Here is a 54110-nt window from a genome sequence, read left to right on the forward strand (position 1 = left end):
CCAGTAATTTACGGAACATTTCGATTCCGGTTACAACTGTTTTTCGAACGTCATGAATCCCGACGATTTCAACTTCTTCGCCGACTTTAACAATCCCACGTTCGATACGTCCGGTTGCTACGGTACCACGACCAGTGATTGAGAAGACATCTTCGACTGGCATCAGGAATGGTTTGTCNGTATCACGAACTGGATCGGGAACCCAGGTATCAACTGCGGTCATCAGTTCAACAATTTTGTCTCCCCATGGGCCGTCTGGATCTTCTAAGGCTCTTAACGCAGATCCTGGGATGATTGGTGTATCATCGCCTGGGAAATCATATTCGTCAAGCAGTTCACGAACTTCCATTTCAACTAATTCCAGTAATTCTTCGTCGTCGACCATATCAACTTTGTTTAAGAAAACAACGATGTATGGTACGCCTACCTGACGGCTTAACAGGATATGTTCACGTGTCTGTGGCATGGGGCCATCAGCCGCACTAACAACCAGGATAGCACCGTCCATTTGAGCAGCACCGGTGATCATGTTCTTAACATAATCGGCATGGCCTGGGCAGTCAACGTGTGCATAGTGACGCGCTGCAGTTTCATATTCAACGTGAGCGGTTGAAATGGTGATTCCACGTTCTCTTTCTTCTGGGGCTTTATCGATATTTTCGAATGCTACGGCTTCCCCTGTTCCAAATCGCTTGTTTAATACAGATGTGATCGCCGCTGTTAATGTGGTTTTACCATGATCGACATGACCAATTGTTCCAACATTTACATGGGGCTTATTTCTTTCAAATTTTGACTTTGCCATTTGTATTCTCCTTAAAAATCTAAATATTATCGTTTTACTACTATGTCAATTTTAATTTATGATATAAAAATGGAGCCCTCATCCGGATTTGAACCGGAGACCCCCACCTTACCATGGTGGTGCTCTACCTACTGAGCTATGAGGGCTTATAATAAATGGTGGGAGAAGATGGTTTCGAACCATCGTAGACGTCGTCAACGGATTTACAGTCCGCCCCCTTTAGCCACTCGGGCATTCTCCCACTTGCTTATTAATTCAGCTTCTCTATAATAGTTTGTTTTAGCTTTTTTGTCAACTGTTTTTTATATTTTTTTACCAATTTTTTTTCGAATTCGTTGTAAAGCATTATCCACCGATTTATTTCCACAGTCCAAAGCTCGGGAAATCTCGTAGTAGGATGCCCCCTGAATATAGTAGGCAAGCACTTTTTTCTCAAAACTGGACAATTCCCGTTTAACATCAATCATCAATTGTTCCAATTCTTCGGCTTTGATTAATTCTACCCCGGGTTCTACACTTTTTTTTGCGGCCAGCCGGTCGATAATAATATTTTGGGGTTCTTCTTCTGAGACCGCCGCATAGATGGACACCGAATTATTCAAAAGCATATGTTTCTGGCGGTTGGCTGAACTGATAGCCGTTTGTATTTGACGTTCAATACAGAGATTGGCAAAGGTCGAAAACTGCGCTTCCCGATCCGGGCGAAAGTCCCAAATAGCTTTGAGCAAACCAATCATCCCTTCCTGGATCAAATCTTCGTTGTCCCCACCGACCAGATAATAGGACCGGGCCCGGATCAGAACATTCTTTCGATATTTTTCCAGCAAGAATTCTTCAGCTTCCTTGTCCCCCTGCTGGGCACGATGCACTATTTCTGATTCTGATATTTTATCATTGTTCATCTTTACCATTTTGTCCTCGCATTATTCTTTAACGCGCATTTTGTTAAATTGATCCAGGGTCTCAGCATCTAAAAAATCACTGAGCTTGACCCCTTGTTTTTGGACACTTTTTTTCTTGTCATCCCGAAAGTTTTTTAACGTTGCTTCCATATCCTGGATCAGCTCCCGGACCGGAACCCGTTCGGCGCCACTGGCCATCACCATCTGCTGCAAGGTAAAATCCGATGTCACCACCCGGACGCTGTAAGCTTTAGGCAGGCTGTAAACCAGTTTTTCAATATAGCTGTCCGCAGTTTTGTTCTTTTCGGTAAAAACCACCTTGATCCGACCCACCAGCTCTTCCCGTTTTTCCAGGGATTGCTGCTGATAGGCATCGAAAACAAGGATGGTTTCCCATCCTTTGAATCCGCTGTAGCCATTTAAATCATTGATCAGCTGTACCCGGGCCTCTTCCAGCTGAATCTCTGAAAGACGTTTTAAATCATCTGAACCATGGATGACATTATAGCCGTCCACAATTAATATGGTTTTCATTGAAATCGCTGTTTGGCAGCCTCTGCAAAAATGATCGCTGCTGCTGCCGAAGCATTAAAGGATTCGATCTCGCCATGGACGGGAATGGATACTGAAAAATCGCATTGTTTTTTAACTTTTTCGCTGATTCCAGTGCCTTCATTACCGATGACAATAGCCAGCGAGCCTTTATAGTCAGCTTTATAGTAAGGATTGCCCTTCATGTCAGTCGACATGATCCAGAACCCTTTTTTCTTAAGTTCATCAATCGTCTGGCTGAGATTGGTCACCTTGACAATCGGGGTGTGTGATACCGCCCCGGATGAAGCTTTTACCGAAACAGCCGTCAAAGAAGCGGATCGTCGGTTGGGAATAATCACACCGTCCGCCCCGCAAATATTGGCACTCCTTATTATTGCGCCCAGATTGTGAGGATCAGTTAAATGATCCAAAATAACAATAAAGGGGTCTCGTCCCTTGGCTTTAGCATGATTGAGAATATCCTGCAGGTTACTGTATGGGAATGGCGCCATCAGTGCCACAATCCCCTGATGAACCTGACCGTCGGCCAGGTACTCCAGTCTGGCTTTTTCAACTGAATGGATAATGATATTCTGTTTTTTGGCCATATCGGTAATCTTTTTGAGGACATGATCGGTGTTGTCTTTTAAGATCAACAATTTATCAATTTCCTGACCAGAACGGAGGGCTTCCATAACCGGGTTTTTTCCCACGACTATAAAAGTTTCTTCAGTTACGCCATCATCTTCGCGATTAAAGCCCTCATGCTTGCGCGGCGGTTTCCGATCGTCAAAGCGACGGGGTCCACGATCTTCTTTGGGACCTCTGCTGTCAAATTTGCGCGGCTTTTTATCGTCCTTGGCGCCACGTTCTTCAAACTTACGGGGCTTTTTATCGCCTTTTGAAGTGTTGTCATTTTTCTTGCTTCGGGGCTTATCACTGGTCTTGCTGCTATTCGATCGACTATTTGATACTTTTTTCATCTTTTCACCTATTCTTTTATTTTAATTCGATTTACTTCATGATAAATCGCTTCTTGCATTGTTTTGCGGTATTATTCGGTTATTTCGGTTGTATTGATAAGGACTTCTGCCGCTTCATCCATTTTCCGTTTTCGCGGTGGTAACGGCCCATAATACTGGTAGTAATGGGTCTTGATATCGCCATTATAAAGTTTTCTATTTTTGGTTGAGGCTTCGCCAAAGAATTTCTCAAACTTTTCATACCCGGTAATAATAAAGTAGGACCAGTCCTCCAGGCTTCTAAAAACCTTGCCCATATCCCGATACAAACGCTGGATTTCTTTTTCTTCACCAATCCGTTCGCCATAGGGTGGGTTGGTGATAATGACCCCATATTTTTTCTTGGTGGAAATGGACTGGACCGGCAATTTCTGAAAAGCAACCAGATCAGCGACCCCTGCCAGTTCAGCATTGGTTCGCGCCTGTTTCAGGGCGTCCGCATCACAGTCGGAGCCCAGCAGCAAAAATTCCTTATCGTTAATGGCCTCCCGAGCTTCCTGTCGGGCTTGTTCCCATAACTCAGCGGGAATGGCGTCCCAGGTTTCAGAAACAAAATCACGCTTCAGACCAGGGGCAATATTTTTACCGATCAGCGCCGCTTCAATGACAATCGTTCCGGAACCACACAGAGGATCCAGAAAAACCCGATCCGGCCGCCAGCGGGATAGATAAACCAGGGCTGCTGAGATGGTTTCTTTCAGCGGCGCCTCATTTCCATATTGACGGTACCCGCGCTTATTAAGACCGGAGCCACTGGTATCGATAGACAGAGTGACCTCATCCTTTAGAATTTGAATATGAATCGGATACTTGCCGCCATTCTCATCAAACCATTCGACATGGTATTTCGATTTTAAGCGTTCCACCACTGCTTTTTTGACAATCCGCTGACCGTCAGATTTACTGAACAGAGTCGATTTGACGCTGGTGATTTTAGCCGCCGGAAATTCTCCGTCAACGGGGATCCAGTTTTCCCAGGGCAGCGCCTTTGTTTTCTCAAACAATTCATCAAAGGTTTCGGCTTTAAAGCGACCAATCTCCAACAGTACCCGATCGGCACAGCGGAGCCACAGGTTTGACCGGGGAATCGCTTCTAATGGACCGGCATAACGGATTTTTCCATTCTCAACTTCCGTTACTTCGTATCCCAATTTTTTTATTTCGTCCTTTACCACACTTTCGATTCCAAAAGCGACTGTGGCAATTAAATTTACTATTTTCGGCATTCATTTTTCCTTTATCGTTATTTTTGATCCATTTCAAACTATCAATATTACATTATAGCATAAGATTTCAATTTATTCTTAAAAATATCGATATCTTAACAAAAAAGCGAAAACAAAACACCGGTATGACCATCGCATACCGGTGTGTGGGTAATAAAAATTAATTTTCCTGAAATTTCTTTATTTCTTCATCCCGGCCAAAGACCAGAAAACCTTGATATTGTCCATTATCCCAGACAGCGATCTGTTTGCCGAATTTTTTCTTCATCGCGACCAGATTCACCAGGTAGCCTTTGCTCCGCCAGAGATCGCCGGCACCGATGACATCCACCATGTTACTGGTTTGGGGGTCATAGAACAGAATCACTGCCGGGTCAACCTGCCGGGCATCTTGCTGTTCTTCCATGAGAATGGTAATAATCCGTTCGAAGCCAATCGAAAAACCAACCGCTGGCACGGAAACCTTGTTGTATTTCCCGATCATGTTGTCATAACGGCCGCCGCCGGCAATGGAATAACCATAGGGGCCATAACTGACTTCAAAGATCAGACCGGTATAATAACCCATGCCCCGGATCAGCGAAAAGTCAAACACGACTTCAAATTGTTCTTTGGCCAGGGTTTTGACGGCGTTAATCACCTCGGTTAATTCGCCGATGGCAGCGGTATCTTCCACCCACTGCTCCAAATTGTCCAGATTAATGCCGGTAACACAAGCCATCAGCTTATCTACTTGTTCCTGCTCGTGTCCCTTTTCCAACAATTCGCCGGTTACCCCAGCGACTCCGATTTTATCCATTTTATCGAGTGCAATACAGACTGTTCCGACCTGATCCGCAGCAAATCCCGCTTTTATAATGACTTCACTCAAGAGCTGGCGATGATTCACTTTTATCGTGAACCCGGCAAATCCCATCGTCAGCAACGCTTTAGCGGTGGTATCCATCAGCTCAATCTCAGCCGAAACGGTGGGATCGCCGATAATATCGATATCACATTGTTTAAAGGCCCGGAATCGTCCTTTCTGAGGCCGTTCCGCTCGAAAGACGTTACCAATCTGAATGGCCTTAAACGGGGTTTCCAGCCCTTCCTGATTATTTGAATAGAAACGGCTCAGCGGCAAGGTCAGATCAAAGCGCAAACCCATATCGCAAAGATCCGACACCCCGGCGTCCTGATTTAGTACCAACTTTTCGCCACGCTTCAAAATGGTAAAGAGCATCTTTAAATTCTCGCCCCCATCACTGCCCAGCAGTAATTCCAGATTTTCCATTACCGGAGTTTCGATCCGGCTGAACCCATGAGCACGGTAAACTGCCAATATCTGTTGTTCCAACCGATCCCGAATTTTCATTTCCTCGGGCAAAATATCCCGGGTCCCTCTAACAGGTTTTGAACTGATCATCTGGTCACCTTCTATACTAGATTAATTTGCTTGAATGCTTTTTTGCCCTTTTTCAGAACAATTTTTCCATCTTTAAAATCTGCCGGAGTTACCAGCAGCTTAAAATCGGTTACTTTTTCGCCGTTTAGCAGCACCCCGCCCTGTCCAATTAAGCGCCGTCCCTCGCTGCGGGTGGGAATCAGCTTGGCCACTTCCAATAAAGCCACGATTTCCATTCCTTCACCCAGTTCCGTTTTTAGCAACTCGACACTGGGTATCTCAGCATCCCCCTGATCTCCGGCAAAAAGTTTGCGGGCAGCATTTTGTGCTTCCTGGGCGGCTTCCGTGCCGTGAATAATCTCGGTGACCGTAAATGCCAGGATTTCCTTGGCCTGGTTAATTTCAGAATCTTTAAGAGCACCCAGTCGACGCACCTCGTCCATCGGAATAAAGGTCAGCAGAGCCAGACATTTTTCCACATCAGCATCGGCAATGTTTCGCCAGTACTGGTAAAATTCATAGGGTGATGTTTTGTCAGGATCCAGCCACAACGCTCCTTTAGCTGTTTTTCCCATTTTAATGCCTTCACTGGTGGTCAGCAGCGAGAAGGTCATCCCGAAGACCTGCTCGGCATCTTTCCGCCGGACCAGTTCAACCCCGGCAATGATGTTGGACCACTGATCATTACCACCAAACTGCATTTTACAGCGCTGTTCTTTATGTAAAACATAAAAATCATAGGCCTGAAGCAACATATAATTAAATTCCAGAAAGGTCAGTCCTTTTTCCAGCCGTGATTTATAACAATCAGCCGTCAGCATCCGATTAACGGAAAAATGGGCTCCGATTTCCCGTAAAAAGTCAATGTAATTAAGAGGTAGCAGCCACTGGGCATTATTAAGCATCACCGCCTTGTCATCTTCAAAGGTCAGAAATTTTTCAAAGACCTTTTTAAATTTTTCACCATTTTCGGCAATCCGTTCCGGCGTCATTACCTGACGCATATCAGTCCGGCCCGATGGATCGCCAATCATCGTGGTTCCGCCACCGATCAGGGCAATCGGACGATGACCATGCCGTTGCATATGAGCCATCACCATGATCTGGATGAAATGGCCAATATGAAGGCTGTCCGCCGTTGGATCAAAACCAATATAGAAAGAGACGGATTCTTCCGCCAATAGTTTTTTTATTTCTTCTTCGTGGGTACATTGTTCAATAAAGCCCCGCTCCTGCAATACATCAAATACACTTTCCATTAATCTATGTCCTTTCCTTGTTCAAAGGGGTCTTCCCCCGCAATCATGCTAATTTTACTGTTGCCGATTATTCCAGTGGCTGCTCTAGCTGTTCTTTTTTGTGTTCCCAACGGGTTAACGCTTCTTCAAAAAAGACTTTAATCACAGCAAACATCGGAATCGCTACAAACATGCCCAAAACGCCAAAGAGACTGCCACCGACAATAACCGAGAACAACACCCAGAAGGGATTGAGCTCAACAATTTTCCCCAGCACATTGGGAGCTAGAACGTTGCCGTCAAACTGCTGCACCACCAGAATCCAGATACCCACCCAAAGGGCCTTGGCCGGCTCATCAATAAAGGTAATGATCACCGCCGGAACTGCTCCAATAATCGGGCCAAAATAGGGAATCACGTTGGTTATGGCCACAATCACCCCAAATAAGGGGGCATATTCCACGCCGATCACCAGCAGTCCCAGATAAAACAGAAATCCAATCAACATCGAGGTTAATATTTTTCCAGTGAAATACTTGTAAAATATTTCATCAATAGTCAGGATCGCCCAGTGTGATCCGTTGTACAAGGTCTTATTCAGCACCGCTTTGGCAAACCGATCGACCTGATCACTGATTTTTTCTTTATCCAGCATCAAATAGAGTCCCACGAAAAAGACAATAAAGAAACTGATAACAAAACCAATGGTTCCTTTTAAAAAGACAAAAGCAAAATTTCCGAGGTTTTTAATGGAATCCGGATTTGTCCCAAAATATGACGTGATCTGATTGAGAACATCCATTGCCGTCATATTTTGCAGACTGTCAATGGCTACTTTCAGTTCGGTTAAAATATCCTTTGCGGCACCGCCTTTGGCCAGACTTTCACCCAAATAATTGTCAATGATTGTTAGGTATTGGGGGGTCTGGGCAATCAGACCAGTAAGACTTTCAATAACTGACGGAATGGTGGCGTAAAAAAACAAAACAATTAAAATAATCGTGATCACATAAACAATCAGGATTGATATCAGGCGGACCATCCGCCCCTGGTTCTGACTTTTGGGAATTGTCTTGAATACAAACTTTTCAATCCCCCGCATTGGTCTGAACAGAAAATAGGCCAGCACCACGCCCACCAGAATGGGCATCAGTACTTCTAATGTGCCGGTAATTACCCCACCAATAGTGGCGGTAACCACCCCAAAGTTATCCAATAATTTATAGATCAAAAGTAGGATGAGGGCACCAACTAAAAAGTAGCTGTATTTTTTGACAAGTTCCATATCTAATTTAAATTTCAAAAGCTCCTCCGGTACCATTTTTAACTCGAATTATATCTTAACATTTAACTTGAAAAATTTAAAGCAGTTTCAAATAGATTCTTAAATTATGATTAAACTAAAATAAAACAACGATGAATTAAAGTTTTCCTTGTCTTTTAGAGCAAACTGTCATAATATTTTTATAGACAATTCTTTATATTTAGGAGAAATCATGATCTATATCGCTATTATCCTTTTTGCTATCTTCCTTGATCAGTATTCCAAATACCTGATCATTGCACATATAAAACCCATTGATACACTACCCCTGATCCCCAATGTTTTTCATTTAACCTATGTCGAAAACACTGGCGCCGCATTTAGCCTGCTGACAAATAAACAGATCTTTTTAATCCTGATGACCCTTGTTTTTATTGGTGTATTGATTTATTTCTTAATCAAAATACCCGATACAAAAGAGAATCGGATTATCAAAGTCTCACTTGCCTTTATCATCGGTGGCGCAGCTGGCAATCTATTGGATCGACTCCGTCTGAATTTTGTGGTGGATTTTCTTGACTTCCGGGTAATTAAATTTGCCATCTTTAATTTTGCCGATATTTTTGTGGTGTGTGGCAGCATTATTCTCGTCATCGCCTTGTTTAATAATAAGAATTTTTTGGAAAACAATAATTTCGGCCCCCTGGAATAAACCCATAAGATAAGAGTTTTCAAATAAAACGCTTCCACGGATACAACTTCAATTGTTTTATCCCATGGAAGCGTTTTTTATGATCGCTTCACTCTGTTTTTTCCAGCAAACTGAGCATACTGTCGCCGGTGGTATAAATGTGATCACAGGCAGCAAGATTGGCTTTTCGGCACTCGCCCTTTTCAATTTGTCTGATTATTTCCATGTGCTGATTCACCAGCGGGTTTTTATCTTCAATGCGATGGACATATTCGGCCCGAAACCGCTGCATCTGTTCCCGCAGGCTATTAATCATCGTCTGCAACTTGACATTTTTTGAAGCTGTATAAATCGTCTCATGAATGCGCATATCATGTTTGATGATACCCTCTTCGTCATTATGCAGAGCCGACTCGCCAAATCGCTCGTTGGCTTCATAAAGCCTGCTGATTTCGTCTTTCGTGGCATTCATAGCCGCCAGCTCCGCAGCCAGACCTTCCAGCGCCCGCCTTATTTCCATCATTTCTTTGAGATCATTAACCGACATCGGGGTCACATAGACACCCTTTCTGGGCACCATTTTTACCAACCCTTCCAGCTCAAGCTTCCGGATCGATTCTCTCACCGGGGTTCTGCTGACCCCCATTTGTTCAGCCAACTGAACCTCCATTAAACGTTGTCCAGGCTGAAGTTCTCCGGTTATAATGGCACAGCGAATGGTTTCAAAAACGATTTCCCGCAATGGCTTACAAGAACTTATATCAAGGCTTAAGCCTTTTTTATCATCCCACATAGTTTTCTCCTTCACTTTCTTCGGTTTTACTTAAAAAACACATCGGATATTTTTTTCTGAATTGTTGCCAGGACCTTACCGCCAATTCCTGATCCCGATAATAACCAACTACCGTCGATCCACTACCGGTCATAATGGCCGCCAGAGCGCCCTGTTTCAACATTTCTTTTTTAATCGCCACTATTTCAGGATAATCGGTAAAGGCAATCGCTTCAAAGACATTGCCCAGGTTCGTTTTCAGCCCATCGTAATCGTCATCTTCAAGCAACCCAATAATCGCCGTAATGTCTGGATGGTTTTCAATGATTGAGTCGTCCAGTTTTTTGAAGGCCCTGGGGGTGGCAATATCAATGTCCGGCTTCACCACCAGAACCGCCATCGGTTGCAGCGCTTTGATGGGGGTTATTTTCTCGCCAATCCCTTCCACCAGAGCCGTGCCGCCAACCAGACAATAGGGTACATCCGCCCCAATAGTAACACCAATTGCCAAAAGCTCCGACTGCGAGAGACCCAGTTGCCAAAGGGCATTCAGAGCCTTTAAGGTTGCCGCGGCATCGCTACTGCCGCCGGCTAGGCCGGCCTGTGCCGGAATCCGCTTTTCCAGATGAATTTTAACCCCCTGTTCAACATTGAACTGGGATTGCAGTTTGCGTGCCGTTTTGATCACCAGATTGCGCTCGTCCAGGGGGATGGCATCCTCATTGGACGTCAGCCAAATTCCCTCGTCACAGGCTTCAAAGGTCAGCACATCATTGAGATCGATCGAATGATTAATCATTTTCATTTCATGATAGCCATCTTCCCGAATACCGATGACATCTAACGATAAATTTACTTTTGCTTTAGCTTTTAGAATAATCCTGTTCATATTCCCCCGCATTGCACTCATAATATTGTATACTTTATCCATTATAGCATAATCGCTCTTTCATTGGAATAAAAAATCATGGTTACAACCTTGCTTTATAGTGTATAATCAAAGCATTACTTTCGTAAGGATTCACCTCATAATCAATTTACAGGAGCTTAAACGATGCCAATTCATTTTGAAAATGATTGGGAACAACCCATTCAACAAGAATTAAAAACAGAATATTATCTGAAACTGCGACATTTTTTGATCAAAGAGTATCAAAGCCGGGCGGTTTATCCGCCCATGCATGATATCTTCAATGCCTTTCACCTGACGCCATTATCACAGACCAAAGTCTGTATTATCGGCCAGGACCCCTATCATGGTCCCGGCCAGGCCCACGGCCTGGCTTTTTCGGTCAAACCCGGGATCGCAATCCCGCCCTCACTTCTTAATATCTATAAAGAACTGGAAGCTGATTTGGGCTGCCCGATTCCCAACCATGGCTGTTTAACGGCCTGGGCTGAACAAGGAGTGTTGCTGCTTAATGCTGTTCTGACCGTCCGAGGCGGTGAAGCCGGCTCCCATCGCAATGCCGGTTGGGAGATTTTCACCAGTCGGATCATTGAACGATTAAACACCCGGGCCGAACCAGTTATTTTTATTCTTTGGGGCCGGGATGCGCAAAATAAAAAAGCATTGATTACCAACTCGCGACACCCCATCATCGAATCCCCACACCCCAGTCCACTGTCGGCCCATCGGGGATTTTTCGGTAGCCGCCCATTTTCCAGCGTAAACGAATTGCTGAAGGCCCAGGGAAGTGAGCCCATTGACTGGTGCATCAAGGATTTTGATGTGTCCAACGGAGCAAAATAATGGATCTCATCATCCTGGTGTGGATCCATCAGCATCTTGTCCATGAACAACTCAATGGTTTTTTTATTTTCATCACCAATTTATGGGGCAATGGCGCTTTAGCTGTTGTTCTTACCCTGATCCTGATTATAAAAAAAGAAACCCGTTTAACAGGTCTCATCATTGCAGTTTCGCTCATATTGGATATTCTGGTTGTTAATCTCACTCTCAAGCCACTGGTGGCGAGGCCCCGGCCTTACACCGTCTACCCAATTGAAATGCTGTTACCCGATCAGAAAGATTTTTCATTTCCATCTGGTCACAGCGCTTCAGTTTTTGCCTTTGTCTGGGCCTATTTCATTACCCGGAAAGACCGACTTCGCTGGATCTTGCTGGGTTTTGCACTGCTCATTTGTTTTTCCCGGCTTTACCTTTTTGTTCATTACCCCACCGATGTTCTGGCCGGGATCGTTATCGGTATCCTCTGTGCTATTTCTTCCAAGTGGCTGATTTCTAAATTTACGAACGAACCCTGGATGATTAAACTGCTGGAATAATTTATGGCGCTGATAATTATATCAGCGCCATTCTTTTTCGCAGATCAATTATCTCTTCCAGACTGAGCTGCCCCGGTGCTGTTTTTCCGGCCCCCGCCGCAAAGGTCAGGGAACCGCCGCACAGATCAGGCGCTATTCGGGTTATTGACCCCAATGAACCCATCGCAATGGCAATCATCGGTTTCGGGGATTTTTCGTTGTAAGTCAGGGTAGCCTGGATTAAATGGCGTACGTCATCCATTGACTGCGGCATCACCGCCAGTTTAAGAACATCGCCGCCGGCTTCTTCCATGACCCTGAAAACAGCGCTTATTTCGGCTGTAGCCGGGGTTTTTTCAAAGTTATGATGGGAAACCAGCCATTGGGTTTCACTCATCTTTAGAGCCTCTTTAATCGGCTCCAGCAAAGCCGGATCGCTGTTAAGTTCTACATCTACATAGTCGACCCGGTTACTTTTTATTGCGGCAATCACTGCAGCGGTCCGAATCTCATCACGAGTTTCACAAACGCCACCTTCCAGATGACTGCGATAGGTATAAATAAGTCCCTGATCGGGCATTCTGGTTTTTATTTCATTCAACAGATCCTGTTCTTCGGCAGCTGTGAGTTGTTCCCCTGGCATGAAATGATCCCGGCGCCATTCCAGAAAATCGCAGCCATTCGCCACTCCCACTTCAACATCAGCCAGTAGTTCATTCCGATTGGCGCTGATCAGTGGAATACACGAGATAAAGGTGTTTTTTCTGATTAATTTAAATGCTTTTTTCATACTCATAAAATTCTTCCTTCCACATCTATGATTCATCATTGTAAAAGCGTCAACAGAGCGGTCATTTATTTCTGGTTTAGCAGTCCGATATTCTTAATTTCTACAGAGATGGTGCCATCGGGATTGTTTTTAAATTCAATGATATCATTTCGCTTCAACTGATCCATGGGGATACTGATTTCGATGCCCGTATCCGTGATAAACTTTTGTTTGCCAAAGATCTTTTTTTCAATATTCGGGGTAACCGGAATCTTCTTTTCATAAAGCCCTTTTTCTTCCAAGGACGACCTGAATCGATCCTGAATGGTTGAATCCCCATCAAAAACCGTCTTCGCCAGATTATCCACATCAATTTCGCTTTCGGTTTCATAATCATCAGCCAGCACCGTTTTGGCGGCATTCAACTTTTCATAATCGCCGCCGTATTCTCTGACAATCACTTCCTTAACTGTTTTATCGATAATATCGAAGGCCTCTTTTTCCGACATCGCCGGCTCACAGAAAATTAACTGACTGGAAATATAGTAATCCTTCTCATTATTGATTGGATATTTCTTTTCCTTGATCAGCACCTCATCGCTGGCCAGATTGATGAGAATAAATTCATCCAGTTTCTGACTTTCCGTTGGTAGCACACAGGGTTGAACCAGAATGTCATTGGTCAGGCCGTTATCGGTATTGACATAGTGGATATAGCCCTGCTTATAATTAAATTTGAAAATGCCCAAATAAGTCTCATGTTCCACATTAAAGTCGACAAAAACCAGATCCGCCGACGGTATTTCAATGTTTTCCAGCATATAATCGAAAAACAGCTGGGATATTTCAGAACTGACCCGAATCAACTCATGGGGATTGTTTCTATAGTCAATGATCCGCTCTTTAAAAGGACTGCCCGATCGAAAGACCGTCCGTTTGATCTCCGGATCCTTCAGCGATCTTTCCACATGTTTTTCCACATATTCTTTCACCAATACGGTCATATTCAGAAGCATGTCCGATAACACCGGGATGTTTGCGTTAGTATCCAATACATGTAAAATCGCTTTGTTAATACTCATTTCTGATTTCATTTAGTTTTCCTATCTGGTTACAAATTGATTAAAACAAATTTTTGGTAAGAAAAAAACAGCCACGAATGACTGTTTAAGCACGTTTATGGTACGCCCAGCCCGTACCCAGACATATACGCAACCATAAAGCGCTAATAGTTTCATCGAAGTTAGATAATAACATACATTATTTTTAAAATCAAATTCTTGTTTTACATCATACCAAAAAGCCCCCACACCGTAAGGCCCTTTAATATAAGGTAGATTTTTAGTAATTCGTGATTATTACTTCTTTGTATTCTTTATCTTTCCCATCGTACCGTTCAAGCAGCGAATTTCTCCGGCTGACCTCAATCAGGTTGAAGCCCTGGTACAATTCCCGGACAAAATCATCATTGTTATAACTCAGTATAAACTTTCCTTTGATTTCTTTCAAGCAATCTCTTAATCTTATATGATCGACATCACCAAATCCGGTTTGATAATATTTTTCTGTGCCATGATAAGGCGGATCAAGATAGAAAAGCGCACCGGGCCGATCATGAACTTTGATGATCCGTTCAAAGTCTCTGTTTTCAATCACCACGCCATTCAGCCGATCACTGATCTCGCTCAGATAGTCGGTGCTTTTATGGAGGTTTTTCTTTGTCCCTCCATAGGTTTTTCTATCGGCACCATATGATGTTTTGATGATCATGAAATACCGCCCAGCTCGTTGGATGTCGGTTAATCCTCGCATATCAAGTTGAGATTTGAAGTCGTCAAAAAACTCCCTAGAATTAAGAACTCCGGTGATTTCTTTTTTAACTTCATCCGGGTGAAACTTCACGCATCGGAACAAATTGGCCAGCTGACCATCATAATCATTATAAATCTCCAGATCGGCATGCTTATCTTTTGCAAAGAGCACCCATCCGGCACCGCCAAAGACTTCAATGTATCGATCAAAGTCCTTTGGAAACATATCAATTATTGTTTTTCTTAACAGGCGTTTCCCGCCAATCCATGGTATAAAACTATTCATTTTTCCTCCTGAAAATAAAATATGGCCACCCGAAAGTGGCCGTGAAACTTGCTTGACAAATTTTTGGTCAAGATCATTATACATCTATAAATAAACTGTCAAGATCGACATACTTTATTTAGAATTTTGTCAGCAGCCGAAGTAAGCAAGGATTCCATCCAGAATCCCCAACGCTTCTAATTCGGCCCCACCGTTTGAAAATAAATTGCACTCATTCGGATTGGATGAAAACAACGCTTCGGTGATTACTGCGACCATATCAGAATACGTCACATCCGAATCATCACGCTGGATCACTCCCCGCCGATAGGTGCCAAGACGGTTACATAACCCATTTAATGTCAGAGTGGCCAACCGCAGCCCATTATCACTGCCCGGATAACAGATCGTTTCAGATCCGTTTGAAGCAGGATCACTTGACCCGTTATGGTGGACAGAAACAAACATATCAGCATTAGCGTTATTTGCAATCTCTGTTCGCTCAGATAGGTACATGTGGACATCCGTTGTTCTTGTATAGATGACTGATGCTCCACGTTCCGAAAGTAGCTGACCAAGCCTGAGAACGACACATAAATTTTGATCTGACTCACGGAGCAAACCAACCGCCCCCGGATCGGAGCCACCGTGACCAGGATTCAGGCAGATAATTTTTCCTGCCAAACTTTTCTGCACTTGTGGTGCTGGCGTGGCCGGGGTTACCGGTTTTGGTTCAGCCTTAATGAAATTTCGAACATCGCCAACAGTCAGTTTAACCGATTTGGGAGCGATGATGATCTTGATGCCCTCGACTCGCAATCCCAGCCCCTCGGTTCCGGCTGGTTCGCCGTTCATGGCCCAATTCATATCACCATAATTTTCGGCATGAACACCATAATAGATGTCATACTCATTGGCTTTTTCTCCTGTCAGCCGGATTTTGACAGCTTCAAGGCGCAAACCCTGACCGGTTGTCCCCAGTAGCTCACCATCCCGTTTTACGCCCGTCCAGCCAATGTTTTGGATCTGGCCCTCGTATTCGACCCCCAGCTGATCCGAATCGGTTTTGATACTCAGGGCTTCCAGTCGTTTTGACTTACCAAATGTTCCACACAGTTCGCCGTTTTGAAATGGGCCGATGTTGCCGATATCCTGGACATGGCCATCATAAATTACATTTACATAACTCATATTATTCACCGTCCTTAATTTCCGGCAATCCAGCCACGCTGGTTAACATCGACAGTGCCCCCGCCAAAACTGTTGCCGAACCAACCATAATCCAGTCCACGCTGCTAATAACAGTAGATGCTCCAATTACACCGATAGCAGTTTGTGCCATCGTCTTTACTGATCTGATCCCAGCAGCTTTTAACCAAGTTTTTACTTTTTCACTCATTTTCTTATTTCTCCTTAATCTGTTTTGAATTTCAGAGCACACACACGCTCATAGAGCTGTTTACATGTTCCATTACCACCCATGGCCGTATAAGCATTGTAAAGGTGTTCCAGGTTCTTCATATCCTCGACATCGATGCTTTCTTGTTCGATGTAATGTTTGCAGGCCTGGTATACCCGATCATGGAGTATCGCCAATTGTCCGGCGATCAGAATCTTTTGAGTCTTTTCATACTCATCACACCGCTTATTTAGATCATCATGTGGCTTGATAATTTTTTTTCTTAAGCACTCAATGACCGGTGGCCATACCTTTGCTTTAAATGTTATGAATACTATAATCCCACCAACTACCTTTACTGCCAGATCAAATACCGCTTCCGCTCCCAATTCCGCCCTCCTGTGATTCTTTTTCAATGTCGTTTGATTCAAATAAAAAAACAGCCTAAGCTGTAGCCTAATATCCGAATTGCTGCAATCGATCCGCTACCATCGCATCAACCTCGACCTGCGTCAGTTTTCCGGCCTTCACCAATTTATTCAGCGTCGCAATCGAAACCGCATTAATCATGTATTTTTCGTACCATGTCATTTAAATCACCCCTGCAATCATTAAATCAGCCTGTAAATCGGCAATCATTTGGGCAACTTCGGCGTTAGATGGCTCATGTATTTCGGGTAACGGCTCAACCGTTACCGGCGCAGATATCAGCGACCGAACCACCGCTCCACTGCCGTACTCAGTGACGTTATAGTCACCTTCGATGTAGTTGTTTATAATTGTACTCATGTTAATAATCCTCCAGCAATGTAGTATTCTCCAGCCCCGTTAAAATTAGACTGAACATCAACTTTTAAACTTTGGTAAAAAAACAATGGCATTATGGATTTAACTGCTCCATCATATGCTGTAACTCCCTTAACAAATTCATTCACGATACTGGGGACGGCGTTAGTCCCTGGATTTTGCGGGAATAAAGGTGTGAAATTAGCAGTTTGATTTGTTCCAAGGATAAATGACTGATCACAGAACCCAACAATAACAGCCGAAGCAGTGTTTGTATTAGTCGAGGTATACACAACCCCGTCAATTGTCAGTGTCAAAATACTCGTTCCCGTTGCTGTCAGCGTTGCGATATTGATAAAACCCTCTCCGGTAATGTTTAAAACAGTCTGTTTGGTGTAAATCATAGCATTAGCTTTTGTTGTTATTGGCTCATAATTTCTCTGATCAATATCAGAATATTTTTGTGAATTAAACCCTGTAATTATACTCATATCACAACCTCCTCAGTTCCATATATCGTCGCGACCACATCAGTTCCAACATCTTGTGCCAATGCCAGCACTTGTCCCGCATCTAAAACAATCCGACCTTGAGATATATTTACACTGTAACCAGGTCGAATCTGTATCTTGCCCACAAGCCGGTTGGTTGCCGCCGTACCGTGGGCGTATAAACTGACATATCGCGTTGTCGTGGTGTTTTGATTATCCAGCCAAATATCTGTAATTTGAGCCTGCTTTGATGCAGGGCAAGTATATCTTGCCGTCACAGCGGTTGACAACGCCCCCTGAAAAATCTTCTTTAGTGTTACGTCTCCAATAGCCATCACATCGCCCCCATTCTTAATTTTTTGTTTTGATTCGATATTTTCCCGTAAATCGTCTCAATGTCAGCTGTATTGGTCGCAATATTCGTTGTGTGAACCAATATGTCAGCTGTATTGGTTGAAATATCAGCAGCATTCGCCACAATCAGATTGTATAAATTCCCAGCGGTGTCACCGTCCAAAACGTTCTGAATTCCACTAAACCACGCGTCCCATGCTGCCTGAAATCCGGCTTTCTGGGCAGCTACATCGGCATCTACTGCCTGGTATTTGTCCAGATATTGATTGAAAATTGTCTCGGTATCGACTTGATCAATCAGGCCATGAACGACTCCGCAATAATTACTATTCAGCCGTAAATCGGTGATATTGGCTTGTAAAATACTCACAGCATTATTCCCAATATAGATATCAGCAATCCCTAGTTCGTACATATCTGCATCCCTTTGCAGCGCCGGCGCTACCGGAGAACTGGCGAATGTCCCTTTTTTAATGTACGCCCTGGTACTTCTGCTTGTTGTTGAATTCCTCAAAACAATTCGGTCAATCCGTTTTAGTACCGTATCAGCCGCCTCGATCCCCAGTATGAAATCACTGTCGTTGTAATATAATACGCCATTTATCCATGCCAAACCGTCCTTCACCGTAATTGTCATATCATCATTTGCGACAATTTGACAGTTTGTTGATGGGTTTGGGAATATGCCATTTCCAATGAAACTGCCAAACAGTTTTCCGAAAAATTCCTGATCATAGCGCCGATCACCACCGACACTGTTGTAAAATCCACTGTATTCCATCACATCACCCCCTTTTAAATTGTTTAATTTTGTCAATTAACGTTGGTACATCGTCCCCGAACGTCACATTTATTTCCATTCCAACATCTTCATAGACTTCTTCGATTTCCGTGATCCGAGCATCCAGCTGTACTCCCCATTCATCGTTTGACTGGGTGACAATATCGCCCAGATCATAATCCACCCGATATTGTAAATTTGAATTCGGGGCGGTATTGATTGTGCCGTTAAATGTTACTATTTCTTTTGCATTTGCCAGATTTTCAGTTCCTTTGGTTATTAATAGCGCTTGATATTCAGAATCACTCATTATTGTTTTTCCTGTAACGGCCACAACTGCATTTTCTGTAACGTAATCTTTTTTATTTTCAACTTCATTTCTGGCTAAAGCTACCTCATTTTGCAATCCGTCATAGTAAACCCAACTACTCCCAGTCCAGCCAATTTTTGACCAATCAAAACGGGTATCGGCGGCCAGAGCTGGTTCAAGCGGCCAATAAAGCCGTTGTCTATTTCCCTGAATCAGCGACCAGAGATATATCCACTCAGCATATAACAGACCTTGCTCCGCCTGAATTCGCCGATATTCCACCAGCTCATCCGGCGTAAAATTGCCATACACGCCAGACATAAACGCAACCATCTCATCTTGCGCCAGAGCTGCGTTGATTTTGTTCAGCTTATACGCACTTTCTGCCGCCGCCAATTCAGCCGCCTTTTCCTGATACTGCGTCAATGCAGCTGCCACTCTGGCGCTCTCTTCACTTGCAATCACATCCGCCGCTTTGCCATCAACTGTCTTAGCCTCGATCTCGTTACTCAAATTATTCTGATCACAAAATGTCTCGAATCGATCCAGTCCGGCCGCATCCCCAATCGTGACGGTTTTTCGGGCTGATCCTTCTCCGATTCCGCCGATCAGTGCAAAATTCCGGTAATCACCAATGCTTTCGGTGTATTCTTGCTCTAACACATTGTCATATTCCTGTGAAAATATCGCTCTGGGGTTGGCAGTCTGATTGACTGACCGATCCAGTCCTTTATAGACTTCAAACTTCAATTGCTTCAATTCTTTATCAAATCGAACCCGATACCCCAGATCTGCTGCAGCGGCCAAACTTTCGACCTCATCGCCTAGATTTTTATAGTTGACCTGGTAATCAACCGTTTCGGGATAATCACCAAAATCACCCAATACCAGGTTATCAATCTTCCGGGCTGCAATCTGTGGCGTGATGCAGTTATTACTAACCAGCACCCGCATGGCTGTCTCGGTTGTGGCTTTTATTATTTCAGTCCCCCAGATGATCCGACGGCCTAAATAACCGGTCAGAAACTTACCTTTGACCACAAGAACTTTCTTTCCTTCTTTGTCCTGGGATAATCCCCGATAACTAACATAGCCCGCCTCGGGATCGTCGTCATTTTTGCAGATGATAGCGTCTTTGGGCAGCAGTGACAGGTTTTCCGATGTCAATGGACAATGCAGTTCAAACTCGCCAGGTGACGCATAGCGCCTGACCCAGCGGAATGAGGTGTATAAATCGATGATCCCCTGTAATTCCAGATTCCGATTGTAAATATATAACTCCATAACTAAACCCCCAGATATCGATTTGAATGATAGATGGTCACTGAAAGATAATCAATCCCGTCATCGGCATTATACCGAAACAGGTTGTCCCCCGGTGCCAGCTGCAGGAACGTCGAACCGGGCGCCAGCGCATTAAACAGATTGGATTCAATCCCCGCCATTTTTGATACAATCCTCTTCTCGCCGTATCCCGTGGTAATGGTGATTGTTTGACCTTTTAGCATCGTCGTGTTGATTTTTATTTGCTCTTTGGTGTTAATATTAACAAGACTCGGGTTGGTCACGCTGGCCAGCGCCTTGAAGACTATTCTCATGCCCGTTTCAACATCGCCTACATTATTGGCGTTTGCTGTTAATATCTCTGAACGGTAGCCGATTTCCATACCTTCTGCTTGTAGCTCCAGTGGAAAAGAAAAATTCGGCACCCATAAAGTGATTTCGTGTTTTTGTTCAGTCAGATCTGTCCAGAATGGATTGTGTGCAGTTAAGTCTATTGTCCCTTCTCCAACATGGGTATTGATGTCCACAATAAATGGTAATTCTTCAGGTATACAGGTGATTGTTTTTTCAACCAAACCATCAAAATAGACAATTCGCCCTTCACCCAATAACGGATTAAACAATTGATACAACTTTTTCTTTAATTTCAAATAATCTATTTGCGATGCTGTTTTTATAGCAAATTCCAACGGCAAATCTCCTTCATTCAGATCATTTCCAAAATAGGTACTGCCATTTTGACCTGATCCTTTTGAACTATAGATATTAACACTTGTTTTTGGATTGAACTTTTTGAGAATAAAAGGGGCTGAATGTGATTGCTTAAAAGTAATCTCAGCACCTAGCGAGTTAATATATTTTAGTGTCTTCACGTTTCAGCCTCCTTATAAACTTAGAAATAAATGACGTAGTAAACGTTCATTTTGTTTTGCAATCGTAGCTGGCGATAAGGCAGTAGGTGAATTGATGGTTATATATTGGGTAATTCCATCTTTTCCGCCCGCTAAACCAGCGCTTGTTTCAGCATCGTAGACCCTTTCGCCACCTCTAAAATTAACCAACTCTGGGCCTTTTTCACCAACCCAATGCAGCCCTGCCGTTGCATAATTTGTTCCTGAAGCATAACCGAATAAAGCACTTGGATCAATCCACTCGCCATCCTGCATCATACCAAAATGCAAATGCGCGCCAGTACTGTCACCGGTCGATCCAACCAGGCCGATTGTCTGTAATTTGCTGACAATATCACCTACCGCAACCATTATTTCTGACATATGGGCATATAGTGTTTCTAAACCATTACCATGGTCGATGATAACTGAATTCCCGTAGCCACCATTCCATCCAGCCTGAACAACTGTACCGGCTCCGGCTGCGCCTACTGGTTCGCCATATCCCGCTCCCAAATCAATCCCAGCGTGGAACCGTTGATCACCATAGATCGGATGGGTACGCCATCCAAACTCAGATGTAACCCCAGCGGATAATGGCGCGGTTAAGTCACCCATGGATGCACCGCCAATACCAATTGATTTAAAGAATTCTGCAGCACCAGAACCTACAAAGTCGATTGCTGCTTTTAAATTAAAATTACCATTCTCAAAAGCAGACTTAATATCTTCAACCATGCCATTTACAAACGATATCAGGTTTTCACCATTCAAACCTTTGATAAGCCCTTGAACAATGTACTTCCCGATTTCAATTAACTTTTTAGCAGGCGATGCAATACCCAAGCCATCTTTGAATTTCGCTAAGATATCTTTAACCAACGCATTAACAGCATCACCAACATTAGATGCTGTTTCCGAAATCCCACGAACAATTTCTGAGATCATGTTCTTAGCTTGTTGATATAATTGTTCTGGGACTTGAGCAATGGGATCAATGATTGTTTTTTTTATTTCTTCCCATTTTTCAGATGCTGCATCTTTGATATCCTGCCATTTATCGGGTAAGTCATCAACAAGTTCTCTTATTTTTTCTGTGATATTGCGGAAGATTTCCTGCGCTTTGTTTTTTAAGTCATCACGGATATCTCCCCATTTCGAATCTGAATCGGTCTTAGTTTCTTGCCACTTATCAGAGACATTCTTAACTGTCTCCTGAACTTTATTGGAAATATTGGTTTTAATATCTTCCCATTTGCTGGCAAGATCGGTTTTAATATCCGCCCACTTCTGCTGAGTATCGCTTTTTGTTTCCTGCCACTTATTCGCTAAATTGGTGACAACTTCCTGAACCTTATTGGAAATGTTAGTCTTAATTTCTTCCCATTTGGCAGCCAGATCACTTTTTATAGCATCCCATTTCTGTTGGGTATCAACCTTTGTTTCCTGCCACTTATTCGCAATATTAGTCGCCAGCTCTGATATCTTCCCAATTGTATTGTCATAAATCAGCTGCCATGCTGTCTGCAGGAAGGTTACAATCCCATTCCAGGTATCGGTGGTCCGCTGGACAATGCCGTCCCAGATTCCTTTTATGAAATCCAGAATACTCTGAAATATCAGGCTTACCCAATTATGAAGCCCCTGAAAAACATTAACCAGAAAATCAACCGCATTCTGGCCCATTGCCTGGGCAAACTGCCAGGCTGCTGCCCAATCTCCATTTAGCAGAGCAAAGACCATGCCAACAAAATTTCCGATAAAACTTAGAAGATTCCCGATGGCTGCGACAAATGGTGCAATCGCAATGATAATACTTGTAAATCCATTTATGAATTCACTAATAAATTCCCTGACTTTCGGAACTATATTGTTCCCAATAAAATCACCAATCTGCTGTAAAATCGGATTGATACTTGCACCGAAACCACTGAACGCTTCAACAACAGGCGCAAATGCCTCTTGAATGGCCATAAGGTTCATAGTAATTTGCATTTTCAACGCCATAAAAGCAGCTGCTACAGAACCCCTAAACGTCTCTGAATTTTGCCAGGCCCCTGCCAGTATTGCAACGAACCCAGCGATAGCAGCCACAACGATAGCCACCGGCCCCGTTAAAGCTGCCAGGGAAGAACCCATTCCCACGGCACCCTCGGCACCAAGGCCAAAAGCTGCCGATGCTGACCCAAGCGCCCCGTTTAATAGGCCACCGGTAGCAAATAATCCGGCAACGTTGGATACCGCCCCGGCCAGACCGCCTAAGACTAATAAAATTGGACCAATAGCCATAGCTAACAAGCCCAATTTCACAATAGTATCTTGTTGACCTTCGTTTAAACTCTCAAACCATCCCGCAAGTTCACTTGCCTTAACCGCCGCCGCTTCAAGCATTGGCGCCAGCGTATTCATAATGGCTTCACCCAATGTGGCCATCGACTCTTTAACATTCTGCATGGACATTTCAAACTTTGCGCCACCATCCAGCAATTCATCATAGGTTCCGTCTAAGGTTCCCTCAGAATTTTCAACAACAGCCAAAAATTCTTCATAGGAAAAACGCCCCCCTTTGATGGCATCCGCTAAATCAGGCCCCGCCTTTTGGCCAAAAACGTCGATGGCCATGGTTGTTGCACTGGCAATATCTGGTGTTTCACCAATTAATTGTAACGTCTTTTTAAATTCTTCCCGGGGATCTTTACCAGCTGCTGCCCAATTAGAAATGGCTTTTTTCATACCACTGAATGCGATCTCTGTATTAACCCCAGCCTTTTCCCAGCCTGCAAAGATAGCAATGCTTTCCTGGGTATCAAAACCAAGGGCTCGCATCGGTGCACCGTATTTTGTGATGTTTTCAGTTAATGCTTCAACTGAAATACCCGATGCCTGGCTTGCAGCAGACAATTGATCAAGGACTGATTTATAATCCGCTGTATCAATACCCGCATCACTCATTGCCCGGGAGACTAGCTGGACCCCCTGGGTGGCATCCACTCCGGTGATCTCAGCAAACTTAAGAAAATCCTTGCTCATGGTTTCAAGGCCATCGCCTGTTACTCCAAAGCGTGTGTTAATCTCTCCGATCGCTCCCCCAACATCGTCAAAACTGCCGATGACAGACCCTGAAACATTTTTAAAAATCTTCTCCAAGCCATTAGCAGCGTCTCCGGTGGCACCAGTAGCTTTTAACATTACATCCATACCATCATCAACCGCATTAAAGGCCAAGACAGCACCCGTACCGATTGCAGTCAATGGAGCTGTTACATAAGTAGAAAATCCCTTTCCAAGACCCTTAAGCCCATCGCTGATATTATCCGCAGTCTTTGCAACGGCACCAAACTTTTTACCAAGGATCTCAGCATTATTTCCGGCCAGATCCATCTCGTTATTGGCTTCGCTGGTATCAACAAAAATCGAACCAAATAGTTTGAAGATCTCAAACGCCATTAGCTTCACCCCCTTTCAGGGTTAGATTGATGATCTTTTCAACCTTCTCATTGATTTCATTAATGGTTTCCTGCTTGGTTTTCGGGGTGGCACTCGGCTGAACGCTTTCACTTTGAGCCAGTTGTTTATACGCTTCAAAGGTGATAAAGTTCTCTGGCCCCATATTCCGGTAATCAACTAAATAGCGGTCCCACAATTTCGCATCCTCTTCTTTTTCAAAGGCTTTGCGAATAAATGTAAGACCGCTATCAATATCCATATTTAAAATATAGTCAATGTTGTTATATCGTCTAAGGAGCAACTCCTCAATGTCAGTAACATCTACTGAGTTGCTGACTTGAAAAAAGAAGCCCACTTCTGAGCATCAGCCACATCTTTCAGTTTTTCGATGGTATCCATCAGGTCATTTTCGGCCACTTCTTCCGGGGTGCATTGGAAGGGGCGGGCAATGAAAGCATAGATTTCCGCTTCCGCTTTCTGGTTCGCAAAAATCTCCATCACTGAAAAAGCCAGATCAATGCCAACCTCTGCCTGGGATGGCGCTTCTTTAACAATGAGTTCTGGAGAATTATCATCACCTTCTTCAACAACTTTCAATTGTGGCTTCTTCTCTTTTTTCGGCATATTCTTAGCAACCTTTTTAAGCTCATCCTTAACCCCGGTTCGCTTAACCATCCGCATAAACTCAAATAAATCCGCCGTATTTAGTTTTCGTACATTTTCAATCATCTAATTATTCTCCAATTCTGTAAGTTTCGGTCATGGTTGCACTATCAGCCATGCCGGATTTCATTGCTTTTGCTTTTAAGATTGTATCGGCTGCCACAGTAATTTCAGTGGAGTAGGCCGTATCATCTGCCGTTGGCTCAAAACCATTGGTGGTGTAATAGATGGTCGCTCCAACAGTCGCACAGCTTAATGTAACTGTCTGGCTGGTTGCGTAGGCTCCGCCCTTCATGCTGGCAACTGGTGTGGCAGCATTAGATCCTTTTGGATAGTAAATCTTATAAGGCGGTGCATCCAGGGTTCCTTCCCCGGTATCCTCGTAATGGCCATAGACGGTAACGGGAATCACACCCTCCTTTTTATCCTCCACCTTGATGTTTAGACCATCAGTTGACAGAGCATTAAAGACCTGGATAATGATCGGCTCCTCACTGCCGGTGATGGTGCCAATGTAGGTGATGTTGCCGATATAATCGGCATCCTCAAAAGCATTTCGCCCGGTAATGATGCTATAGGTGCCGTTGGTCGTGGTATCAATATCAGCGGCACCAAGAGCCATAGCCAAAATATCCGGGGTTGTCTCGATGAAATTAATCACCAAAGAAACATCAATATAGTCAATAATCTCTGTTCCTTTGCCCTTTCCGGGCAGTCCATCAATCTCAATGTTTCGGATCTCAGCAGCCACCTTAAACTCACCACCGCCCTGGGTAGCTCCAATTAGTTTTCCACCAAGTCGGGCCGATTCATAGGTGTCTGTGCCGACAATAAAATTTTTAAAAAACGCCCCGGCACCAGTATGGAGATTATCCATGGTTTTCTGACTGTAACCTGTTCGTACTTTTCCCATTTTTTATTCTTCCTTTCCAAAGTAGCGGACCAGATAAGATTCATTGATCCGCTTAATAATTGTTTCATCCAACCGTTGCCGGTCATCATTTTTATAAATTGTAATGCTGTGATGCTCATTGGTGAGCGTATATTTATTCAAATAATCGCCCACATTATCCGCTAATGTTTCCAGTTCGATGGAGTCCGGTTTGTCCGTCCAATAGTCCAATTCCAGTTTTTTACTGGCCCCGATATCGCTTATTTGAAAGGTTATATAAGGGTAGGGAGTGGTTTTGGTCGTCCCAATATAAAAAACGCCCATATGGACGTTCTGGATGATTTTTTTGATCTCTTCAATTAACAGAACCGTTTTACTCGCCATCTGATCCACCCGTATACTCATCTTCATTAATTAAAGCTAATGCTTCGGCTTCCGACTCCATTGCGCTTAAATATTTAGATTCAATTTGTATAATCGTTTCAATATTATCCTGTGCCGCTTTTGTCAGTAATCCTAGAGCCGGTGTTTTTGACGATCCCTTTTCCTGGAAGCCACCATAAAACGCATTTGGTTTAATTCCAACCTGTAAATTGCACTCTCTTCGACGAACCCAAGGCTGAACATATTTGTTTATTTTCCCCCGTCTTTTTTTGAACTGTTGATAATAATTTATTTTGAATTCTTTACACAAAAATTTACCAACATCACGAAGAGCTGCCCGGGTCAATTCAGATAAGGTGTACTTTGCTCTGTCAACATTTGAAGTAAACTCGACGTGAGTTTTCCCTTTCTTTACCAGTACCTTCGTAACCGAATCAGGTGGTTTCCCCATGTTTAATCCCCCTTTCCAGAACCACTTCGATATCCTCACTGCCAACAGCATAGGTCCGGATCATGGTATAAACCTCATCCTCAAACCGGATATACCGCTGGCCTGCATAATCTGCCTGTTTTAAAGTCAGGGTGATTGATGGTTTATAATCGGTAGTGGCTGCCTGGTAAAACTCAGCCATCCGGATGGATTTCTGATCACAGAAAACATAATCATCAAAGGAAACTACTTCATACTTATCACCGATGGCATTTTCTGCTTCATCTTCGATTCCCAAATAACAGATACTTGTCCACATTTACACACCCACTTCCGGTAAAACTAGCGGTTCCACATTATAATCACCGCACAAGGCCAGATGCCGTTTAATGGCTTCATAACTTTCCATGTACTTCTCACCGTCTTTATTGTCTAGGCCGAAGTTTGCTTTAACATAGGTCTTAACCGCCTGTTTAATCAGCGGATCGGTATCGTCGATGATCTTCACCCCAGATATGGAAAGATCCAGCTTGCAGGCATTGATCAGATCGGTTATTTCTCCGTCAAAGACCGTGTTTTTAATTCTCAGGGAATTTCTTATTGATTCAAGCATTGTCATTACATTCACCCATTAAAAGGGGGCAATGCCCCCTGAACCCTTCTAAACCTTTTTGATAAGAGCAAACGCCTTGGTAGTGACAACATCGCCATCAATAAGGGAATAGCTCATATAGGTGGTTGTTCTTGTTTTAATATTATCTTCCTGATATAAGGTAATATCTTCATTAACATTCATAGCGTAACCTTTACCATAATTGCCAATGAGAATATTTCCTGCAGCTGCTGCTTCTTCTTTTACAGGTAATCCAAACATACGGCCAACACCACCGCCTGTGGTATCTGGAATAAAATAAGGATTCCCCATTTCATTCATAACATTCGCCAGTTCATTCCAGATCGTGGCATTATCTGCGTAAATGGCTGCACCACTTCCCAGATAGCCACTTTTAATTTTTGCCAAAGCCGATGTAATCTTTTTATAGGTAAGTGGATCGGCTGTAGCAAAAGTGACAACCTGTGGCGTTCCTGCTTCTGCATTCAGAGCTGTTACAACACCTTTAGGCTGAGCTTTAAAGGTATCGCTTTCACCTGGTTTTCCTTTTCCGGTAAATGCAGACTTAGCAATGGCATTCCCCATTTTTTCAGCAATTTTTCTAGCGATGTAATTTAAGAAATCACGCATGGCCATTTTCTTTAGCTTCCATGAAATATCAACGGCTTTTGGAAGTTCACATCCTGTCAAATTGACAGTTCCAAATCCTACATCATCTCCATCAGCTGGTGTTGCTTCATCGATCCAGTCAGCATCAGCGATACTATCATCATCCTTAATAATCGTTAAATCACCAGGGACAAAGGTTCTAAAAATATCTTGCACAACAGGGTGTGCATCCGCAATTTCCTGCCAAATCATAGCCGTTACCGTTTCTGGGATCACCACCTGATGATCGGTGGCAGTTTGCACAGCATTCCGATAATCCGTATTGATTTGATCAAACACCGCCTTTTCTTCCTGGGTTGATGGTTTATTTACCAGAAAATTATAAAATGCTCGTTCATGCAGCTCCGCTTCGGTCGTTGTTTCACCAAAACTTGCAAGCACCGTTCCGAACTCAATCCCTTGATTAACAACTGACTGTGTTTCGATATTTACCACCGGTGCCCCTCGTAACGCTGCAGCATTCGCCTGTGCGGTTCGCTCTGCTTCAAACTGGTTATCCAGGGCCGTTACCTCAGCCATTTTCGCATTGGCATTTTCAACATCACCGCCGTTAATCAATCCATCAACCTCTGCCAACAATTCATTTCTCATTTTCAAATACTGTTCTTTAGTCATTTTTCACATCACCTTTCAGTTTTAAATAATTTAAATAAGCCTTTGCTGATTCAAGGTTCTGATCAACAAGGGCTTTTAGTTCATTTTCTGATTTTTCATTTTTCTCCAGAACATTCTCCCGGGACTCCCGCATTTTTGCAATCACACTGGGGCTTAACCGGGGGATCGCTGCGTACATGGCCTTGGCGTTTTCTTTTAAAACACTGTTAAATAATTGATTTTGATAGAATCCCTCTTCATCATCAACCTCAAACAGCACTTTATCCACAAGCCCCAACGCCTTGGCATCCTGAGCAGTCATCCATGTGGTATCATCCATCATTTTTAACGCTGCATCCATGGCCATGCCAGATTTTACACAATAGGCATTAGCAATGGAGCGATTGGCTTTTTTCAAGCTCTCACTGGCTGAATCCATATCCCGATAATCCCCACTCTGAAACGTCCACACATTATGGACCATCATCTGGGCGGTCGGGCTCATTTCACAATAACCGGCCATGGCGATCACGCTGGCAGCACTGGCCGCCAAACCCGTCACCTTGATTTTGACATTGTTATAATTTTTCAATGCGGTGTAAATCTCCGAAGCAACAAAGATATCGCCACCAGGACTATTCACCGAAACTTCCAGCACATCACCGTTAGCCGACCGGATCTTATTCCGGATATCCGCTGCTGTGGTGCAAGGCTGCTCAAAATAATCATAGATCCACTTATCACCATCTGGGACAATTTTCCCTCTTACTTCAATTTCAACTGGCATTCTTATTCACCTCCACTCTCAACTTTTGTGTATTCCTTAACCGGTTGGGTGTCCAGTCGCCGGATCGCTTCATCGCCACCGGGTAACGGGGTCAGGTTTCCTAAAATCTTTCGCCATTCGTTAGGTGTCATGGATCCACGGTCAACCGCTTGGTACAATGCCAGTTTTGTAGTCATGCTGGCATACTGCAGATTGGAAGACTCAAACATAATGGAGTTACCAAACCCCCTCTGTTTTCGACTGAACAACTTCCGGGTAAACTCTCCGGAAGCCTGCAACGCAAATGGCTCAATCTCAGCTTCATAATAAGCGTTCCATTCATCCTCGTTGTACCGGCTTTGGATGATCTTCTCATTGGTACCAAAAAACGAAAAAATGCGCTGGGTGGTTTTATCCATCTGTAGCGCATTGGGTATAAAATCATGGGGCGTCACCTGAACGGCATCCATTTTTGCATCAGTTCCGGCAGCTCCACCCGTGTTCTCAATACTCAAAAAGGTATTGGTAAAATCATCGGTCTGCTGCTTAATATCTTCCGGCCTTAAGGTCGTATTGAATTTTAATAGCCACTTTATAACCGCACTGTTTCTAATCGCCTTGATAATCCCCTGATCGGTGGTGTTGACAATCTCCATCAGCGGGGCCAGCGCCTGAGAAGGACTTTCCCCGAAAATGTCATTGGTATTAAAATCCTGCCGAAGGTGGATCACATCCACATAGGGAAAGGTGACCATCTTGCCATTTAATAAAAAACACCGCAAAAACAAATCCCCGGCCTTATTATAAACCGCTTCCACAGTTGTCGCCGGGATCGGATAAATCGCTACCGGCATTTCGCTGCCATCCCGGGCGATATAAGCAAAAGCATTATTATTAAGCTGTAGCTGGGTGGCCAGCTTCTCCTGAAGCATCTGCCCGGTCATGTAAGGGTTGGGTTCTTCCAGCAGGAAGCGCATATAAACCTCCGGGTTCACCTGAAAATCAGATCCGGTTTGCCGGACGTGCTTGGCGGTCAACTTCCCAATGGCTTTTACCTTTGGCCGAATACACGAACGCACCAGATCGGAATGGTATAAACTGCCATTCCAGGCAAAGAAGCCATTGCCCCGCTCGGTGATCATTTCAAATGAAGTCACTGTTGGGCTCTTATTAAAAAACTGTTTTACTTTTTCAAACACTCAACCACCTCTTCCTAAATCATATTTAAATACTCTGCCATTTTATCCCGAAGGATCACCTTGACAATGATCATGGCCACAGCGCCATCAATTTTCTGTGTCTGGGACACACCTTTCACTGGTTGGATATTGCCGTTAATGTCTACCTTCACCTCCAGATTTTTCAGGCACCACTTATCAATCGGGTGGTCATTATAAACTGACTGTTTGGCAATCAGTTCAGCCTTAAGCTCCTTCATCGGCATGGATAAGGTATGAACACCCTGGCGCACCGGAATCATCGACTGCTTGCCAAAATAATTCTGGAATGCCTGCAGCAAACTGGTATCAACATGCCATGGATCATACCCAATCCAAGGGATATAAATGTCATATTCCTCCTGAACCTCAATGAACCACTCCAAAAGATGATACGGGTTAATCCGGTTTCCCGGGCATACCCGGAGTAAGCCCTGCTTTTCCCATAACAGGTAGGGCACCTGATCCAGCAGCTCCTTATTATTCAAATTTTCTTCTGGCAGCCAGTACATGGATAAATAATAGTCCTTGCCATCATCCCTTCTTTTACAGGCCACTTTTGCGGCTGCAAGGTCTGTTGTCTCGGCTAAATCAAAACTGCCAATGCCATAGCGAAACCCCATTTCCTTAACCTCGAATTTTTCGGGGTTGTAAAGTTCTTCCCAGCGGAGCCATGCGGTGGCTGCATTTTCTGTGGCACAGAAATCTTTGACCATGACCGTGGCTTTAAAGGCCGGATCATTCTTAGCCTTGTTGACGTTATCCCGAAGATCCCGGACGTTTTTAATCACGCCAAGACCCGGGTTCGCTTTTATCCAACATTCCTCTTTATCCCATTCGTCCCGATCATCCAACTCATAAATAAATGGCAAAAACGATTCATCAATTATTTTGCCATCGAGAACCTTACAAGCATATTCATACTGGCTATCAAAAATACACTCCCGTACAAAGCCATTGGTTGTAATGCACGTTAACAGTGGTTGCCGTCGTGAAGACATTGATTGTTTCATCAAATCGTAGAGATCACGGTTTTTAATAGCCGCCAGCTCATCAATAATTACACAGTGCGCATTTAGTCCATCAAGACCATTGCGGTTACTGGATAACGCTTTGATAAATGAAAAATTGGATTCAAAGTAAAGATCTGACTTCCGTTTCCGGATATGTTTTGACAAGGCTTTGCTCTGAGCTATCATGTTCCAGGCTTCATTGAAACCTTTCTGTGATTGATCGAGTTTAGTCGCAATGAAGTAATTTTCAGCTGCACTTTCCCCATCGGCCACGGTCATATGAATGCCAGTAGCCGATAACTCGGTGGTTTTACCGTTTTTTCGACCCCGGATATCCAACACTTCCCGATGCTTTCTGAACCCAGTGTCCTTTTCAACAAAACCAAATACTGCTTGAAACTTTGCTTTCTGAAAAAGCATCAGCTTAAGCGGCTCGCCTAAAACGCCCTGGGCCTGCTTGCAGAAGGTCTCAATAAAATCGATCGGCCGGTTGGCTAGATCTTCATCAAAGACAAACTGCCCCGGGTGCTTAAGGTCATGCATCAGCTTGCTATAAACCTGTTTGATCCGGCGCCCGGCCACAATGTCCCCGGACATGATGGCATCGTAATATTCCTCAATGAATTCTGCCTGGCTCATTTTTTAACGGCTTCCTTTCCGGATTGGAAAAACTGTATTAGCTGATCCTGCTCTTCATCCTTCACCTGGACTGGCATTAAGTCAATAAGCTGCTTCATGGTGTTGGAATACTGCTTCATGAAATTAAGAAACAGTTTGGCTTCCGGTTTTTCCCGCATGAATTCCTGAGATCCATTTTTAAATTTTTCCATCAGCCCTTCTTTGATCAATTTCAGTTTGACTTCTTCAAGTGACACCCTCATAAAAGCAGCATCAGAAATAAGCCCGTCCAGAACTTTAGTAATGTCTTTATCCATGTTGATATTTTTATAAATCTTGGCAATACGGTTTTTTTCAGCCCTGATCTTCTTTTCTTTTTCCAATTGTTCGGCTATGCCCAAAAATATACCCCCCTCCTTTTTTGAAATTTTCCCGTGGAGGAACAGAATTCTTCCACCTCCGACGGTCCTTTTCGACCCCACCCCACATTTTTTTAGGGGGGCTACCCCTTGTGGTTTCGGAAGTACCGGATGACGATTTGCTTCTGCAACTCCTTGTCATTTCTGCTATCATCCAGCATTGCTCTACCCAAACAGGTTTCATAATCCACATCAATCGCAATGATAGATGCTTTTAATCGCTCGGCTATCAGCTCACGCTCGTTCTGCTTAGGAAGTGATGCAATGATCCAAATGTTTCTTGCATCAACCTTCTCAGTCTCGACCAACTGATACAGATGATCACGAACGCTGGCCACAGTCTCCACCAGATTGTCCGGCAGCCCATCCTTGCTTTGCAGACTGAGCGCCTGACCAAGCAGATCAAAGTCAATGACCAGATCTCCATGGTCCATATGCTCCATCACATAGGTTGTCTTGCCAGATGCCGGAGCACCACAGACCAGCCACCGCTTAACCGGCTGAGGATTGCCAGCAGCATCAAAGTAAACGCCATTGTTTGTCAGCCTTACCCGACGCTTGAAGTTATCACCCAGCGGGTTAGTCTTTCGATGTTCATCAAAGTGACAGTCCCGGCACAGCAGCTCAAGGTTATCCTCGCCATAAACTATTTCAGGATCATGGATATTCTCAGGTGTCAGGTAAATCCTATGATGGACTTCCTCACCTGGTCTTCCACAACGCTCGCAGATACCAAACCTTTTCTGGAATATATAATTCCGTTTGGTAATCCAGCGTTTGGAACTGTAAATCTTCTTTGCAAATGCACCAGCCATTTCAGTGTTTCTGTTTTCTTGGAACCAGTGGGTTTACTTTTGTAAACCGAAACATTAAGCCAGGCCCATAAATTGTTTTAAGTATTCCGTAATCATCTATGTATTCAATCAATACATCTTTAATCTTGTGGCTCACAATCTCACCATCTCGTCTAAGTATCTCTACTGTATATTCAATATCTAAAATATTATCGATAGGTTTGCACTTCTCACCAACGTATGCTTCCACAATAAATTTGCTTGGATCAATCTTCATAAAAAAATCACCTCAATTCTTCAAATAAAAACCCGAACGTTATTGACTATTGTCACTCTTATCGTTCGGATTTTTCTGTTTGAATGTTTAATTATCTTAGTGAATCACACATTCAGTTTTTCATCTCTCTACTTACTAGAGTATAAGAAACTCAGACCTTCAATGTTCACCCACTCATTTTTTAAACATTCAACATCAAAAAAATAAAAAAAGCTCACCGTACAAAGTCAGATAATGCCTTTGAATACTCGTGATACTTCTCTTTATCCAGTCCTAAATATAGTTTTGTCTCTTCAATAGAGGAATGTCCCAGCAGTTCTTTTACTGCCACAACATCCTTCCCGCTGTCCATGTAAATCTTATAAGCATAGGTTTTACGCATACTGTGCGCCGTGATCCCTTTGATCCCAAAGTAAGTTGCAGCATCTTTCAAAATATTGCTGATTGCCTGAACACCAATGGCTCCACCCTTCCGGGATGGAAAAAGAAATTCATAATCCCGCTTATCCGTGATATATAATTTCAACTCCTTGGCCACCTTGGGAAGAATCTCAGCCTGCCGGGGTTTCCGGTTTTTCTTTCTGATATTCTTTGAGTTGAATTTCTTCCCCTCATTGATTGTAAAATAACCATGCCGGATCGCTTCCCTGGCATCCCTAACCTTTAGGCCAACTAAATCACCGGCACGATAGCCGGTTGTGATACCAATTAAAAATAAAATGTAATTGCGTCTGCCCTCAACCGTTCTGTTGGATGCCGCTTTTAAATAATCTTGCATATCAAGAACGTCCTGGGTTCGCTTGATTGGTTTCGATGGTTGTTTTCTCACTTCATTTTTCGACCTCCCGTTGCGAGACTGTTGCCGGTTTTAGGCATCCAGTCTGTTTGAATGGATCACTTAGCAAAGGCTTATCAAGACATTGGCCAGAGCGATTATGATTACAGCCCTTACAATCACAAAGGTTATTTTGTCCTTTAATTTCGGCAAGGTGCTGATACATAAACATATGTTTATATCCATTATCCATTTTTTCAAAGCTCCTTTACAATAGCCTTAGAACCATAAATCATCCCGTATTTATATCCGAATTTGCTTAACCCGTAATAATATGCGTTTCTACGACGGTTGTCATCCCACCGGCATATTATTATTACTTTAGAGTTTTTGTATCTAGGTAGTGACTTTATAAATTTTTCAAATTCCAACACTTTATTTTTCGCCCAGATTAAACCCTTCAATCCATCTTTACCTGTTTGTTCGAGGGCCGGATAGGTAGATTTATTCTTGTGCTTTATGACTAAAAAAATATTAAAATAAACGATATTTTTCGTCCATTCTTCCTGGAATTCAATCTTTATTGTTTGACCACTATCCATTTTTTTTACATCAAAGTAATTGCGGTATTCCCCATTTTCGGTATATTTGAACATTCGGAACTCCTTTGCAATTTGGCATAAAAAAGCAACCAAACTTGGCTGCTCAATTCTTTACACACTTTTCTATTTTAGATAATATCATGGTTTAAAAAAAATTGCTGTCACACATTTTGTCATTTTTCGTCAATATTGCCTAATTTAACCGATATATTTCTTACATATCCATAGCTGTAATCCAATACCAACGCAATTTCCTGTAAGCTGTAACCAACCTGATCCCGGAGGTATTTAACCTTCATATTTACATTATCGATCCCCTCAATATGCTCAATGATCTGATCTTTGAGATTTTTTAATATTTTTATTTCTTTATCATGCTCATTAATCTGCTGCTGCAGCACCATGATCTCTGGGAGAATATCTTCAAAAGCTTTTGAGGAATTCCCGTGGATACACTCCGCATCGTTAGTTATGCAGCTGGTTTTAATAACATCCGGGGATAACTTAACCATCAGGCCTATTTTCCGCCTGATTAAATTATCCCGGCATTTTGTTTCTATTTTGATCATCTCTGTAATACTCTGAATCTTTGACATTCTCTTCCCCCCATGTTAAAATATGTTTACGAGCAACTTGGGGCGAAAGCTCCTTTTTTTTATGTCTTCTTTAATTTTAGGAAGCCATGTTCTTTTCAATTTCAACCACATTGGCTAATACCAATTCCTTTGCAAAAATCGGCGGTACAGCATTCCCACACCGCTTAACCTGTTCTGTTTTGGTGATTTTGTTACCATCAGCGTCATAATCGATGATGTAATCCAGCGGGAACCCATTTGCTGTAAACAGCTCCCGGGGATCTAGCATCCGCATTCCGATGTCAATTATTTGATAATCAGTTCCATGGACCGTCACCAATCCAAAACGATCATGACTTACAACCGTTCCACAGGGTTCTTTTAGATCCTGACCGATCCCCTGACCGTAATATTTTATTAAGAACGCTCTGACTTCTCCTAGATGACCGGGGCCAGCAACAATGGTATTCACTGGATCTCTGGAATCAGTGCCAATCATGTGGTTATTCATCTGGATAATATGTGATGATATCAGCGCATATCTTGGACTTCCATCGATCGTCATGATCGGCTCATCAATCGCTTGTCCACGAACTTCTTTTTTTAACGTCTCTGAATGGTACTGAATGATCGACGGTGTAACTATCCCAAACCCATGTTTTCCCGTGATTGTAGGCAGCGGATCGTCAAGGTTATTGCAATAATGCCATTTTGCTCCACTGTAATTAACTTGGATTAAAAAAGGATCTGCATTATTTATTACAAACTTTTCAAGCCCCCTTGCGATCCGCTCCATGGTTTTGTCTGCCAGCGGCCGTACTGTTCGCAGCCCATGTTTTTCCATGATCTCATCTTTAGTATCAAATATCGATGGACAAGGTTTTGAAAAATCCAACACCTCAGAAACCGGGGTATAAGGTTTTAAAATCCCCATTGCCACCTCTTTACTGTTCCGCGGTCCATGGCTTTTAGCTGGCCACGATATTGGGAATCCATCACAACGGGAAACCATAAAGAACCTTTTCCGCTTGGTGGGTGCCCCATAATCGGCTGCAATCAGCTCTCGGAACTCTACCTGGTACCCGATAATTTTCAACTGTTCAACAAAACTATTAAAAGTTTCACCTGTTTTGTTTTTATCCGGCTGGTTGTCGTCACCCAGCGGGCCCCATGTTTTAAATTCTTCCACGTTTTCCAAAATTATCACCGTTGGCCGTACCTGCATCGCCCATTTGACCGCTACCCATGCCAGACCCCGGATGTTTTTATCTTTCGGTTTTCCGCCCTTGGCCTTGCTGAAATGAGTACAATCAGGGCTAAACCATGCCAGATCCACCGGCTGCCCTTCACAAGCTTTAATTGGATCGACATCCCACACTGATTCACAATAATGTTTCGTATGCGGATGGTTTACTTTGTGCATTGCAATTGCCCCGGGATCATGATTGATCGCAATATCAACCGGCCTGCCCATGGCTTGCTCAATTCCCTCGGAGGCTCCGCCACCTCCTGCAAAATTATCAATAATCAAACCCATACTTTCTCTCCAAAGCTCAAATTATTTTCTTCTCTTAAAAATCCCACCGACCACGCCACCAGCAACTCCACACACCACCGCACTCAGGAAAAACAATCCGATCAGTGCCGCTGCAATTCCAGAAGTGGCCAAGGCAAACCAGAAACTAATTGATGCAATATTGATCAATATTTCCATCATACCGCCACCTCGCTAAACAAATTGCCAATTTCAATCGCCCCGATTCCATTATCCACACAGAATGCAAATTCCATCATGCACCCTTTACTGATCATCCAATGGCCTGCAAATATTGCAGCATCACAGCTTTTTAGCAACTTGAAACATTTCAGCATCGCTTCCTGATGCTCCATCTCTTCCGGGATCAGCACCAATGGCCGGACAACTTTGATGCCCGGGAAATGCTTCTGAAGCTTTTCAAAGACACATCTTTCGGACTCTTTGTTTTTTTCAATGCTCTTGCCACCCGTGGTGCAGGGATGGGCTAAGTAGTAGGTTTTACTCAGGTCCATCATGCGCTCACCCGCTTCAATATGATCCGCCCGCCAATAACCATGGTGACTTTCTTGACTGTTGAAGAAAAGAACTCAATGCTCTTTCCATGCCGACATGGGATATTAATCAGACAGTCCCCTTTCATCACTTCCAGCCCTATTTTTTGAGCCAAACCAGCTCCAGCATAAAAGGCATCACTGGTACCATCTTGATACAGAATTTCGATAAAACCATAATACTCACTTCCATATTTACTTTTCATAATATTCCACCATCTCCATTATTTCCTGGGCCAATAATTTGCCCTTTTCCAAATCCACCGCAAAGGCTCCGTTTTTGGCTGAAGTAATCACCAGGCTATCACCCTTGATAATGTATCTCAACCCAATAAACTGGTCACTTTCTACCTCGAAACCGGCTTTCCGATCACGGCCTTCTGATTGAAAGTTATAAATCCGTTTGATAAAATCCATCTCATCCCGCTTTTCTCTTTCTTTTTGGGACAACCCCATATGCAAATATAAGGCGCATCGGCAATATGCTTGCAACCATCACAGATCCAATTCATCATTTGGTCCCGGCTCCATACCACTTTGATTTTACCGCCCGAATCTCACCCTTAACCTTTTCCAGCAGGGCCTTTTCCTGCTCAATGTCCTTGGGATCGGCATCCGGCCGGGTTATGTAATACTGCAGAGCATGTTTGATCGTCTGTAATTTTCGGTATTTATTCATTTTCCATCATCCTTACATTAAACTTTTCGGCGATCCTGCCTGATGCCATTGCGATGGTTGCCAGTTCTTGGGCCACTTTCATTTCGAGATCACTTACCATTAGTAAAATATCATCCTCAAAATGATCATGATGAAATTGGAAATTCTCAAGATCTCTTTCAGTGAGCTCATATTTCAAAGCTTCTTTTAATAGTTTCTGCAACTCGCATCGCTCATGAACGGTCATTTTAATTTTCATATTAAGTGGCTTTTGATATATTTTTAATAACAGTTCGTCTTTCGTCATCTCAATATCCCCCCTCATTTTCCAGCAACCATTCTTTCAGTTCAACGTGAGCCTTTGCAAAAACAAGCTCCATATCAGATCCCTGAACTTCAGCGATCTCTATTCTTACATCAAGTAATTTCCAGATGTGAATACACCAATCCATGGTTTTTGAATAATATATTTCCATGTGCATTGGATAGTTTTCCACTTTCTCTTCAAAGAATTTTAAAAAGTCACTCATTTTCCACCCCATTGTTTATTGCTTCAAAATAAAAAATTGTTCTCCTTGGAGTCGGAATAATCTGTCCAAACCTAACGGCGTTTTTATATGTAACGCTATCCCGGATAAGGCGATCATGCCACTTCCCAATTTCTTCCCTAAAATCTTCCAAATCGAACGTCGATTTATAATGATTACACGAACGGCAAGCTGGCAACATATTCTCTTTTTCATCCAATCCGCCTCGGTTTAGCGGAATAACATGGTCAACTTGCATGTCAGTAATTTTTAATGGAAACCCACAGTAGGCACAATGTCCATCAGTTTTATTATGTATTTCAATTCTTTCTGATTTGCTCAGTTTTTTTCGTTTTATTTTATGTTCCCCCGTTCCAAAACACTTTTTAGTTTTCATTTTCTTTAACCTCGATCAACGGGCAACTCTCATGCCTGTCTTTTTCAGCAACTGTATTAAGTGAAATATCACGTTTAGCGCCGCAATAATACATTGAGCGAAATTCATACCACATTCTAAACCAACATTTCACACAGCTTTCCGGCATTTCCATGTCAATCTTAACCATTTCAACACACCCTCTCTTCCTTAGTGGTCCCATCTGCGTTTGTTATTTTAAAAATGTCATAACCCTCAACGGTTTTAGATTTTGATTCTGCATCGCCCAATATCAGGCATTTTATTTCCTTGAACCCTTTATGCTCCACACTAACCGCATCTTTGAACTTTTCGAGATATCTCTTTTCGAAATCTGCTATCTGATCAGGGTTCATTCCTACACCTCCATTAATGGGCAATATTGCGGTCTTTTATTTGACTGCTTTTGAATTAATTGTTTTGTCTTGTAGCAAAAATATCCAGAATCAGCCTCCGACTTAACATAATGCTTCAACGGGCAAACATGGCAGCTTTTCGGCATTATTTTCATTTCGATGTCAATTTTGATCATTCCACTACCTCAAATTGATCAAACAGCCATTTCAGCAAGAGTAGCAAATCTGCTTTGGTTGTCCCGTTGTGGGTTTCAAGTTCAAGCTCGTGCCGAACAGCTCTTACCTTAGCCGTCTCGCTCATATTTTCCCAATTATCATATTTCATGCTTCGTCCTCCTGAAACTTATAAATCTTTGCCGGCACACCATGAAATAACTTTGTGGTCCGGTTCTTCCGGATCACCCTGCAGATCACCGGGATCTCAGCTTTGCAAATCTCAGACAGTTCATTCAAGCTGCCAGCGGTGGCCAAGGGCCATTCATATTTACTCGTGTCTGCAATCAGGTAGATCATGCGCCTATTTTCTTTTCTTTCCTGAATTTTGCTTTTGCCCATTCAACTTGATCATTTCTGATTTCCTGACGGTAGTTTTTGCCTGTAAATGAGACGGGCACACATTTCTCCAGTATTCTGTCGTAGATTCTGGAATACTCCACCTTCTTCGGATTTTTCAGCTCATTGATCGTCAAATTTGTGGTGATGATCATTGGCAGATTATTTTTATACCGATCATCGACAACCTTGTAGACCTGTTCCATCGCATAATCTGTTTGTCGTTCGGCTCCCAGATCATCGATGACCAGGAGCTTATACCGGTTGAACTCCTTAAAATATGCCGCCTTGTCCTGAATTGAAAAGATATCATCCACAATTTTCGCAAAGCTGGTCATCATAACAGGGACATTATTCTCGATCAATTGATTGGCAATGCATGCCGCCGTAAAGGTTTTTCCACGCCCTACATTCCCCCAAAATATCATCCCCATACCCGTTTTAAAAAAGTCGTTCATGAAATTATCAGCATAGATCCGGGCCATTTCTAAGTTTGGTTGTCCACCATCATCCTGATCGAACGTCCATTTCTTGAAGGCATCATCCTGAATGCCCATGGTCTGCAAACGACGAATATTTTCTTTCTCTTGCAGAACAACAAAACCTTCTGCGATCAAATCGCGTTCCCGTTTTTCACATTCGCAAATACAAAATACTTTTCGTGTTTTATCCAGAAAATGAAGAATCACTTCTTTCGGACTATCACATTTATGGCAGTAGATCAGACCATCTTTGACATAATCGTTAATGTCCACAACGTCACACGTCTTGCTGATTTCCTCAATGTTAATTAACTCCGTCATAGTGAGTCCTCCGGATTAAAACTGCAATCATACTCATACGGCTGACAAGGCACATTTTGGGAAACCAGAATTTTATTATCATAGTTCCCTTCCAGGATCTTGACAAAATTCTCAGGCTTCATGATCCAGTCGAAGCTGGCCATCCAGCCCCGGTCATTGACCCCACAGAGAAAATCACTTTTTCCAGCTTTATCAAAGCAAACGCTGACGGCATCCCGGCCATGCTCTTTGATCCGCTGTTTGATGGCACCCTGACGCTTTGGTGTCGGGACTGTTACCTTTGGCAATCTGGTAACGACACGATTGAATTCATCAATCACTTCATTCCGTTCACCCTTTACTGCTATTGCTATTTCAGTAATTTCTGGGGTACTCTCTCTATCTGTGTTTACATCTGTGTTTATATCTGTGTTTATATCTGGTATAGGTTCGACATTCCTGTCACTTCTATTTGACAAATCTGTCACTTTCATTTGACAATTATGTAAAATGGAAATGCCATAATCAGTAAATGCATACCACAAAGTTCGATCATACTTTAATTCATTATAATTGCCTTTTATGATGATTCCTTTTTCGATCAGATCATCCAGAATTTTCCGGATTTGACGATCTGACCAGAATGGGAATAAATCTTTCCAAGCCTTAATGCTGTTAAATGTCCAGTAGCGATCATCATGGAAATGCTTGTTATTGGCTTCATTCTTTTTAATCCAGAACTGAAGGTTTTGAACAACAATGGCAGCATTAACCCCCAGCTTTTCAGCTACATCTATGTCAAAACTATAATTCACGCCACATCCTCCAGCCTTTCAACCCCTGCCCATTCCAAAGCGGTTCTTAAGTTGGTAGTGAATTTGGTCAGCACCTTGAAATAATGCTTAATACCGTCCGATTTCATCTTGATTTCCTTGTATCCCGGGGCTATAAAATGGAGCACATCAAATTGCTCCGATTCCTCAGCCACGAAGCCTTTTTTCTCTAAAATTTCAATTACTCTCTGTTTTGAATAACTCATGTTTCATCCTCCAAATATTCCGGTTCCAAGCTTAAACTTTCCCGGAACCGGTTAATCATTTTTCTAAATTTATCATCGCCCCTTTGCCGGGTTGACTCCTTTTCCTGCAGTTCCAATATTCTTGAATGCCTGATTCGATCATCCTGTTTATTATTTTTTTCATCCCACCCTTTCCCCACTGTACAAACGCATATAGATATGCTAAAATTGATAAAAGAATCTTTACCTGACCAGGGTAAAATTTTGAGATCGTTGTTCGAGCAACGGTCTTTTTTCTATTGCTGAGAAAATCAGGCTCCATCCGGACATGATGCCTTCCATGAGCTCCTTTATAAATATTTCCGAGGTTTCCAGCTCATGTTCATCAATACGATTATCTAGGATAACCTTTCGCATTTCGCTCTCTAACGGCTGAATATCACCGATTTCGGCCTGAAACTTTAAAAACGCCAGCGGTAGGTTTGTTAACTCCACATCCGGGAATATTGCCTTTCCAATTAAGGTGTTTTCTTTCAAATGCAGCAATGGTAACCATGGTGTACCATAGACTTTTGCCATGCATAGCACAACATCTTCCGGAGGCATGTTCTTCCCAACCTCCAGTGAATAGGCTTCATAGTTTCCAAGGGCCCTGACAGACACTCCCAGCTTTGGGGCTGCTACTTCCTGGGTTAACCCGGCACGATCTCTACAGATCCGATAAATACTTTTGCATGATTCTTTCATGTTCTTTTCTGATCCCTTCGCTTAAAATTAACTTGTAATACTCACTGATCTCTCACCCTTCAAGCTCCGACAGCCTGATCTATATCCACGCTTAATTCTTTACCTTCCTCATCCCCATTCTTTTCTGTCTCCGATTCCATTGTCTGGCTTAGATATAACTCATTCAGATAGGCCAGACAATCCGTAAATTCTGATAATGGCGAATACTCATTGAGTCGGAACATTATATCCGGGCGACGTTTTGATTCCCAGCCCTTTTCATTTATAGCTACATCGATATTACCAACATGGCCGGACAGGTTTAAAAATACGCATGGTTTCCCTTGTTTGCTTTTTCTTTCATCACCAATGGAATTAATTTCAAGGCAAAGGATTGCAATTTGTTTTGCCAGCTCTTTCTTTTTTTCAAGTTCGAAACTCTCTTTAATAAATTCGTTCATTTCTGTACCTCCTTTTCTTTATCGTTCGCAATACGATCCAAGATCATCCTGCAATAATCGGTAGTTACTTCCAACTCACCGGGGATGGTCCTTTCGCTGATCGCCTTCATTTCCCCGGTGCTGATGGTTGCTTCAATGACTATTTCTTTAAGCATTCTTCACCTCCTCAAAATATATTCTGCCTTCACTGAAATCCTCACCGCATTCATTACATAAAAATGTCTCTGTAAAATCATCACCATTTTCTAATGTAGCGGTATAAGCGATATCATCGCTCATGCACTCAGGGCATATGATCTTTAGCATCCTTCTCACCTCCTAACTTGGTTTTTTGCTTTCGTCGTGTAACGCATCGTTACTATTTTCTTTAAAAAAAAGTTCCCACTTAAATCCAAGGGCTTTTCCAATTTTCTTAGCAACCGCAACGGAAGGATTTCTATTCCCGGTTTCAATCATTGATATGTATTCTCTTGAGACGTCAACCATACTGGCTAAATCACTTTGACTAAGTTTCTTTTTTTCGCGATATTCGATCAACCATTTTTTCATATCCTCACCTCCCTCTTAGTAACATACTGTTAACAAAAGTATAACGTAACAGATTGATACTGTCAAGAACTAAATTAACATTTCGTTACTTTAGTTGTGTAACATTGAGTTACGTGTTAAAATAGCCATATATCTAATTGGAGGACTATCATGCTTGGTAATAAATTAAAACAACTAAGAGAAGCTCGGGGCCTAACACAAGCAGATATTGCTAAAGAAATTGGCGTCTCTAGAGAAAGATACAACCAGTACGAGAATAATCGCAGATCTCCAGATTATGACACTCTGGTAATCCTTGCAAAAAGTTTTAATGTCTCCACCGATTATCTCCTCGGCCGAACCGACGATCCACTACCGGTGCGTGACGTCGACCAGGATCTGCACGATGAGCATGATTACAATAAAGAGCTGGATGACTTCCTGAAGGATGATGAAATGTCGTCCATGTTTTATGATTACAAAAACTGGTCCGAAGAAGAAAAAAGAAACCTGTTGAGTATTTTAAAAGGGCAGGAAGCGTTGAGAAAATTGAATAAGAAAGAATAGCGGCAGGCTTTATTAGAGTCTGCTTTTTATTTTGCCAATTTTAAAAAATCTTTGACATTTGTTAATGATTTCATTAAACAAGGGGGCTAAGGTATATTTTATGAAAATGTGTGAGCAAGAATCAAATGACCTAACGGCTGAAAGCATCTATAGAAGCATCTATTTATTCAATCAAGACAAATATGAATTTTCAAAGTGGATCAGAAAAGCTGATAATCTGGACGGGATCAGCATTTACTTCTTTAAAAATCTAATCGCCAAAATCAAATTTTCCAAATCTTTGAAATCTTACTTCATTGCAATACCAGATGATTATTCAGAATTCTTTGCCTCTGGTTCTTTTAAACCAATGCCCCCAGTAAAAAACTGGAGCCGATACCTGGTCAACGACTTTGAGTCATTGAACCATTTCAAGGACTCTTTTTCCGAATTATACTTATTTTTTGAATCTGATTATAGTGATAATAGTGAATTTGGTTGCTGCCATTTATACAATGAATGCAGTGATGAAAAGAAATGCATCCAACAAAATGTGACATTTTCAAACCGTTGCTACTATAAAAAGAATTTAAATGATGGCCGGATATTTTACGGTGAGAATAGAAATGTATAGTCATTCTTGAAAGGGGTTATTTGATATGAGAACAAAAATTATGGCTGAGGAAAGAAAAAAAGGGAAAAGTCTTCTGGCGCTTCCAAGCGAGTATATTGTACTCGATCTCGAAACAACCGGGTATGATCCATATTGGAATGAAATCATAGAAATATGCGCTATAAAATGCGTTGATCATGAACCTGTCGAAAAAATACACACATTTATAAACCCAGATAATAACATACCTAAACACATTACGAACCTTACCGGTATAACAAATGAAATGGTTATCGGAGCACCTAAAATCAATGAAGTCCTTCCAGAGTTTCATAGCTTTGTCGGTAATGATATAATCCTGGGCCAATGCGTATATTTTGATATTAATTTCATTCATGATTCCTACATATATCAATTTGGGGACGGAGTTTATTCTATTGAAAATGATTACGTTGACTTAAATAGAATTGCTAAAAAGATCGTGCCTGGTTTAGAAAATTACAAGCTTTCTACTATTGCATCAAGTTTTGGATTTGATACTTCTGGAGCACATCGGGCAGATTTTGACTGTGAGATAACAAATATTTGTTACAAAATGTGTAAGGAAGTCGCATCATGCCACCCCGACCCGGAGTCACTATTTAAAAGCACCATAAAAAGATACTCCAAGAGCATTTATGAAACCGTGAAAGCCTGTGACATCACTAGAAGTACGGACGAAGTGGATCCAACACATCCATTTTATGAAACGACGTGTGTATTCACAGGCAAATTATCAAAATGCACCCGGGAAGAAGCTATGCAGTTCGTTGTCAATATAGGAGGTTGCTGCGGTGACAGTGTAACGAAAAAAACAAACTACCTGATAATGGGTGATTACAGTTACTGTGATACCATCAAAGACGGTAAAACCGGCAAACATAAAAGAGCTGAGAAATTAAAGGCTGAAGGTCAGGACATCGAAATTATTTCTGAAAGCGTATTTTATGATATGATCCTGGAGCATCAATAGAAAGATTCTGAATTTTTAGGAGGAACCAATGAAAGATTTTTTATATTTAGACACAGATTATCTGGATTCTTATTTATCTCAAATTAACAACGGATTAATTGAGCGCACATCTGATTCAATCACGGATCAGAATGAAGCCACAACTACCTCATCAGGCTCAGAAAAAGGAATAGAAACAGAAGCAGCTATTGAGGGTAAAGTTGGTATTCCAGGCATAACAGGAATAAAAGGGAATGGAAAAACAAAAGGTACATGGAAAGCCCCGACATCCGTATCTTCTTTCGCTGAAACTGAAATTGGACAAAGTATCATTACAAAGACTGTGCATGATGATGCTTTCAATGCATTCTTTAGCTATTTACAAGAAAATGGAATGTGTTTCGAAAATCCAACTTTGAACAAATTTTTCTTTAAATCTATAGATTTTAGAATCATGGACTTAAATTACATGTTTGAAATATTTAACAATAGACACATGCAGAAAATAACTCCCGGCTTAAAAAAAGATGCTAAACTCAATGACGGCCAATTATTGAATCCGTTCAACACAATAGAATTATTGATTCAACTACTTCCCTACAAATCATTCTTATATTCAAATAGTTATATTGTTCCTTTAAAAGAAGGGGCTTTAAGAGAAAAGTCAAATGAGTTGTTATTCAAATATTCTGGGAAAATAACCATCCTTGGCAAGGTGAATAGGCAGCTAGGCCATAATAAAGAAATGAATAAACTAATGGATATCACACCAGATGCATTAGAAGTAACCTATGAGGCAATAGATGATTTATTCTTAAGCATGATGCAAGCCCTTGTCGTCGATTTTAGCAAAAAACCTTATGTTATCTCCCCCATTGCTATTTATGTCGAATAGTTTTTCTAAATGAACTGATCCGTTGATGGGATTGGCTCTGCTCTTTTAATTTAGATAATTCGCATTGCATTTTATCTATTTCTTCTTTCCCATCAGAGAAAAAATTATCATTGAAAACAGTTAGCAATTTGTCTCCAGTACTGATTTGTTTTTTTAACAATTGACTTTGAATGTCCGCTAATGCTTTTTTCATTATGTGCCTCCTATTTTAATCGTGTTTTTTTCAGTATATCATAATTCTAATGATATGATCATTAAGAAAATAGTATTTTTTCATTTCTAATTTTGGGAAAACCCATATCACATATGTAAATTACTGACATCTGCTAAAAATATCCATATTTTACACGGGAACCCATGATGGGTTCCCCATCTTCTTAACCTTCTTCGCAAATATTTACCCGCTTTTTATAGAACACCCGTTCTTTAAACATGCTATAATAAACAAACGTTCTGTTTAGGAGGTGTGTATGAATGATCTTGCATTCAAAAAATCTAACTTAATGAAAAAAAGATATCAAATCAATTCCTTCCCCATCCCACTGTGGCAAATTGAGCAGGCCATCATTGACCAGGGCTTTGATATTGTCATCTCAAAGAATCTCTGTAAATCATGCGTTATTAAAAATTCAGTCTTTATGCCTCATACCTACGACTTTAATAGCCGTGTATTCCTGAGCCATGAATTAGGCCATATTCTCTGTCATAACTGCGATATCCACCGGCTGGATAAAACCATGCAAGGGCGATATGAATGTCAGGCGATTGCCTTTTCTGTTTATTTTTTGCTGCCGATTAGCCGATTTAGAATTGATACGAAATTATATAACCCCTACGAATTATCAGAGCTTTACGGCGTACCTATCGAATTTATAACCGATTGCGTCCCAAAATATCTTGAAAACTGAAAGAGAGAAGAAAACATTATGAAGAAAATGAATGTAGTTGCATATGCCCGTTTTTCCAGCGATAACCAAAGAATTGAGAGTATTGATGCCCAGCTCCGGGCCATTAAAGAATTTTGTTTAAAAGAAAGTTATCAACTGGTCGATGTTTATACCGATGAAGTCCGATCCGGACTGTCGGACGAGCGCCCCGGTTTCTTAAGAATGATCGATGATGCCGAAAAGAATAAATTCCAGGCGATCATTGTTCATAAGCTGGATCGCTTCTCCCGGGACAGATATGATAGTGCCTTGTATAAGCGTAAACTGAAAAAATGCGGGGTTCGTCTCTTTTCAGTCCTGGAGCGTCTGGATGATAGCCCGGAAAGCATCATCCTTGAATCGGTTCTGGAAGGGATGGCAGAATATTACAGCGAGAACCTGGCCAGGGAAACCTTTAAGGGATTAAAAGAAAATGCCCTTCAGTGCCTCCACAACGGGGGAACGCCACCACTTGGGTATGATGTTAACCCCCAGTCTAAAAAGTACGAAATAAACGTATATGAAGCTGAAACCGTCCAGATTATCTACGACATGTATTTAAACGATCATGGCTACTTTGATATCATCCGGAGCTTAAATGCAGCCGGCCGTAAAACAAAGCGTGGTAAACCGTTCGGTAAAAACTCCATATATGAGCTTTTACGCAACGAAAAGTACACCGGGACATATATTTATAACCGCATCGAAAACAGGCGTAAAAAAGGCAATAATTCCCACAATTTGAAGAGCGCCGATGACGTGATTAAAATAAAAGATGGTATGCCATGCATTATCGAACAAAAACAATTTGTGAAGGTAAAAGAGAAGATGGAAAAAAATAGAAGAGCATCGGGAAGATATAAGAATAAATATGTTTATCCATTGTCCGGGTTAATTGTCTGCGGCCATTGCGGAGCATCATACTGCGGTGAGCGGCGCCGGGCAAAAGGTCATGATTATTTTTATTATATCTGCAGCAATAAAAAAAATAATGGCCAATGCAATGCCAAAGACATCAGAAAAGATCATCTCGAAGAAATTGTAAAAAAAGTAATCGAAGCCCGGCTCTACACCTCAAGCGGAATTGCAGCAACGGCCAAAATCGTAAGGGATTATGCAATCTCCAACAGCATGCAAAATTCAAGTAAGCTTTCAGCGTCTAAGATGCAGTATGAAAAGGTCAAAGATCAAATTGATCGGTTAATTGATTCTATCATGGGTGGGATGTTTCATGAGTCGATGAAAGAGAAATTGACATCGCTGGAAGAGAAAAAGTCATGCATCGAAAAAGAAATCTACGCGTATGAAAATACCATGGACGATAAAGTTCCGTCCCTGGACGAAATTAAATATTACATCGCCTGCGATAACCTCCGCACCATGGATGAGCTGGAGCTGAAGAAGTGTTTTCAAAAACACATAAAAAAAATCACCATCCGCGATGGTGATCATGTCCAGATTTCTCTGGTTGTGGATATAAATGGTACGCCCAGAGGGGCTCGAACCCCCAACCTACTGGTTCGAAGCCAGGCACTCTATCCAATTGAGCTATGGGCGCACATAAGTAGATTAAAAAAGAATGACCAGAGTAATACTCAAGTCATTTCAAATTTATTAAATTTTGGAGCGGAAGACGAGATTTGAACTCGCGACCCTCGCCTTGGCAAGGCGATGCTCTACCACTGAGCCACTTCCGCTTATGATATGACTGGTGCGGATGAAGGGACTTGAACCCATACATCAATTGATACTAGATCCTAAGTCTAGCGCGTCTGCCAATTCCGCCACATCCGCTAAGCAATGTTGTTTTCTGTAACGTGCCTGATTATAATAACAAAACATATGGGTTTTGTCAACCCGTTCAGAAACTTTTTTTGACTTTTTTTTTAATTATTTTTTATTTATTCGATGCTATCTTTAAAAAGCTCCATGATATTGCTCTTGGATCCATAAATTAAAACCCGGTCACCCTGTTTAATCTCATCAGATGAAATGACATGATCCATAATCGTATTACCTCGCTTAATTAATAAAATATTTAATTTGTAGGTGTGGCGAAAATTCATTTCCAGCAAGGTTTTTTCTCTGATCTCTGGGGGAATGCAGGTTACAAAAACCTCAGCGATGAGTTTGTCGTGAAACATTTCTAAAATCCGGACATTATTGCAAAATGCCCCTTTTGTTTTGTTTTTGGCCAACCGTTCCACCAGCTCATCAAATTTTCTGACAATCCATTTGGACCGGGTTATCACCAGAATCACCACGAGAAAAATAAACGAATAGAGAATCGTCATCCAATTGATCTGGTCGCCGGAAGAACGAATAAACAAATTGACTAAAAGCGAAACCCCGGACACTGCAAAAAGATAACCAAACAGCATCATCACCCGGGCCAGGTTACGCCGGGCCGCCGAATTAAGAATCAATTCACTTTCCCGGGTGGTGAAGCCACTGTTAGTCATACAGGAGACCGCCTGGAAACGGGCTTTATCCTCCCGTAAACCGGTAAGACGAAAAAGCACGGTGAATATCTCCACCACAATAAAATAAGCGATTATAAGGACAAAAAAACTGACAAGCGATAAATTAAAACTCATGCTGCTCCTTTTTCGCAAGGTCCTCTATCTGAACCGTTTCCTGGTCCGACCTTCCGATTCATATTATGCCGGATAATATCGATTAAATCAAGTCTCGTCGTTTCTTGATATGGTTTTTTAATTCGCTGGGGGTGTTTAAGTTACAGAACATATCCCAATCGGGACTAAACTCCCGGCCTGTTTTTTCATCAATGTAATATAGATTCTCACGTTCAAAACACTTATAAATACTTTTACGTCCGGTTTCTAAAAATGATGCTACTTTAGATGCCAGTTCAACATGGTAAAAAGAATTAAAGGGTTCAATCCATTCTTCATAACGGGTGACACAGCCGCCAATTCCAGGATTGTCCTCAATAAGACGCTGCATGTATACCACAAAATCGTGATTATAAACCGGCATATCACAAGCAGTTACATATAGATACTGGGATCGGGCGTGCAAAAGACCGGTGTAAATACCAACCAGCGATGCTGACAGCTCGACTGCATCCGGATATACACCTCGTACTCCCGAAACACCTGGCAGATCCTCCGGTTTTGATCCGGCAATGATAATATCATCAAAATCAACGGAAAGCTGTTTAACAATACGGTTAATAATGTTTTCACCACCAATCCGCAATTGTTTTTTATCATACCCCATGCGTCGACTGAGCCCCCCTGACAAGATCACAGCTGTACCAAATTTTTTCAAACCCTTCCTCCTTTAATCGAAAAAGGGTGCTTGCGCACCCTCTTCCTGGTTTAGTGAAACCTTATTTACTGATATTAACTTTAACAACTTTAAACGGCGGGATTTTGGCAACTGGATCCAGTTCCCCTCCGGTCAAATGATTCGCCCCGTTATTTCCATAATGGAACGGCATGAAAAGGTTAGCTTCCATTACGCCTGGGTTAAATCGCGTTTTGGCTGAAACGCTTCCTCTTGGTGATGTAACAGTAATGAAGTCACCTTCATTGATGTCATAACCTTTTGCTGTTTCAGGATTGATTTCAACAAATGGCTCACCAGCAATCTCCTGGATACCAGGCGTACGCATGGTCATCGTTCGAGTATGATAGTGCTCAAGAATTCTCCCAGTCATTAAGATCAGTGGATAGTCTTCATCGGCCTGGTCTTGCGGTGGAATATAATCCGCAATCGCGAACCAACCCTTACCACGTGTAAATAAACCTTTGTGTAAGAATCTGGCCCCTTCAGAATCCTTGCTTAAGCAAGGCCATTGAATTCGATCCCCATTTCTCAGTCGTTCATGGGAAACACCAGTGTAGCTTGGGGTTACTGAGGCAATCTCTTCCATGATTTCTTCGGCATTGGTAAAGTCAAAGCCTTTAGAACCCAGCTTCTGGGCAATTAACGAAATAATTTCCCAGTCATTTTTTGCTTCGCCAGGCGCTTCTACGGCTTTTCTTAATAGTTGGATCCGACGTTCAGTATTGGTGAAGGTCCCATCTTTTTCAGCATAAACAAAAGCCGGCAAGACAACATCCGCATATTCAGTTGTTTCCGTTAAGAAAATATCCTGTACTACTACGAAGTTTCCTTTTTCCAATGCATGCTTGACATGATTCGTATCCGGATCTGAAACGACTGGATTTTCACCCATAACATATAGGAATTTAACCGTTCCATCACCAACTCCATTGATAATCTCGGTCAGGGTTTTTCCGGTGTTTGTCGGTAATTTCAAACCCCAGGCTTTTTCAAATTTTTCAGCAACTTCGGGAACTGCAATTTTCTGATATCCAGGCAGATCCCCTGGCAAGGCTCCCATATCACAGGCGCCCTGAACGTTATTCTGGCCTCGAAGTGGGTTTACACCACAACCTTCCCGACCGATTTTTCCGGTCAGCATTGCTAAATTACCAACCGACATAACGCCGTCAGTACCAGAATTATGTTGGGTAACACCCATCGAATAGAAGATGCCGCCTTTATCCTTGGTTGCATAGAGCAGTGCCGCTTTACGCATATCTTCAGGATCAACTCCACAAATTTCAGCACAACCTTCAACCGTGATGGTATCCATGAATTCACGGAATTCCTCATAGCCTTCAGTACGCTCTTTACAAAAATCAATCGCTTCGACGCCGGCATCCAAAATTGCCCGCATCATCCCATTCAAAAGAGGTACATTTGTCCCTGGTTTGATTTGCAGGAATACATCAGCGTATTTCGCCAACTCGATTCGTCGCGGTTCAGCAACAATCAAAGCAGCCCCTTTTTGTTGGCGCTGTTTGATTTTTGCACCAATTACCGGGTGGGTTTCGGTCGTATTTGAACCAGTAACAAACATGACATCCATGATATCAATCTCATCAATACTATTGGTCATTGCACCACTACCAAAGGATTTGGCCAAACCGGCAACGGTTGATGCATGACAAAGTCGGGCACAGTGATCCACGTTATTGGTTTCTCCAACCGTCCGGATAAACTTCTGGAAGACATAATTATCTTCATTTGTACATCGTGCTGATGACAGACCTGCCACCGCTTGAGGACCTTCTGCTTTTGCTTCTTTAAGCTTCTCTGCTACTAATGTTAATGCTTCTTCCCAGCTGGCTTCTTCCAATACCCCATTCTTTCGGATTAACGGAGTTGTCAGACGGTCTGGACTGCTGACAAAATCATAGGCAAAACGCCCTTTGACACATAACAGATTATCATTGACATTTCCTTCAGTACTGTAAACGTCAGTAATTTTGTTGTCGATTACTTTTAGATTCAAGGTACAGCCCACACCACAGTAAGGACAGACGGTCTGAACTGTTTTCGCATATGCAAATGGTTTAAACTGTTTTGGTGCCAAAGCACCAGTTGGACAGACAGCGATACAATTACCACAGCTGACACATTCTGATTTACCTCTGGGTGTTTCAAAAACCGGGTTTATATTGGTTTCATAACCGCGGTCACATTGCGCTAAAATGTGGTTGCACTGAAGATGCTCGCACACTTTGATACATCGATTACAGAGCACACACTTATTTGGATCGTAGGTATAGAACGGATTTGAATCATCGATTGGTTTCGCCATCACCCGTTCGGTACCAAATGCCTTAACCGCATCATATTCAATACAATTTGCATTAAATTCCACAAATTCACAACAACCATATTTATAACATGTCATACAGTCAAAGGTATGATCTGACATGAGCATTTTTAATACAAATCGGCGCGCTTCTCTAACCTCCGGCGTATTGGTATTAACCACCATACCTTCCGCTGCTGGGGTTGAACAGGAAGTTTCGAGTCTTCTTGCTCCAACGACTTCGACGAGGCACATGCGGCAGCTGCCTTCTGGTGTGAAGTCTTTAAAATTACATAATGTCGGGATGTCGATACCTATGGAACGAGCTGCCTTAAGTATTGTAGTTCCTGATTCGACACTAACTTTTTGTCCATCAATTGTCAAATTAATCATAAA

Annotated in this window: 74 protein-coding genes, 5 tRNA genes and 1 pseudogene; 9 read left to right on the forward strand and 71 right to left on the reverse strand. The window is 42.4% G+C overall.

The genetic code is table 11. From position 1 onward, the window contains the following. From A3KS_RS0112960 to A3KS_RS0113005, 10 genes are all read right to left on the reverse strand, one after another. A partial coding sequence (locus A3KS_RS0112960) for an elongation factor Tu (RefSeq protein WP_026395053.1) occupies window positions 1-805 on the reverse strand: 805 nt, incomplete at its 3' end. 70 nt (window positions 806-875) lie between these two features. Beyond that, window positions 876-951, reverse strand: a tRNA-Thr gene (locus tag A3KS_RS0112965). Window positions 952-961: 10 nt separating this feature from the next. After that, window positions 962-1046 (reverse strand) — tRNA-Tyr (locus A3KS_RS0112970). Between the two features lie 61 nt (window positions 1047-1107). Then, window positions 1108-1716: a sigma-70 family RNA polymerase sigma factor gene (locus A3KS_RS0112975; protein ID WP_026395281.1), complete on the reverse strand. Its 609-nt coding sequence runs from the start codon at window positions 1714-1716 to the stop codon at window positions 1108-1110. A gap of 12 nt (window positions 1717-1728) precedes the next feature. Continuing rightward, on the reverse strand, window positions 1729-2241 hold the full coding sequence (locus A3KS_RS0112980) for an NYN domain-containing protein (RefSeq protein ID WP_035356282.1): 513 nt from the start codon (window positions 2239-2241) through the stop codon (window positions 1729-1731). After that, complete coding sequence (rlmB, locus tag A3KS_RS0112985; RefSeq protein WP_026395283.1) at window positions 2238-3224, reverse strand: 23S rRNA (guanosine(2251)-2'-O)-methyltransferase RlmB; 987 nt, start codon at window positions 3222-3224, stop codon at window positions 2238-2240. Before rlmB ends, A3KS_RS0112980 begins: the two co-directional genes overlap by 4 nt. 71 nt (window positions 3225-3295) lie before the next feature. Then, complete coding sequence (locus A3KS_RS0112990) at window positions 3296-4489, reverse strand: THUMP domain-containing class I SAM-dependent RNA methyltransferase (RefSeq protein ID WP_026395284.1); 1194 nt, start codon at window positions 4487-4489, stop codon at window positions 3296-3298. 160 nt (window positions 4490-4649) lie between these two features. Next, window positions 4650-5894, reverse strand: a complete 1245-nt coding sequence (gene hisS / locus A3KS_RS0112995; protein WP_026395285.1) for a histidine--tRNA ligase — start codon at window positions 5892-5894, stop codon at window positions 4650-4652. 11 nt (window positions 5895-5905) lie between these two features. Beyond that, window positions 5906-7132 carry a tyrosine--tRNA ligase gene (gene tyrS, locus A3KS_RS0113000; protein WP_026395286.1) on the reverse strand — a complete coding sequence of 409 codons (1227 nt, stop codon included), beginning with the start codon at window positions 7130-7132 and terminating at the stop codon, window positions 5906-5908. A 67-nt stretch (window positions 7133-7199) separates the two neighbouring features. Beyond that, entirely contained in the window at window positions 7200-8414 is a 1215-nt protein-coding gene (locus A3KS_RS0113005) for an AI-2E family transporter (RefSeq protein ID WP_242834766.1), read from the reverse strand. A gap of 193 nt (window positions 8415-8607) precedes the next feature. Here A3KS_RS0113005 and lspA point away from each other — a divergent pair, with 193 nt between their 5' ends. Further along, entirely contained in the window at window positions 8608-9087 is a 480-nt protein-coding gene (lspA, locus tag A3KS_RS0113010) for a signal peptidase II (RefSeq protein WP_026395288.1), read from the forward strand. 88 nt (window positions 9088-9175) lie between these two features. Here the strand turns inward: lspA and A3KS_RS0113015 are convergent, their stop codons facing one another. Both A3KS_RS0113015 and ispE read right to left on the reverse strand, forming a co-directional pair. Further along, window positions 9176-9859, reverse strand: coding sequence for a GntR family transcriptional regulator (locus tag A3KS_RS0113015; protein WP_026395289.1), 684 nt, complete (start codon window positions 9857-9859; stop codon window positions 9176-9178). Beyond that, the gene (gene ispE / locus A3KS_RS0113020) at window positions 9849-10769 is read right to left on the reverse strand and encodes a 4-(cytidine 5'-diphospho)-2-C-methyl-D-erythritol kinase (RefSeq protein ID WP_242834767.1); all 921 of its coding nucleotides are present in this window, start codon (window positions 10767-10769) and stop codon (window positions 9849-9851) included. Before ispE ends, A3KS_RS0113015 begins: the two co-directional genes overlap by 11 nt. Window positions 10770-10892: 123 nt before the next feature. On the opposite strand from ispE, the gene A3KS_RS0113025 reads away from it, so the two are divergent. Together A3KS_RS0113025 and A3KS_RS21270 are read left to right on the forward strand one after the other, a co-directional pair. Beyond that, on the forward strand, window positions 10893-11591 hold the full coding sequence (locus A3KS_RS0113025; RefSeq protein ID WP_026395291.1) for a uracil-DNA glycosylase: 699 nt from the start codon (window positions 10893-10895) through the stop codon (window positions 11589-11591). Next, a complete protein-coding gene (locus A3KS_RS21270; protein ID WP_035356284.1) occupies window positions 11591-12127 on the forward strand; it encodes a phosphatase PAP2 family protein in 537 nt (178 codons plus the stop codon). Before A3KS_RS0113025 ends, A3KS_RS21270 begins: the two co-directional genes overlap by 1 nt. Before the next feature lie 16 nt (window positions 12128-12143). Here A3KS_RS21270 and aroD read toward each other — a convergent pair whose 3' ends face one another. The 52 genes from aroD to A3KS_RS0113300 form a co-directional block, all read right to left on the reverse strand. After that, a complete protein-coding gene (gene aroD / locus A3KS_RS0113035; RefSeq protein WP_026395292.1) occupies window positions 12144-12902 on the reverse strand; it encodes a type I 3-dehydroquinate dehydratase in 759 nt (252 codons plus the stop codon). Window positions 12903-12961: 59 nt separating this feature from the next. Beyond that, window positions 12962-13969 (reverse strand): nucleoid-associated protein, encoded by a 1008-nt coding sequence (locus A3KS_RS0113040; RefSeq protein WP_026395293.1) that lies wholly within the window; start codon window positions 13967-13969, stop codon window positions 12962-12964. A gap of 247 nt (window positions 13970-14216) precedes the next feature. Then, entirely contained in the window at window positions 14217-14972 is a 756-nt protein-coding gene (locus A3KS_RS0113045) for a DNA adenine methylase (protein ID WP_026395294.1), read from the reverse strand. A 129-nt stretch (window positions 14973-15101) separates the two neighbouring features. After that, window positions 15102-16142: an N-acetylmuramoyl-L-alanine amidase gene (locus A3KS_RS22730; protein WP_051355871.1), complete on the reverse strand. Its 1041-nt coding sequence runs from the start codon at window positions 16140-16142 to the stop codon at window positions 15102-15104. 1 nt (window position 16143) lies between these two features. Further along, on the reverse strand, window positions 16144-16350 hold the full coding sequence (locus A3KS_RS0113055; protein WP_026395295.1) for a holin: 207 nt from the start codon (window positions 16348-16350) through the stop codon (window positions 16144-16146). Window positions 16351-16364: 14 nt separating this feature from the next. Continuing rightward, window positions 16365-16739, reverse strand: coding sequence for a hypothetical protein (locus tag A3KS_RS0113060; protein WP_051355872.1), 375 nt, complete (start codon window positions 16737-16739; stop codon window positions 16365-16367). A 67-nt stretch (window positions 16740-16806) separates the two neighbouring features. Beyond that, window positions 16807-16941 carry a hypothetical protein gene (locus tag A3KS_RS24150; RefSeq protein ID WP_278247311.1) on the reverse strand — a complete coding sequence of 45 codons (135 nt, stop codon included), beginning with the start codon at window positions 16939-16941 and terminating at the stop codon, window positions 16807-16809. Beyond that, a complete protein-coding gene (locus A3KS_RS0113070; RefSeq protein ID WP_026395297.1) occupies window positions 16942-17139 on the reverse strand; it encodes a hypothetical protein in 198 nt (65 codons plus the stop codon). Beyond that, window positions 17136-17627 carry a hypothetical protein gene (locus A3KS_RS0113075; protein ID WP_026395298.1) on the reverse strand — a complete coding sequence of 164 codons (492 nt, stop codon included), beginning with the start codon at window positions 17625-17627 and terminating at the stop codon, window positions 17136-17138. Before A3KS_RS0113075 ends, A3KS_RS0113070 begins: the two co-directional genes overlap by 4 nt. After that, on the reverse strand, window positions 17624-17962 hold the full coding sequence (locus A3KS_RS0113080) for a hypothetical protein (RefSeq protein ID WP_026395299.1): 339 nt from the start codon (window positions 17960-17962) through the stop codon (window positions 17624-17626). Before A3KS_RS0113080 ends, A3KS_RS0113075 begins: the two co-directional genes overlap by 4 nt. Continuing rightward, window positions 17962-18762, reverse strand: a complete 801-nt coding sequence (locus A3KS_RS21280; RefSeq protein WP_051355873.1) for a hypothetical protein — start codon at window positions 18760-18762, stop codon at window positions 17962-17964. The genes A3KS_RS0113080 and A3KS_RS21280 overlap by 1 nt, the downstream gene beginning before the upstream one ends. A 4-nt stretch (window positions 18763-18766) precedes the next feature. Continuing rightward, a complete protein-coding gene (locus A3KS_RS22735; RefSeq protein ID WP_051355874.1) occupies window positions 18767-20356 on the reverse strand; it encodes a siphovirus ReqiPepy6 Gp37-like family protein in 1590 nt (529 codons plus the stop codon). Window positions 20357-20358: 2 nt separating this feature from the next. Continuing rightward, window positions 20359-21228, reverse strand: a complete 870-nt coding sequence (locus A3KS_RS0113095) for a phage tail family protein (protein ID WP_026395300.1) — start codon at window positions 21226-21228, stop codon at window positions 20359-20361. 12 nt (window positions 21229-21240) lie between these two features. Next, a complete protein-coding gene (locus A3KS_RS22740; RefSeq protein ID WP_051355875.1) occupies window positions 21241-24693 on the reverse strand; it encodes a phage tail tape measure protein in 3453 nt (1150 codons plus the stop codon). Beyond that, on the reverse strand, window positions 24683-24994 hold the full coding sequence (locus A3KS_RS0113105; protein WP_051355876.1) for a hypothetical protein: 312 nt from the start codon (window positions 24992-24994) through the stop codon (window positions 24683-24685). Before A3KS_RS0113105 ends, A3KS_RS22740 begins: the two co-directional genes overlap by 11 nt. 20 nt (window positions 24995-25014) lie before the next feature. Further along, window positions 25015-25422 carry a hypothetical protein gene (locus tag A3KS_RS0113110; protein ID WP_026395302.1) on the reverse strand — a complete coding sequence of 136 codons (408 nt, stop codon included), beginning with the start codon at window positions 25420-25422 and terminating at the stop codon, window positions 25015-25017. Between the two features lie 4 nt (window positions 25423-25426). Further along, window positions 25427-26269: a chitobiase/beta-hexosaminidase C-terminal domain-containing protein gene (locus A3KS_RS0113115; RefSeq protein WP_026395303.1), complete on the reverse strand. Its 843-nt coding sequence runs from the start codon at window positions 26267-26269 to the stop codon at window positions 25427-25429. Window positions 26270-26272: 3 nt separating this feature from the next. Next, the gene (locus A3KS_RS0113120; RefSeq protein WP_026395304.1) at window positions 26273-26632 is read right to left on the reverse strand and encodes a hypothetical protein; all 360 of its coding nucleotides are present in this window, start codon (window positions 26630-26632) and stop codon (window positions 26273-26275) included. Then, a complete protein-coding gene (locus tag A3KS_RS0113125; RefSeq protein ID WP_035356288.1) occupies window positions 26622-27083 on the reverse strand; it encodes a hypothetical protein in 462 nt (153 codons plus the stop codon). Before A3KS_RS0113125 ends, A3KS_RS0113120 begins: the two co-directional genes overlap by 11 nt. Continuing rightward, entirely contained in the window at window positions 27067-27381 is a 315-nt protein-coding gene (locus A3KS_RS21300; protein WP_051355877.1) for a hypothetical protein, read from the reverse strand. Before A3KS_RS21300 ends, A3KS_RS0113125 begins: the two co-directional genes overlap by 17 nt. After that, window positions 27382-27681, reverse strand: coding sequence for a head-tail connector protein (locus A3KS_RS0113135; RefSeq protein ID WP_242834768.1), 300 nt, complete (start codon window positions 27679-27681; stop codon window positions 27382-27384). A 42-nt stretch (window positions 27682-27723) separates the two neighbouring features. After that, window positions 27724-28959 (reverse strand): phage major capsid protein, encoded by a 1236-nt coding sequence (locus tag A3KS_RS0113140; RefSeq protein WP_026395307.1) that lies wholly within the window; start codon window positions 28957-28959, stop codon window positions 27724-27726. Next, window positions 28952-29725, reverse strand: coding sequence for a head maturation protease, ClpP-related (locus tag A3KS_RS0113145; protein WP_035356291.1), 774 nt, complete (start codon window positions 29723-29725; stop codon window positions 28952-28954). Before A3KS_RS0113145 ends, A3KS_RS0113140 begins: the two co-directional genes overlap by 8 nt. Before the next feature lie 2 nt (window positions 29726-29727). Then, complete coding sequence (locus A3KS_RS21305; RefSeq protein ID WP_341349849.1) at window positions 29728-30903, reverse strand: phage portal protein; 1176 nt, start codon at window positions 30901-30903, stop codon at window positions 29728-29730. Between the two features lie 14 nt (window positions 30904-30917). Then, window positions 30918-32573, reverse strand: coding sequence for a terminase large subunit (locus A3KS_RS0113155; protein WP_026395309.1), 1656 nt, complete (start codon window positions 32571-32573; stop codon window positions 30918-30920). Continuing rightward, the gene (locus A3KS_RS0113160; protein ID WP_026395310.1) at window positions 32570-32953 is read right to left on the reverse strand and encodes a hypothetical protein; all 384 of its coding nucleotides are present in this window, start codon (window positions 32951-32953) and stop codon (window positions 32570-32572) included. Before A3KS_RS0113160 ends, A3KS_RS0113155 begins: the two co-directional genes overlap by 4 nt. A 101-nt stretch (window positions 32954-33054) precedes the next feature. Continuing rightward, window positions 33055-33786, reverse strand: a complete 732-nt coding sequence (locus A3KS_RS0113165; RefSeq protein WP_026395311.1) for an HNH endonuclease — start codon at window positions 33784-33786, stop codon at window positions 33055-33057. Window position 33787: 1 nt separating this feature from the next. Next, window positions 33788-34042 (reverse strand): hypothetical protein, encoded by a 255-nt coding sequence (locus A3KS_RS0113170; protein WP_026395312.1) that lies wholly within the window; start codon window positions 34040-34042, stop codon window positions 33788-33790. Between the two features lie 214 nt (window positions 34043-34256). After that, entirely contained in the window at window positions 34257-34871 is a 615-nt protein-coding gene (locus tag A3KS_RS0113175) for a tyrosine-type recombinase/integrase (RefSeq protein WP_026395313.1), read from the reverse strand. Between the two features lie 203 nt (window positions 34872-35074). After that, window positions 35075-35473 carry a hypothetical protein gene (locus tag A3KS_RS0113185; protein ID WP_026395315.1) on the reverse strand — a complete coding sequence of 133 codons (399 nt, stop codon included), beginning with the start codon at window positions 35471-35473 and terminating at the stop codon, window positions 35075-35077. A gap of 119 nt (window positions 35474-35592) precedes the next feature. Beyond that, a complete protein-coding gene (locus tag A3KS_RS0113190) occupies window positions 35593-36015 on the reverse strand; it encodes a hypothetical protein (protein ID WP_026395316.1) in 423 nt (140 codons plus the stop codon). Between the two features lie 76 nt (window positions 36016-36091). Further along, window positions 36092-37531, reverse strand: coding sequence for a DNA cytosine methyltransferase (locus A3KS_RS0113195; protein WP_026395317.1), 1440 nt, complete (start codon window positions 37529-37531; stop codon window positions 36092-36094). Window positions 37532-37552: 21 nt separating this feature from the next. Beyond that, on the reverse strand, window positions 37553-37711 hold the full coding sequence (locus A3KS_RS23515; protein ID WP_169727705.1) for a hypothetical protein: 159 nt from the start codon (window positions 37709-37711) through the stop codon (window positions 37553-37555). Further along, window positions 37708-38043 carry a DUF4406 domain-containing protein gene (locus A3KS_RS0113205; protein WP_035356292.1) on the reverse strand — a complete coding sequence of 112 codons (336 nt, stop codon included), beginning with the start codon at window positions 38041-38043 and terminating at the stop codon, window positions 37708-37710. Before A3KS_RS0113205 ends, A3KS_RS23515 begins: the two co-directional genes overlap by 4 nt. Then, complete coding sequence (locus A3KS_RS0113210; protein WP_026395319.1) at window positions 38043-38288, reverse strand: hypothetical protein; 246 nt, start codon at window positions 38286-38288, stop codon at window positions 38043-38045. Before A3KS_RS0113210 ends, A3KS_RS0113205 begins: the two co-directional genes overlap by 1 nt. Next, window positions 38278-38499 carry a hypothetical protein gene (locus tag A3KS_RS0113215; RefSeq protein WP_026395320.1) on the reverse strand — a complete coding sequence of 74 codons (222 nt, stop codon included), beginning with the start codon at window positions 38497-38499 and terminating at the stop codon, window positions 38278-38280. The genes A3KS_RS0113210 and A3KS_RS0113215 overlap by 11 nt, the downstream gene beginning before the upstream one ends. 94 nt (window positions 38500-38593) lie before the next feature. Then, window positions 38594-38761 (reverse strand): hypothetical protein, encoded by a 168-nt coding sequence (locus A3KS_RS23775; protein ID WP_169727706.1) that lies wholly within the window; start codon window positions 38759-38761, stop codon window positions 38594-38596. Next, complete coding sequence (locus A3KS_RS0113225) at window positions 38754-39047, reverse strand: hypothetical protein (RefSeq protein ID WP_026395321.1); 294 nt, start codon at window positions 39045-39047, stop codon at window positions 38754-38756. The genes A3KS_RS23775 and A3KS_RS0113225 overlap by 8 nt, the downstream gene beginning before the upstream one ends. Window position 39048: 1 nt before the next feature. Then, the gene (locus A3KS_RS0113230; protein WP_156913269.1) at window positions 39049-39270 is read right to left on the reverse strand and encodes a hypothetical protein; all 222 of its coding nucleotides are present in this window, start codon (window positions 39268-39270) and stop codon (window positions 39049-39051) included. Continuing rightward, a complete protein-coding gene (locus A3KS_RS0113235) occupies window positions 39263-39664 on the reverse strand; it encodes an HNH endonuclease (protein ID WP_051355878.1) in 402 nt (133 codons plus the stop codon). The genes A3KS_RS0113230 and A3KS_RS0113235 overlap by 8 nt, the downstream gene beginning before the upstream one ends. Further along, a complete protein-coding gene (locus tag A3KS_RS0113240) occupies window positions 39654-39833 on the reverse strand; it encodes a hypothetical protein (protein WP_026395324.1) in 180 nt (59 codons plus the stop codon). The genes A3KS_RS0113235 and A3KS_RS0113240 overlap by 11 nt, the downstream gene beginning before the upstream one ends. 1 nt (window position 39834) lies before the next feature. After that, window positions 39835-40038, reverse strand: a complete 204-nt coding sequence (locus A3KS_RS0113245) for a hypothetical protein (protein WP_026395325.1) — start codon at window positions 40036-40038, stop codon at window positions 39835-39837. Window positions 40039-40210: 172 nt separating this feature from the next. After that, window positions 40211-40363, reverse strand: coding sequence for a hypothetical protein (locus tag A3KS_RS23520; protein ID WP_156913271.1), 153 nt, complete (start codon window positions 40361-40363; stop codon window positions 40211-40213). After that, window positions 40360-40551, reverse strand: coding sequence for a hypothetical protein (locus A3KS_RS0113255; RefSeq protein WP_026395326.1), 192 nt, complete (start codon window positions 40549-40551; stop codon window positions 40360-40362). Before A3KS_RS0113255 ends, A3KS_RS23520 begins: the two co-directional genes overlap by 4 nt. After that, window positions 40548-41393 (reverse strand): ATP-binding protein, encoded by an 846-nt coding sequence (locus tag A3KS_RS21310; protein WP_051355879.1) that lies wholly within the window; start codon window positions 41391-41393, stop codon window positions 40548-40550. Before A3KS_RS21310 ends, A3KS_RS0113255 begins: the two co-directional genes overlap by 4 nt. Next, window positions 41390-42187 (reverse strand): hypothetical protein, encoded by a 798-nt coding sequence (locus A3KS_RS22745; RefSeq protein ID WP_051355880.1) that lies wholly within the window; start codon window positions 42185-42187, stop codon window positions 41390-41392. Before A3KS_RS22745 ends, A3KS_RS21310 begins: the two co-directional genes overlap by 4 nt. Continuing rightward, complete coding sequence (locus A3KS_RS0113270; RefSeq protein WP_026395327.1) at window positions 42184-42411, reverse strand: hypothetical protein; 228 nt, start codon at window positions 42409-42411, stop codon at window positions 42184-42186. The genes A3KS_RS22745 and A3KS_RS0113270 overlap by 4 nt, the downstream gene beginning before the upstream one ends. 222 nt (window positions 42412-42633) lie before the next feature. Further along, window positions 42634-43137 carry a helix-turn-helix domain-containing protein gene (locus tag A3KS_RS21320; protein WP_051355881.1) on the reverse strand — a complete coding sequence of 168 codons (504 nt, stop codon included), beginning with the start codon at window positions 43135-43137 and terminating at the stop codon, window positions 42634-42636. Window positions 43138-43196: 59 nt separating this feature from the next. Next, on the reverse strand, window positions 43197-43577 hold the full coding sequence (locus A3KS_RS0113285) for a hypothetical protein (protein WP_026395328.1): 381 nt from the start codon (window positions 43575-43577) through the stop codon (window positions 43197-43199). Continuing rightward, entirely contained in the window at window positions 43574-43732 is a 159-nt protein-coding gene (locus A3KS_RS23525) for a hypothetical protein (RefSeq protein WP_156913273.1), read from the reverse strand. The genes A3KS_RS0113285 and A3KS_RS23525 overlap by 4 nt, the downstream gene beginning before the upstream one ends. Then, the gene (locus tag A3KS_RS23530; RefSeq protein ID WP_156913275.1) at window positions 43725-43883 is read right to left on the reverse strand and encodes a hypothetical protein; all 159 of its coding nucleotides are present in this window, start codon (window positions 43881-43883) and stop codon (window positions 43725-43727) included. Before A3KS_RS23530 ends, A3KS_RS23525 begins: the two co-directional genes overlap by 8 nt. A 12-nt stretch (window positions 43884-43895) precedes the next feature. Beyond that, the gene (locus A3KS_RS0113300; protein WP_026395329.1) at window positions 43896-44126 is read right to left on the reverse strand and encodes a helix-turn-helix transcriptional regulator; all 231 of its coding nucleotides are present in this window, start codon (window positions 44124-44126) and stop codon (window positions 43896-43898) included. Between the two features lie 150 nt (window positions 44127-44276). Between A3KS_RS0113300 and A3KS_RS0113305 the strand changes: the two genes are divergently transcribed. The 4 genes from A3KS_RS0113305 to A3KS_RS0113320 all read left to right on the forward strand — a co-directional run bounded on the left by A3KS_RS0113305 (window position 44277) and on the right by A3KS_RS0113320 (window position 47150). Next, on the forward strand, window positions 44277-44672 hold the full coding sequence (locus A3KS_RS0113305; RefSeq protein WP_026395330.1) for a helix-turn-helix domain-containing protein: 396 nt from the start codon (window positions 44277-44279) through the stop codon (window positions 44670-44672). Window positions 44673-44772: 100 nt separating this feature from the next. After that, window positions 44773-45285, forward strand: a complete 513-nt coding sequence (locus A3KS_RS0113310) for a hypothetical protein (RefSeq protein WP_026395331.1) — start codon at window positions 44773-44775, stop codon at window positions 45283-45285. A 25-nt stretch (window positions 45286-45310) separates the two neighbouring features. Continuing rightward, window positions 45311-46276 carry an exonuclease domain-containing protein gene (locus A3KS_RS21325; RefSeq protein ID WP_051355882.1) on the forward strand — a complete coding sequence of 322 codons (966 nt, stop codon included), beginning with the start codon at window positions 45311-45313 and terminating at the stop codon, window positions 46274-46276. 28 nt (window positions 46277-46304) lie between these two features. After that, entirely contained in the window at window positions 46305-47150 is an 846-nt protein-coding gene (locus A3KS_RS0113320) for a DUF6414 family protein (RefSeq protein WP_026395332.1), read from the forward strand. On the opposite strand, the gene A3KS_RS0113325 is transcribed toward A3KS_RS0113320, so the two are convergent. After that, window positions 47134-47343, reverse strand: a complete 210-nt coding sequence (locus tag A3KS_RS0113325; RefSeq protein ID WP_026395333.1) for a hypothetical protein — start codon at window positions 47341-47343, stop codon at window positions 47134-47136. The genes A3KS_RS0113320 and A3KS_RS0113325 overlap by 17 nt on opposite strands. A gap of 277 nt (window positions 47344-47620) precedes the next feature. Here A3KS_RS0113325 and A3KS_RS0113330 point away from each other — a divergent pair, with 277 nt between their 5' ends. Continuing rightward, the gene (locus tag A3KS_RS0113330; RefSeq protein WP_026395334.1) at window positions 47621-48058 is read left to right on the forward strand and encodes an ImmA/IrrE family metallo-endopeptidase; all 438 of its coding nucleotides are present in this window, start codon (window positions 47621-47623) and stop codon (window positions 48056-48058) included. A 27-nt stretch (window positions 48059-48085) separates the two neighbouring features. Further along, window positions 48086-49120 (forward strand): annotated as a pseudogene (locus tag A3KS_RS22750) (recombinase family protein); the annotation flags it as partial. A gap of 437 nt (window positions 49121-49557) precedes the next feature. Here A3KS_RS22750 and A3KS_RS0113340 read toward each other — a convergent pair. The 6 genes from A3KS_RS0113340 to fdhF form a co-directional block, all read right to left on the reverse strand. Then, window positions 49558-49634: transfer RNA gene (locus A3KS_RS0113340), tRNA-Arg, on the reverse strand. A gap of 64 nt (window positions 49635-49698) precedes the next feature. Continuing rightward, window positions 49699-49773: transfer RNA gene (locus tag A3KS_RS0113345), tRNA-Gly, on the reverse strand. A gap of 12 nt (window positions 49774-49785) precedes the next feature. Beyond that, window positions 49786-49870, reverse strand: a tRNA-Leu gene (locus tag A3KS_RS0113350). 107 nt (window positions 49871-49977) lie between these two features. Continuing rightward, window positions 49978-50673, reverse strand: a complete 696-nt coding sequence (locus tag A3KS_RS0113355) for a TrkA C-terminal domain-containing protein (RefSeq protein WP_026395335.1) — start codon at window positions 50671-50673, stop codon at window positions 49978-49980. An 82-nt stretch (window positions 50674-50755) separates the two neighbouring features. Then, entirely contained in the window at window positions 50756-51370 is a 615-nt protein-coding gene (gene mobA, locus A3KS_RS0113360; protein WP_026395336.1) for a molybdenum cofactor guanylyltransferase, read from the reverse strand. Between the two features lie 61 nt (window positions 51371-51431). Beyond that, window positions 51432-54107: a formate dehydrogenase subunit alpha gene (gene fdhF, locus A3KS_RS0113365; protein WP_026395337.1), complete on the reverse strand. Its 2676-nt coding sequence runs from the start codon at window positions 54105-54107 to the stop codon at window positions 51432-51434. Window positions 54108-54110: the final 3 nt, after the last annotated feature.

The organism is Acetobacterium malicum subsp. dehalogenans DSM 11527, from assembly GCF_000472665.1.
GTDB lineage: Bacteria > Bacillota > Clostridia > Eubacteriales > Eubacteriaceae > Acetobacterium > Acetobacterium malicum.

Excerpts from the sequence above, each read along its gene's own strand:
- A3KS_RS0112975 (WP_026395281.1), bottom strand. The coding sequence starts at position 1,716 with ATGGTAAAGATGAACAATGATAAAATATCAGAATCAGAAATAGTGCAT.
- A3KS_RS0112980 (WP_035356282.1), bottom strand. The coding sequence starts at position 2,241 with ATGAAAACCATATTAATTGTGGACGGCTATAATGTCATCCATGGTTCA.
- rlmB (WP_026395283.1), bottom strand. The coding sequence starts at position 3,224 with ATGAAAAAAGTATCAAATAGTCGATCGAATAGCAGCAAGACCAGTGAT.
- A3KS_RS0112990 (WP_026395284.1), bottom strand. The coding sequence starts at position 4,489 with ATGCCGAAAATAGTAAATTTAATTGCCACAGTCGCTTTTGGAATCGAA.
- hisS (WP_026395285.1), bottom strand. The coding sequence starts at position 5,894 with ATGATCAGTTCAAAACCTGTTAGAGGGACCCGGGATATTTTGCCCGAG.
- tyrS (WP_026395286.1), bottom strand. The coding sequence starts at position 7,132 with ATGGAAAGTGTATTTGATGTATTGCAGGAGCGGGGCTTTATTGAACAA.
- lspA (WP_026395288.1), top strand. The coding sequence starts at position 8,608 with ATGATCTATATCGCTATTATCCTTTTTGCTATCTTCCTTGATCAGTAT.
- A3KS_RS0113015 (WP_026395289.1), bottom strand. The coding sequence starts at position 9,859 with ATGTGGGATGATAAAAAAGGCTTAAGCCTTGATATAAGTTCTTGTAAG.
- ispE (WP_242834767.1), bottom strand. The coding sequence starts at position 10,769 with ATGGATAAAGTATACAATATTATGAGTGCAATGCGGGGGAATATGAAC.
- A3KS_RS0113025 (WP_026395291.1), top strand. The coding sequence starts at position 10,893 with ATGCCAATTCATTTTGAAAATGATTGGGAACAACCCATTCAACAAGAA.
- A3KS_RS21270 (WP_035356284.1), top strand. The coding sequence starts at position 11,591 with ATGGATCTCATCATCCTGGTGTGGATCCATCAGCATCTTGTCCATGAA.
- aroD (WP_026395292.1), bottom strand. The coding sequence starts at position 12,902 with ATGAGTATGAAAAAAGCATTTAAATTAATCAGAAAAAACACCTTTATC.
- A3KS_RS0113040 (WP_026395293.1), bottom strand. The coding sequence starts at position 13,969 with ATGAAATCAGAAATGAGTATTAACAAAGCGATTTTACATGTATTGGAT.
- A3KS_RS0113045 (WP_026395294.1), bottom strand. The coding sequence starts at position 14,972 with ATGAATAGTTTTATACCATGGATTGGCGGGAAACGCCTGTTAAGAAAA.
- A3KS_RS22730 (WP_051355871.1), bottom strand. The coding sequence starts at position 16,142 with ATGAGTTATGTAAATGTAATTTATGATGGCCATGTCCAGGATATCGGC.
- A3KS_RS0113055 (WP_026395295.1), bottom strand. The coding sequence starts at position 16,350 with ATGAGTGAAAAAGTAAAAACTTGGTTAAAAGCTGCTGGGATCAGATCA.
- A3KS_RS24150 (WP_278247311.1), bottom strand. The coding sequence starts at position 16,941 with ATGACATGGTACGAAAAATACATGATTAATGCGGTTTCGATTGCGACG.
- A3KS_RS0113070 (WP_026395297.1), bottom strand. The coding sequence starts at position 17,139 with ATGAGTACAATTATAAACAACTACATCGAAGGTGACTATAACGTCACT.
- A3KS_RS0113075 (WP_026395298.1), bottom strand. The coding sequence starts at position 17,627 with ATGAGTATAATTACAGGGTTTAATTCACAAAAATATTCTGATATTGAT.
- A3KS_RS0113080 (WP_026395299.1), bottom strand. The coding sequence starts at position 17,962 with ATGGCTATTGGAGACGTAACACTAAAGAAGATTTTTCAGGGGGCGTTG.
- A3KS_RS21280 (WP_051355873.1), bottom strand. The coding sequence starts at position 18,762 with ATGGAATACAGTGGATTTTACAACAGTGTCGGTGGTGATCGGCGCTAT.
- A3KS_RS22735 (WP_051355874.1), bottom strand. The coding sequence starts at position 20,356 with ATGGAGTTATATATTTACAATCGGAATCTGGAATTACAGGGGATCATC.
- A3KS_RS22740 (WP_051355875.1), bottom strand. The coding sequence starts at position 24,693 with ATGGCGTTTGAGATCTTCAAACTATTTGGTTCGATTTTTGTTGATACC.
- A3KS_RS0113110 (WP_026395302.1), bottom strand. The coding sequence starts at position 25,422 with ATGATTGAAAATGTACGAAAACTAAATACGGCGGATTTATTTGAGTTT.
- A3KS_RS0113115 (WP_026395303.1), bottom strand. The coding sequence starts at position 26,269 with ATGGGAAAAGTACGAACAGGTTACAGTCAGAAAACCATGGATAATCTC.
- A3KS_RS0113120 (WP_026395304.1), bottom strand. The coding sequence starts at position 26,632 with ATGGCGAGTAAAACGGTTCTGTTAATTGAAGAGATCAAAAAAATCATC.
- A3KS_RS0113125 (WP_035356288.1), bottom strand. The coding sequence starts at position 27,083 with ATGGGGAAACCACCTGATTCGGTTACGAAGGTACTGGTAAAGAAAGGG.
- A3KS_RS21300 (WP_051355877.1), bottom strand. The coding sequence starts at position 27,381 with ATGTGGACAAGTATCTGTTATTTGGGAATCGAAGATGAAGCAGAAAAT.
- A3KS_RS0113135 (WP_242834768.1), bottom strand. The coding sequence starts at position 27,681 with ATGACAATGCTTGAATCAATAAGAAATTCCCTGAGAATTAAAAACACG.
- A3KS_RS0113140 (WP_026395307.1), bottom strand. The coding sequence starts at position 28,959 with ATGACTAAAGAACAGTATTTGAAAATGAGAAATGAATTGTTGGCAGAG.
- A3KS_RS0113145 (WP_035356291.1), bottom strand. The coding sequence starts at position 29,725 with ATGCCAGTTGAAATTGAAGTAAGAGGGAAAATTGTCCCAGATGGTGAT.
- A3KS_RS0113155 (WP_026395309.1), bottom strand. The coding sequence starts at position 32,573 with ATGAGCCAGGCAGAATTCATTGAGGAATATTACGATGCCATCATGTCC.
- A3KS_RS0113165 (WP_026395311.1), bottom strand. The coding sequence starts at position 33,786 with ATGGCTGGTGCATTTGCAAAGAAGATTTACAGTTCCAAACGCTGGATT.
- A3KS_RS0113170 (WP_026395312.1), bottom strand. The coding sequence starts at position 34,042 with ATGAAGATTGATCCAAGCAAATTTATTGTGGAAGCATACGTTGGTGAG.
- A3KS_RS0113185 (WP_026395315.1), bottom strand. The coding sequence starts at position 35,473 with ATGTTCAAATATACCGAAAATGGGGAATACCGCAATTACTTTGATGTA.
- A3KS_RS0113190 (WP_026395316.1), bottom strand. The coding sequence starts at position 36,015 with ATGTCAAAGATTCAGAGTATTACAGAGATGATCAAAATAGAAACAAAA.
- A3KS_RS0113195 (WP_026395317.1), bottom strand. The coding sequence starts at position 37,531 with ATGGGTTTGATTATTGATAATTTTGCAGGAGGTGGCGGAGCCTCCGAG.
- A3KS_RS23515 (WP_169727705.1), bottom strand. The coding sequence starts at position 37,711 with ATGATGGAAATATTGATCAATATTGCATCAATTAGTTTCTGGTTTGCC.
- A3KS_RS0113205 (WP_035356292.1), bottom strand. The coding sequence starts at position 38,043 with ATGGACCTGAGTAAAACCTACTACTTAGCCCATCCCTGCACCACGGGT.
- A3KS_RS0113210 (WP_026395319.1), bottom strand. The coding sequence starts at position 38,288 with ATGAAAAGTAAATATGGAAGTGAGTATTATGGTTTTATCGAAATTCTG.
- A3KS_RS0113215 (WP_026395320.1), bottom strand. The coding sequence starts at position 38,499 with ATGGATTTTATCAAACGGATTTATAACTTTCAATCAGAAGGCCGTGAT.
- A3KS_RS23775 (WP_169727706.1), bottom strand. The coding sequence starts at position 38,761 with ATGAATAAATACCGAAAATTACAGACGATCAAACATGCTCTGCAGTAT.
- A3KS_RS0113225 (WP_026395321.1), bottom strand. The coding sequence starts at position 39,047 with ATGACGAAAGACGAACTGTTATTAAAAATATATCAAAAGCCACTTAAT.
- A3KS_RS0113230 (WP_156913269.1), bottom strand. The coding sequence starts at position 39,270 with ATGAGTGACTTTTTAAAATTCTTTGAAGAGAAAGTGGAAAACTATCCA.
- A3KS_RS0113235 (WP_051355878.1), bottom strand. The coding sequence starts at position 39,664 with ATGAAAACTAAAAAGTGTTTTGGAACGGGGGAACATAAAATAAAACGA.
- A3KS_RS0113240 (WP_026395324.1), bottom strand. The coding sequence starts at position 39,833 with ATGGTTAAGATTGACATGGAAATGCCGGAAAGCTGTGTGAAATGTTGG.
- A3KS_RS0113245 (WP_026395325.1), bottom strand. The coding sequence starts at position 40,038 with ATGAACCCTGATCAGATAGCAGATTTCGAAAAGAGATATCTCGAAAAG.
- A3KS_RS23520 (WP_156913271.1), bottom strand. The coding sequence starts at position 40,363 with ATGAAATATGATAATTGGGAAAATATGAGCGAGACGGCTAAGGTAAGA.
- A3KS_RS0113255 (WP_026395326.1), bottom strand. The coding sequence starts at position 40,551 with ATGATCTACCTGATTGCAGACACGAGTAAATATGAATGGCCCTTGGCC.
- A3KS_RS21310 (WP_051355879.1), bottom strand. The coding sequence starts at position 41,393 with ATGACGGAGTTAATTAACATTGAGGAAATCAGCAAGACGTGTGACGTT.
- A3KS_RS0113270 (WP_026395327.1), bottom strand. The coding sequence starts at position 42,411 with ATGAGTTATTCAAAACAGAGAGTAATTGAAATTTTAGAGAAAAAAGGC.
- A3KS_RS21320 (WP_051355881.1), bottom strand. The coding sequence starts at position 43,137 with ATGAAAGAATCATGCAAAAGTATTTATCGGATCTGTAGAGATCGTGCC.
- A3KS_RS0113285 (WP_026395328.1), bottom strand. The coding sequence starts at position 43,577 with ATGAACGAATTTATTAAAGAGAGTTTCGAACTTGAAAAAAAGAAAGAG.
- A3KS_RS23525 (WP_156913273.1), bottom strand. The coding sequence starts at position 43,732 with ATGCTTAAAGAAATAGTCATTGAAGCAACCATCAGCACCGGGGAAATG.
- A3KS_RS23530 (WP_156913275.1), bottom strand. The coding sequence starts at position 43,883 with ATGCTAAAGATCATATGCCCTGAGTGCATGAGCGATGATATCGCTTAT.
- A3KS_RS0113300 (WP_026395329.1), bottom strand. The coding sequence starts at position 44,126 with ATGAAAAAATGGTTGATCGAATATCGCGAAAAAAAGAAACTTAGTCAA.
- A3KS_RS0113305 (WP_026395330.1), top strand. The coding sequence starts at position 44,277 with ATGCTTGGTAATAAATTAAAACAACTAAGAGAAGCTCGGGGCCTAACA.
- A3KS_RS0113310 (WP_026395331.1), top strand. The coding sequence starts at position 44,773 with ATGAAAATGTGTGAGCAAGAATCAAATGACCTAACGGCTGAAAGCATC.
- A3KS_RS21325 (WP_051355882.1), top strand. The coding sequence starts at position 45,311 with ATGAGAACAAAAATTATGGCTGAGGAAAGAAAAAAAGGGAAAAGTCTT.
- A3KS_RS0113320 (WP_026395332.1), top strand. The coding sequence starts at position 46,305 with ATGAAAGATTTTTTATATTTAGACACAGATTATCTGGATTCTTATTTA.
- A3KS_RS0113325 (WP_026395333.1), bottom strand. The coding sequence starts at position 47,343 with ATGAAAAAAGCATTAGCGGACATTCAAAGTCAATTGTTAAAAAAACAA.
- A3KS_RS0113330 (WP_026395334.1), top strand. The coding sequence starts at position 47,621 with ATGAATGATCTTGCATTCAAAAAATCTAACTTAATGAAAAAAAGATAT.
- A3KS_RS0113355 (WP_026395335.1), bottom strand. The coding sequence starts at position 50,673 with ATGAGTTTTAATTTATCGCTTGTCAGTTTTTTTGTCCTTATAATCGCT.
- fdhF (WP_026395337.1), bottom strand. The coding sequence starts at position 54,107 with ATGATTAATTTGACAATTGATGGACAAAAAGTTAGTGTCGAATCAGGA.